Below are 57,362 nucleotides of genomic sequence, written 5' to 3' on the forward strand. Positions count from 1 at the left end.
TGGTACTGCAGGGGGGACCCTGTGGGAGAGTAGGACGCCGCCGAACTCCTTTTGAGCTCCGGCTCCTGAATCTTCGGGTTCAGGAGCCGGAGCTTTTTTGTTCGGTCTCCGCGGGGCTGGGCGTAACGCGACGTTCAACTGGTCTGGACAGGCTCCGCGGCATGGGGACAGTGGGAACGCTCAGGTCGGCCGGTGTCCGCGCGGGTGACGAGGTGGTGGTGCCGGCCTACGGCAGCGCCGACATCGCCCGGGCGGTGGTGGAGTCGGGGGCGCTGCCGATGTTCGCCGACGTGGACCCCGGGAGCTACTGCCTGGATCCGGAGGCGCTGGCGGACGCGGTGACGGCGCGGACCGCGGCGGTGGTGGCGGTGCACCGCTTCGGGCGGCCGGCGGACCTGACCCGGCTGCGTGAAGTGGCCCGGCGGCACGGGCTGTTGGTGCTGGTGGAGGACGAGCCGGGAGCGCGGCCCGAGGAGGCCGGGTTGCGGCGGGAGCACGCCAGGTACCTCGACGGGCGGCTGAGCGGCGTACGGACGCCGGAGCCGGCCGCGGGGCACCGCTACGAGCGGTATGTGGTGCGGGTGCCGGGGAACGGGCGGCCGGACCGGGACGCGTTCGCACGAGCCCTGCGCGGCAAGGGAATTGCCTGTGCGGTGCCGGTGCAGGCGCCGGTGTACCGGATGCCGGGGCTGCGGCGGGAGGTCTTCCTGCCGGAGACCGAGCGGGCGGTGGACGAGACGCTGGCGCTGCCGCTGGAGGCTGGGATGACGCGGCGTGCGGTGCAGCGGATGGCGGCGGCCTGCAATGCGCTGGGGGGTTTGCTCCAGCCGGCGTTCTAGGCGGACGCGGCGCCGGTGCGGGGCTGGTTCGGAAAGGGCGCGGAAGTGGGGTACTATTTATCTCGTTGCCGGCCCCAATAGCTCAGTCGGCAGAGCGTCTCCATGGTAAGGAGAAGGTCTACGGTTCGATTCCGTATTGGGGCTCAGATAAGGGAAAGTCCCCCGCCAGCAGGCGGGGGACTTTTTCGTATGCGGGGAAAGGGAGGAAAGGGCAGGGGCCGGGCGGGGGCCGCCGCCCGCCCCGGGAGGGGCTAGGCGGCGGGGACTTCGGGGACGCGGAGGGCGAGGATGGCCATGTCGTCGGAGGCCGGCTCGGCGGCGAAGCGCTCCACGGCGCGCAGGACGCGGGCCGCGACCGCGCCGGCCGTCAGGCCCGTACACGTCGTCAGGACGTCGGCGAGGCCGTCGTCGCCGAGCATACGGGTGCCCTCGCGGCGCTCGGTGACGCCGTCGGTGACGCAGAGCAGGACATCGCCCGGGTCGAGGGTGACGGTCTGCTCGTAGAGTTCGAGGTCGTCCATGACGCCGAGCAGCGGCTGGGGTTCGGCGGCGGGCTCGACCGAGCCGTTCTGCCGCAGGCGGAGCGGGAGGGGGTGGCCGGCGCAGACCACCTTCAGGAGCGCGCTGCCGTCCTCCTGGGGCCACAGTTCGCCGTAAAGGAGTGTCAGGAAGCGGCTGCGGGCGCCCTCGTCGAGGATCGCGGCGTTGAGCCGCTCCAGGACGGCGGGGCCGCCGAAGCCCTCCCGGGCGAGCAGGCGCAGCGCGTGCCGGGCCAGACCGGTGACCGCGGCGGCCTCCGGGCCCGTGCCGCAGACGTCTCCGATGGCGAAGCCGTAGGCGCCGTCGCGGATCGGGAAGAGGTCGTAGAAGTCGCCGCCGACCTCGTTGCCCTCGCCGGCCGCGCGGTAGATGACCTCGGCCTCGACGCCGGGGATGTCCGGCAGCTCCGGGGGCAGCAGGCTGCGCTGGAGGGACTGGCTGATGGCGGTGCGCTCGCTGTACAGGCGGGCGTTGTCCAAAGCCAGGGCGGCGCGGCGGGAGAGGTCCTCGGCGAGTTCGAGGATCTCCTGGCGGAAGTGCTCCTCGGTGGGCTTGCCGAGGGTCAGCATGCCGATGACGCGGTTGCGGGCCACCAGGGGCAGGACGACGGTCTCGCCGCCGACCGCGGCGGCGGTGGCCAGCGTGGCGCCCGGTCCCTTGGAGGGGCGGGCGGACTGCTCCAGGCCGAGGCTGCGCAGGGAGGTGCGCAGGGCCGCGTCGTGCGCGGCGTCGGCGGGCGCGGTCCAGACGCGGGCGCCGGGGGTGGGGTCGGGCTCCGGTGGGTCGACCCGCTTCAGGAGGGTCTTGAGGCCGTCGATGCGGTCCTCGTCCTCGTGCAGGACGTAGGACAGCTCCGGCTCGGACGCCTGGTCGGCGACGGTGTAGACGGCGCACCAGGTGGCGAGGGTGGGGACCGTCATCTGGGCCATCAGGGCCAGGGTCTGGTCGCGGTCGAGGGTGCCGGCCAGGAGGTCGGAGGCTTCGACGAGGAAGGAGAGGGAGCCGCGGCGGAGCTTCTCCAGCTCGGTGAGGCGGGCCCGTTCGACGGCGAGCGCGATCCGGTCGGCGGCGAACTGGAGGCGCAGCGCCTCCTCGTTGGTGTAGCGGCCGGGGTTCTCGGCGGCCACGCCCAGGGAGCCGGTGAGCCGCCCCTCGACCTTGAGCGGGACGGTGACGACCGAGCGCATGCCCGTACCGGCCAGGAGCGGGACGGCGCCGGGGACGGCGGTGAGGTCCTCGTGGACGGCGGGCATCCGGGCGGAGCCGTAGCGGCCGGAGCCGGCCTCGACGGGCACCCGGGCGAAGCGCTGGCGGGCGGAGGGCAGGCCGGTGGAGGCGCGGACCTCCAGTTCGGTCTCGTCGTCGGTGGCCAGCAGGAGGTAGGCGGCGTCGCCGTCGAGCATGTCGCGGGCGCGTTCGACGGTGCGCTGGAGAAGGCCGTCGAGGTCGTCGGGGGCCGGCGAGCCGATGAAGACCTCGAACGGGTCGGTGGGGCGGCCCTCGGGGGCGCCGGCGGTCTCGGTGGCGGGCGGCCGCTGGGGGCTCTGGAGGATGGCGCGCTCGTGGTCGCGGACCAGGAGGCAGACGGTGGACGCCTCGCCGCCGGCGTCGCGGACCCGCAGGTGGGAGGCGTAGACGGGGACGACCCGGCCCTCGGCGTCCCTTATGCCGTAGGACCCCTCCCAGCGGGAGAGCTGGAGCGCCTCGGCGATGCCGGTGCCGGTGCCGGGGGTGTGCGGCCAGGCGGCGAAGTCGCTGAGCGGCTTGCCGATCACCTGCTCGGGGTCGTACCGGAAGAGGTCGGCGGCGTCCTCGTTCCAGAACGTGACGCAGCCGCCGCGGTCGATCTGGATCACCGCGACCCGGACCCGGGTGTCGGTGACCGGGAGGGCGTCGACGGGCAGGGCGGGGCCGGCCGAGCGGGTGCCGGCCGGACGGTCGGGGAGGTCGAGGTGGAACCAGACGCGTTTGCGGTCGGTGGTGTACTCCACACCCCAGCGGGCGGCCAGCGCGCCGCACAGCAGCAGGCCGCGGCCGCCCTCGCGGTCGGGGTGGACCATGGCCTGGCCGGTGTTCTGGAGCGGGATCTCGCGCTCGGGGTAGCGGTCGGCGACGGAGATCCGGACGCCGCCCTCGGTGCGCAGGCACAGTACGTCGGCGGCGGTGCCGGCGTGGACCACGGCATTGGTGACCAGCTCGCTGGTGAGCACCACGGCGTCGTCGACGATGTCGGAGTGGCCCCAGCCCTGGAGGGTGTCGCGGACGAAAGCACGGGCAGTGGCGACCGAGCGCCCGACCGGCTCGAAGGTGGCGGCGGCCCGCGCGGTGATCACTGGTCTCCTCATGCGTGTGTCGGTGATCTGCTCCCCCATGGTCGCGGTGCCCCTCCGAATACCTGTCGTGCTTGCACCACCGCCCGTAGGGAAAGCAGAGCGGATGGACAGCCGTATGCCAGGTTACTTACCTTCACCGGGCCCGGGGATGCCGGTCACGTGTCTTTCGCCCCAATCGTGCGGTGGGACGGTGTGCGATGCTGCCGAACTGTTATGGCCTGGTTGAGCCATGGTGAAACACTGGGCAAGCATGAAGAGAGAGCCCGGTGAGAACGGTCGACCCTGCGGGAGGGACACGGTGGAGTCTGGCGCAGCGGCGCGGGGCGCAAGCACGCGCGCGAAAGGCGGACGAGCCCGCGGTAACGGGACGACCGAGGTCGATGCGGCCGCGCTGAATCGGCTGCTCGCGGCGCTCGTCGCGATGCGGGACGGAAACTTCCGCAAGCGGTTGACGGTTTCCGGCGAAGGCGTGATGTCGGAGATCGCGGCGGTCTTCAACGAGGTCGCGGACCGCAATCTGCATCTGACGGGGGAGCTGGCGCGGGTGCGCCGGGTCGTGGGACGTGAGGGAAAACTCACCGAGCGGCTGGAGGTCGGCGCCGCCGAGGGCTCCTGGGCCGCGGCGATCGAGGCGTCCAACGCCCTGGTCGACGATCTGGTGCGGCCGGTCTCCGAGGTCGGGCGGGTGCTGTCGGCGGTCTCCGAGGGCGACCTGGAGCAGCGGATGGATCTGCGCTCGCGCAGCTCGGACAGCTCTTCGGAGCATCCCCTGCGCGGGGAGTTCCTGAAGGTCGGCCGGACCGTCAACGGACTGGTGGACCAGCTCTCCGCGTTCACCGACGAGGTCACGCGGGTGGCCAGTGAGGTCGGTACGGAGGGCAAGCTCGGCGGACAGGCCCGGGTGCGCGGGATGTCGGGTTCGTGGAAGGACCTGACGGACTCCGTCAACACCATGGCGTCCCGGCTGACCGCGCAGGTCCGCGACATCGCGCTCGTCACCACCGCCGTCGCCAAGGGCGATCTGTCGCGGAAGGTGACCGTCCATGTCGCCGGCGAGATGCTGGAGCTGAAGAACACCGTCAACACGATGGTGGACCAGCTGTCCTCGTTCGCCTCCGAGGTGACCCGGGTCGCGCGGGAGGTCGGCACCGAGGGCGAGCTGGGCGGCCAGGCGCAGGTGCCCGGCGTGGCCGGGGTGTGGAAGGACCTGACCGACTCCGTCAACCTCATGGCGGGCAATCTGACCGCGCAGGTGCGCGGTATCGCCCAGGTCACCACCGCGGTCGCGAACGGCGACCTGTCGCAGAAGGTGACGGTCAGCGCCCGCGGCGAGGTGGCGCAGCTGGCCGAGACCATCAACACCATGACCGAGACGCTGCGCACCTTCGCCGACGAGGTGACGCGGGTGGCGAACGAGGTCGGTGCCGAGGGGCAGCTGGGCGGGCAGGCGCAGGTGCCGGGCGCGGCCGGTACGTGGAAGGACCTCACCGACTCGGTGAACAACGCCTTCCGCAACCTCACCGGGCAGGTCCGGGACATCGCGCAGGTGACCACGGCGGTGGCCAACGGCGATCTGTCGCAGAAGGTCACCGTCGATGTGGCCGGTGAGATGCTGGAGTTGAAGAACACCGTCAACACGATGGTGGACCAGCTCTCCGCGTTCGGCTCCGAAGTGACCCGGGTGGCGCGGGAGATCGGCGTCGAGGGCGAACTGGGCGGCCAGGCCGCCGTACCGGGCGCGGCCGGCACCTGGAAGGACCTCACCGACTCCGTCAACACCGCGTTCCGCAACCTCACCGGGCAGGTGCGCAACATCGCGCAGGTGACGACGGCGGTGGCCAACGGCGACCTGTCGCAGAAGGTCACGGTCGACGTCTCCGGTGAGATGCTCCAGCTGAAGAACACCGTGAACACCATGGTGGACCAGCTGTCGTCGTTCGCCGACCAGGTGACGCGGATGGCCCGGGACGTGGGTACCGAGGGCCGGCTCGGCGGTCAGGCGCGGGTGGACGGCGTCAGCGGGACGTGGAAGGAACTGACCGACTCCGTCAACTTCATGGCGGGGAACCTCACGTCGCAGGTGCGGCAGATCGCCCAGGTGACGACGGCGGTGGCGCGCGGTGACCTGTCGCAGAAGATCGACGTCGACGCGCGCGGCGAGATCCTGGAGCTGAAGAACACCATCAACACGATGGTCGACCAGCTCTCGGCCTTCGCCGAGCAGGTGACCCGGGTGGCCCGGGAGGTCGGTACGGAAGGCCGGCTGGGCGGGCAGGCGCAGGTGCCGGGCGTCGCCGGTGTCTGGCGCGACCTGACCGACTCGGTGAACGGCATGGCCGGCAACCTCACCGCGCAGGTCCGCAACATCGCCCAGGTCGCGACCGCGGTGGCGCGCGGTGACCTCTCGCAGAAGATCGACGTGGACGCCCGGGGCGAGATCCTGGAGCTGAAGAACACCCTCAACACGATGGTGGACCAGCTCTCGTCGTTCGCCGAGGAGGTCACCCGGGTCGCCCGCGAGGTCGGCACCGAGGGCATCCTGGGCGGCCAGGCCGAGGTCCAGGGCGTCAGCGGGACGTGGAAGGACCTCACCCAGTCCGTCAACTTCATGGCGAACAACCTGACCTCGCAGGTGCGCAACATCGGCGAGGTGACGACCGCGGTGGCCCGCGGTGACCTGTCCAAGAAGATCACCGTCGACGCCAAGGGCGAGATCCTCGAACTGGTCACGACCGTGAACACCATGGTCGACCAGCTGTCGCTGTTCGCGGAGCAGGTGACGCGGGTGGCGCGCGAGGTCGGTACGGAGGGCCAGCTCGGCGGCCAGGCGCGGGTGCCGGGCGTCACCGGCATCTGGAAGGACCTCAGCGACAACGTCAACCTGATGGCCAACAACCTGACCATCCAGGTGCGGAACATCTCGCAGGTCTCGGCGGCGGTGGCCAACGGCGACCTGACGAAGAAGGTGACGGTCGAGGCGCGCGGCGAGGTCGCGCAGCTCGCCGACACCGTCAACACCATGGTGACCACGCTCTCGTCGTTCGCCGACGAGGTGACCCGGGTGGCCCGTGAGGTGGGCACCGACGGCATCCTCGGCGGTCAGGCCCGCGTCCCCGGTGTCGCCGGGACGTGGAAGGACCTCACCGAGTCGGTGAACTCCATGGCCAACAACCTCACCGGCCAGGTGCGCAACATCGCCATGGTCACCACCGCCATCGCCAAGGGCGACCTGACCAAGAAGATCGACATCGACGCGCGGGGCGAGATCCTGGCGCTGAAGACCACCATCAACACGATGGTCGACCAGCTGTCGTCGTTCGCCGAGCAGGTCACCAGGGTGGCCCGCGAGGTGGGTACGGAGGGCCAGCTGGGCGGTCAGGCGCAGGTGCGCGGCGTGGCCGGCACCTGGAAGGACCTGACGGAGTCGGTGAACGAGATGGCCGGGAACCTCACCCGGCAGGTGCGCGCCATCGCCGCGGTCGCCGCCGCGGTGACCCTGGGCGACCACAACGTCCGGATCGACGTGGACGCGGCCGGCGAGATCCTGGAGCTCCAGGACAACATCAACACCATGATCTCCACGCTCCGGGAGACCACCCTCGCCAACGAGGAGCAGGACTGGCTCAAGGGCAACCTCGCCCGGATCTCCGGTCTGATGCAGGGCCGCCGCGACCTCAAGGACGTCGCGACCCTCATCATGAGCGAGCTGTCGCCCGCGGTCTCCGCGCAGCACGGCGCGTTCTTCCTCGCCGCGCGCCCGGACGACCAGGAGCTCGGCGCGGCCGGCGACGGCGGGTACGAGCTGCGGCTGATGGGCTCGTACGGCTACGCGATGGGCGGGATGCCGACGGTGTTCAAGCCGGGGGAGACGCTGATCGGGACGGCGGCCGAGGAGGGCCGCACGATTCTGGTGGAGAACGTGCCCTCCGGCTACCTCAAGATCGCCTCGGGGCTCGGGGAGGCGCCGCCGGCCAACGTCATCGTGCTGCCGGTGCTGTTCGAGGACAAGGTGCTCGGGGTCATCGAGCTGGCGTCCTTCCAGCCGTTCACCCAGATCCAGAAGGACTTCCTCAACCAGATCGCCGAGATGATCGCGACCAGTGTCAACACCATCTCGGTGAACACCAAGACCGAGGTGCTGCTGAAGCAGTCGCAGGAGCTGACCGAGCAACTCCGGGAGCGTTCGGCGGAGTTGGAGAGCCGGCAGAAGGCGCTGGAGCTGTCCAACTCCGAACTGGAGGAGAAGGCCGAGCAGCTGCGGGCGCAGAACCGCGACATCGAGGTGAAGAACACCGAGATCGAGGAGGCGCGGCAGGTCCTGGAGGAGCGGGCCGAGCAGCTCGCGGTGTCCATGCGCTACAAGTCGGAGTTCCTGGCGAACATGTCGCACGAGCTGCGGACGCCGCTGAACTCCCTGCTCATCCTCGCCAAGCTGCTGGCCGACAACGCCGAGGGGAACCTCTCCCCGAAGCAGGTGGAGTTCGCCGAGACCATCCACGGCGCCGGTTCCGACCTGCTCCAGCTGATCAACGACATCCTGGACCTGTCGAAGGTCGAGGCGGGCAAGATGGACGTCTCACCGACCCGGATCGCGCTGGTGCAGCTGGTCGACTACGTCGAGGCGACGTTCCGGCCGCTGACCGCCGAGAAGGGCCTGGACTTCTCCGTCCGGGTCTCCCCGGAGCTGCCCGCGACGCTGCACACCGACGAGCAGCGGCTGCTCCAGGTGCTGCGCAACCTGCTGTCCAACGCGGTGAAGTTCACCGACAGCGGCGCGGTGGAGCTGGTGATCCGGCCGGCCGGCGAGGACGTGCCGGTGGCCATCCGGGAGCAGCTGCTGGAGCACGGCTCGCTGCGCGACCCGGACGCCGGGATGATCGCGTTCTCGGTGACCGACACCGGTATCGGCATCGCCTCCAGCAAGATGCGGGTGATCTTCGAGGCGTTCAAGCAGGCGGACGGCACGACCAGCCGCAAGTACGGCGGCACCGGCCTGGGCCTGTCCATCAGCCGGGAGATCGCCCGGCTGCTGGGCGGTGAGATCCACGCCCAGAGCGAGCCCAACCGCGGTTCGACGTTCACGCTCTACCTCCCGCACAGCCCCGGCGGGCTGCCCCCGCAGGGCTACCCGCAGCTGGTCGCCGGCGGGCTGGCGATGGACGCCGAGGCGCGGGAGACCGAGGACGGTGACCAGCAGGGCGAGGAGACCTCGCGCGAGCGGGGCGCCGGCGCGCTGAGCCGGCGCCGTCGGCGGGCGGTCGCCGCCGGACCGCGGCGGCCGGCGCTGCCGGGCCAGCCGCCCGCGGGGGCGCCGCAGCCGGCGCCGGCCGCGGCGCCGCAGCCCGACCGGCAGCCGGAGGAGTCCTGGCTCGGCAACGGCCAGGACCTGGTCGATCCCGGCTTCGAGGGCGGCTTCCACGGCGAGAAGGTGCTGATCGTCGACGACGACATCCGCAACGTCTTCGCGCTGACCAGCGTCCTGGAGCAGCACGGCCTGTCGGTGCTGTACGCGGAGAACGGCCGGGAGGGCATCGAGGTGCTGGAGCAGCACGACGATATCGTGCTGGTCCTGATGGACATCATGATGCCCGAGATGGACGGGTACGCGACGACCGCGGCGATCCGTCGGATGCCGCAGTTCGCCGGGCTGCCGATCATCGCGCTGACCGCGAAGGCCATGAAGGGCGACCGGGAGAAGAGCATCGACTCCGGGGCGTCGGACTACGTGACCAAGCCGGTGGACACCGACCACCTGCTGTCGGTGATGGAGCACTGGATGCGCCAGAGGTGACGGACCGTCGGGTGGGCGTCCACTATGGACGGTGGAAGAGGATCATCGCGTGCTGACGGAGTGTGGCCGTGAACGTGTGGGACCGCGGGATGCGGGGAACCTTCTCGTCTCGCCCTGCGTTTCCGCTACGTGCACAGTGACATCGCGGTGACAGGGTGTGGCGACAGGCGGGGTGCAGCTACCATGACCGGCACAAGGACGGGCGGCGTGACGGAGTCGTCCCCTGGGGCGGCGTCCGGTTCCATGCCGGGGCGAGGAGGACGGGCCATGGTGCAGAAGGCCAAGATCCTCCTGGTCGATGACCGGCCGGAGAATCTGCTGGCGCTGGAGGCGATCCTCTCCGCGCTCGATCAGACACTGGTGCGGGCATCGTCCGGGGAGGAAGCGCTCAAAGCACTGCTCACCGACGACTTCGCGGTGATTCTGCTCGATGTGCAGATGCCGGGGATGGACGGCTTCGAGACCGCCGCGCACATCAAGCGCCGGGAGCGCACCCGCGACATCCCGATCATCTTCCTCACCGCGATCAACCACGGCCCGCACCACACCTTCCGCGGCTACGCGGCCGGCGCGGTCGACTACATCTCCAAGCCGTTCGACCCGTGGGTGCTGCGCGCCAAGGTCTCGGTCTTCGTCGACCTGTACATGAAGAACTGCCAGCTGCGCGAGCAGGCTGCGCTGCTGCGGCTCCAGCTGGACGGCGGCCGGCAGAGCGCCGGTGACAAGGAGTCCGCCGGGCTGCTCGCCGAGCTCTCGGCGCGGCTGGCCGCGGTCGAGGAGCAGGCCGAGGCGCTCTCCAAACAGCTCGACGAGTCCGCGGACGCCGCGGCGGTGGCGACCGCCGCGCATCTGGAGCGCAAGCTCACCGGCCTGCGGCGGGCCCTGGACGCGCTGGAGCCGGGAGCCGGGGCGCCGACCGCCTGACGGGGCGTCCGCGGCCGTCTGACGGCCTTTCACGCGCCCGGCGCGCGACACGAATGGGTGAAGCGCCGCGCGCTCGTGCCGTGCGCTCCGGCGCCTGTAATCTCGTCGGCATGGCCTCACGTACGTCCGGCAAGGGAACCCAGCGCACGGCGGGCCCCGCCAAGCCGCGCGCCGGACAGTCCGGGGGCGCCGCGAAGAAGACCGCCGCCAAGAAGGCGCCCGCGCGCCGGCCGCCGGCCAGGAAGGCCGCGCCCGCGAAGCAGGCACCGGCCAGGAAGGCGCCCGCCAAGCGGCCCGCGCCGAAGCCGGCGCCGTCGCCGACCGGGGGTGTCTACCGCCTCGTGCGCGCCTGCTGGCTCGGGACCGCGCACGCCATCGGGGCGGTGTTCCGCAGCTTCGGCCGCGGCGCCAAGAACCTCGATCCGGCGCACCGCAAGGACGGGCTGGCGCTGCTGCTGCTCGGTCTGGCGCTGGTGGTCGCGGCGGGCACCTGGTCCAATCTCTCCGGGCCGGTCGGCAACCTCGTCGAGCTGCTGGTCACCGGCGCGTTCGGGCGGCTGGACCTGGTCGTGCCGATCCTGCTCGGCGGGATCGCGGTCCGGCTGATCCGGCACCCGGAGCGGCCGGAGGCCAACGGCCGGATCATCATCGGGCTGTCCGCGCTGGTGATCGGCGTGCTCGGGCAGGTGGCGATGGCCTGCGGCTCCCCGGGGCGCGGGGACGGGCTCGCCGCCATACAGGACGCCGGCGGCTATGTCGGCTGGGCGGTCTCCAAACCGCTGATCTTCACCGTCGGGCAGACCCTGGCGGTGGCGCTGCTGGTGCTGCTGACCGTCTTCGGGCTGCTGGTGGTGACCGCGACGCCGGTGAACGCCATCCCGCAGCGGCTGCGGGCGCTCGGCGCGCGGCTGGGCATCCTGGAGACCGCGGACCCCGACCCGTACGACGACGAGGCGGCGTACGGCGCGGAGTGGCGCGAGGAGCCGGCCCGCCGGCCGCGGCGCGCCGCGGCACCGCCGCCGGACGACCCGGACGCGCTGGAGGAGGCCGCGCTCGGCAAGCGGCGCCGGCCGCGCCGGGCCGCCGGCCAGGGCGCCGACCGGCCGATGGATGCGGTGGACGTGGCCGCCGCGGCCGCCGCCGCGCTGGACGGCGCGGTGCTGCACGGCGTCCAGCCCTCACCGGTGGTCGCCGAGCTGAGCGGCGCGGTCGCCGGGGAGCGCCGGGAGCGCGGTGCGGACCCCGGGACGGACCCCGGGGCGGACAGCACATCGGTGCCGCCGGCCCGGGGCGCGGAGCCGCCCGCGGAGCAGGGGCCCGGGAAGGCCGCCGGGTCCGGGCCGGTGCCGGACCTCACCAAGCGCGCGGTGCCCGACCTCACCAAGGCGGCGCCGGAGCCGTCCGGCGAGCTGCCGCAGCGCGCCGAGCAGCTCCAGCTCGCCGGCGACATCACCTACGCGCTGCCGTCGTTGGACCTGCTGACCCGCGGCGGCCCGGGCAAGTCCCGCAGCGCCGCCAACGACGCCATAGTGCACGCGCTGACCAACGTCTTCACCGAGTTCAAGGTGGACGCCGCGGTCACCGGCTTCACCCGCGGCCCGACGGTCACCCGCTACGAGATCGAGCTGGGCCCCGCGGTGAAGGTCGAGAAGATCACCGCGCTGGCCAAGAACATCGCGTACGCGGTGGCCTCGCCGGACGTGCGGATCATCTCGCCGATCCCGGGCAAGTCCGCGGTCGGCATCGAGATCCCCAACACCGACCGCGAGATGGTCAACGTCGGCGACGTGCTGCGGCTGGCGGACGCCGCGGAGGACGACCATCCGATGCTGGTCGCGCTCGGCAAGGACGTCGAGGGCGGCTACGTGATGGCGAACATGGCGAAGATGCCGCACATCCTGGTGGCCGGTGCCACCGGCTCCGGCAAGTCGTCCTGCATCAACTGCCTGATCACCTCGATCATGATGCGGGCCACGCCCGAGGACGTCCGGATGGTGCTGGTCGACCCCAAGCGGGTGGAGCTGACCGCCTACGAGGGCATCCCGCACCTGATCACGCCGATCATCACCAACCCCAAGCGGGCCGCCGAGGCGCTCCAGTGGGTGGTGCGCGAGATGGACCTGCGCTACGACGACCTCGCGGCGTTCGGCTACCGCCACATCGACGACTTCAACGCGGCGGTCCGCTCCGGCAAGCTGAAGACCCCCGAGGGCAGTGAGCGGGAGCTGGCGCCGTACCCGTACCTGCTGGTGATCGTCGACGAGCTGGCGGACCTGATGATGGTGGCGCCGCGGGACGTCGAGGACGCCATCGTCCGGATCACGCAGCTGGCCCGCGCCGCCGGCATCCACCTGGTGCTGGCGACCCAGCGGCCCTCGGTCGACGTGGTCACCGGCCTGATCAAGGCGAACGTGCCGTCCCGGCTGGCGTTCGCGACCTCCTCGCTGGCCGACAGCCGGGTCATCCTGGACCAGCCGGGCGCCGAGAAGCTGATCGGCAAGGGCGACGGGCTGTTCCTGCCGATGGGGGCGAACAAGCCGGTCCGGATGCAGGGCGCGTTCGTCACCGAGGACGAGGTGGCCGCCGTCGTCCGGCACTGCAAGGACCAGATGACCCCGGTCTTCCGGGACGACGTCACCGTCGGCACCGCGAAGAAGAAGGAGATCGACGAGGACATCGGCGACGACCTGGACCTGCTGTGCCAGGCGGCCGAGCTGGTGGTCTCGACCCAGTTCGGGTCGACGTCGATGCTCCAGCGGAAGCTGCGGGTGGGGTTCGCCAAGGCCGGCCGGCTGATGGACCTGATGGAGTCGCGGAACATCGTCGGGCCGAGCGAGGGCTCCAAGGCGCGCGACGTGCTGGTGAAGCCGGACGAATTGGACGGAGTGCTCGCGGTGATCCGGGGGGAGGCTACCCAGTAGCTCGCACGTACGGGCCCCCTCGTCCGTGCGGGAAGGCAACCGTTTTCCTTGGCGGCACGTCAAGTTGAGGGAAGCGGGGGAGGGCGCTGCCGCCCTCCGGCCCCGGGGCACCGCCGCGGGGCGTTCTGATGGCGTACAAACCCGGCTCTCCCGCTTGCCCGACCCTTTCGCAACACCCCTAGACTGAACTTCCAGCAGGTGGCTACACGCTCGAAAGGCGCCCCCGTGTCCATCGGCAACTCCCCCAACTCCCCCGAAGAGGACCGGTCTTCCCCCGGTCCGGAGCGGCCCTCGCTCGGCCGCGTCCTCCAGCAGGCCCGCATCGGCGCGGGACTGACCGTCGAAGAGGTCAGTACGGCGACGCGGGTGCGGATCCCCATCGTGCACGCGATCGAACAGGACGACTTCTCGCGCTGCGGCGGCGACGTCTACGCGCGCGGACACATCAGAGCGCTCGCCCGCGCCGTCTCCCTCGACCCCCGGCCCCTGGTCGAGCGCTACGACGCCGAGCACGGCGGCCGGCCCACCCCGACGGTGGCCGCGCCGCTCTTCGAGGCGGAGCGGATCCGGCCGGAACCGCGCCGCCCCAACTGGACCGCCGCGATGGTCGCGGCGATCGTCGCGGTCGTCGGCTTCGCCGGTTTCACCTTCTTCAGCAGCGGCGGCAAGCACCAGGGCGGCCCGATCGCCGCCGACACCGCCAAGGCCGACAAGCCGGGACCGGCCCGCACCATCCATCCGCGCGCCCCCCAGCCTCCGCAGCCGGCCCCCTCCGACAGCGCCATCGCCGGACTGCCCAAGGACAAGGTCACGATCAAGGTGACCGCCAAGGACGGGCAGAGCTGGATCTCCGCCAAGGACGCCAGCGGCAAGCTCCTCCAGGACGGGCTGCTCAAGCAGGGGGAGTCGAAGACGTTCACCGACAAGAAGCGGATCGATCTCGTCGTGGGCAACGCCGGGGCCGTACAGCTGTACGTCAACGGCAAGGAGGTCAAGAAGGTCGGCGACGAGGGCACGGTGGAGCGGCTGAGCTACACGCCGGGAGACCCGCAGGCGGGCTGAGGCCCGCCGCCCCGCAGGTCGGTGCCGCCCGCCCCGGGACGTCCCGGAGCGGGCGGCACCGACCTGCGCGCCGTGGGGGTGTCCGGGACGAAGTAGGCTGAGCCCCATGCCCGAACGCCGTACCGTCGCCCTTGTCACCCTTGGCTGCGCCCGTAACGAGGTGGACTCGGAGGAGCTCGCAGGCCGCTTGGCAGCGGACGGCTGGGAGCTCGTCGAGGACGCCGCCGACGCGGATGTGGCCGTCGTCAACACCTGCGGTTTCGTCGAGGCCGCCAAGAAGGACTCCGTCGACGCCCTGCTGGAGGCCAACGATCTCAAGGCCGCGGCCAAGGAGGGCGGCGGCCGGACCCAGGCCGTGGTCGCCGTCGGCTGCATGGCCGAGCGCTACGGCAAGGAGCTGGCCGAGGCGCTGCCGGAGGCGGACGGCGTGCTCGGTTTCGACGACTACGCCGACATCTCCGACCGGCTCCAGACCATCCTCAGCGGCGGCATCCACGCCTCGCACACCCCGCGCGACCGCCGCAAGCTGCTGCCGATCAGCCCGGCCGAGCGGCAGGACGCCGCCGGGGTCGCGCTGCCCGGCCACGCGCAGACCGCCGCCGAGCCGGCGCCCGCGCCGCAGGACCTGCCCGAAGGTGTCGCGCCGGCCTCCGGGCCGCGGGCGCCGCTGCGCCGCCGGCTGGGCAGCGAGCCGGTCGCCTCGGTGAAGCTGGCCTCCGGCTGCGACCGGCGCTGCTCGTTCTGCGCCATCCCCTCCTTCCGAGGCTCGTTCATCTCCCGCCGCCCCTCCGACGTGCTGGCCGAGACCCGCTGGCTGGCCGAGCAGGGCGTCAAGGAGGTGATGCTGGTCTCCGAGAACAACACCTCCTACGGCAAGGACCTCGGCGACATCCGGCTGCTGGAGACGCTGCTGCCGGAGCTGGCCGCGGTGGACGGCATCGAGCGGATCCGGGTCAGCTACCTCCAGCCCGCCGAGATGCGGCCCGGTCTGATCGACGTGCTGACCGGTACGGACAAGGTCGCGCCCTACTTCGACCTGTCCTTCCAGCACTCGGCGCCGGGCGTGCTGCGTGCGATGCGGCGGTTCGGCGACACCGACCGCTTCCTGGAGCTGCTGGAGACGATCCGGACGAAGGCCCCGGAAGCCGGGGCGCGCTCCAACTTCATCGTGGGCTTCCCCGGGGAGTCCGAGAGCGACCTGGCGGAGCTGGAGCGGTTCCTGAACGAGGCCCGCCTGGATGCCATCGGCGTTTTCGGGTACTCCGACGAAGAGGGCACCGAGGCGGCCGGCTACGACGGCAAGCTCGACCCGGAGGTGGTCGCCGAGCGGCTGGACCGGGTGTCCCGGCTGGCCGAGGAGCTGACCGCGCAGCGGGCGGCCGAGCGGGTCGGGGAGACGGTCCGGGTGCTGGTGGACCGGGTCGACGACGAGGACGACGGCATCGTCGGGCGGGCCGCGCACCAGGCGCCGGAGACCGACGGGGTCACGCTCCTCACGAGCGGCCGGGACCTGCGGCCCGGTCGTATGGTCGAAGCAAAGGTCGTCGCGAGCGAGGGCGTGGACCTCGTGGCGGAGGTGCTGTCGGTGGTCGGTACGGGGTGTAGCGAGGAGGCGGGCAGATGAGCGGAGCCTCGGCTTCCGCCGCCGGGGGGCCGCGCACCGCGCCGGCCGTCCGGCAGGCCGGGCTGTGGAACATCGCCAACGTCCTGACGATGCTGCGGCTGCTGCTCGTGCCGGCGTTCGTGCTGCTGCTGATGCACGACGGCGGGACGAACCCGGCCTGGCGGTCGTTCGCCTGGGCGGCCTTCGCCATCGCCATGATCACCGATGTCTTCGACGGGCACCTGGCCCGTACGTACAACCTGGTCACCGACTTCGGCAAGATCGCCGATCCGATCGCGGACAAGGCGATCATGGGCGCCGCGCTGATCTGCCTGTCGGTGCTCGGGGATCTGTCCTGGTGGGTCACCGGCGTGATCCTCTTCCGGGAGCTGGGGATCACGCTGATGCGCTTCTGGGTGATCAAGCACGGAGTGATTCCGGCCAGTCGCGGCGGCAAGATCAAGACATTGGCGCAGGGCACCGCCGTGGGCATGTACGTGCTGGTGCTGTCCGGACCGCTGGCCACCTTCCGCTGGTGGGTGATGGCGGTGGCGGTCGCGCTGACCGTGGCGACCGGGCTGGACTACGTCCGGCAGGCCGTGGTGCTGCGCCGGGCCGGGCTGGCCCGGGAGCGGGCCGCGCGCGGGGAAGAGAGCGGGGTCCGGTGAGCGCGCCGGGTTCTGCGGCGGCCGGGGCGCTCGACGTGCTCGCCGGGCGGCGGCAGAGCCTGGCGGTGGCCGAGTCGCTCACCGGCGGGCTGGTCGCCGGTGCGCTGACCGCCGTACCCGGCGCCTCGCGGGTGGTGCGCGGTGCGGTCACCGCGTACGCCACCGACGTCAAGCGGGACGTGCTGGGGGTGGACGGTGCGCTGCTGGCCGCGCGGGGCGCGGTCGACGGCGAGGTCGCGCGGCAGATGGCCCGCGGCGTACGGCGGGTGCTGGGCGCCGACTGGGGCATCGCCACCACGGGCGTCGCCGGGCCCGAGCCGCAGGACGGGCAGCCGGTGGGCACCGTCTACGTGGCCGTGCAGGGCCCGGACGGTGCGGGGGCGGTCCGGCGGCTGGCGCTGGCGGGGGACCGCGAGCGGATCCGTCGTGACACCGTCCAAGCCGTTCTGGAGCTTCTGTTGAGCGAACTCACAGAAAATGAGCGGGCACAGGATACGGAACAACACGGGGGGAATGGATGTTTGCAGCCCTGAGTGAACACGTACTCGCTCCCGGCACGGCCGCGGCCCGAGGCGGTACGGTGGGGCGAGAAGGATCCGCATCCGAGGTCCGAGGAGGGAGCCAGCGATGATTCTGCTTCGTCGCCTGCTGGGTGACGTGCTGCGCCGACAGCGTCAGCGCCAAGGCCGCACCCTGCGCGAGGTCTCGTCCTCCGCCCGGGTGTCGCTCGGCTACTTGTCCGAGGTCGAGAGGGGCCAGAAGGAGGCGTCCTCCGAGCTGCTCTCGGCGATCTGCGACGCGCTGGATGTGCGCATGTCCGAGCTGATGCGGGAGGTCAGCGACGAGCTGGCGCTCGCCGAGCTGGCCGCGTCCGCGGCCGCGACCGACACGGTGCCCGCACCGGTCCGGCCGAAGCTCAATTCGGTGTCCGTCACGTCCCTGGCCGGTGTGCCGGAGGAGCGTGTGACCATCAAGCCCCCGGCCGACGTCGTGGATGTCGTCGCGGCCTGAGATCCGGGACCTCCCGGTCCGTGCATAGCCGGAGCCCCGGTGGGCAGCAGCCCACCGGGGCTTCCTGCTGTCCGCGGGGCGCTCCCGCCCGGCCGCCGGTGCGGCGCCCGGGGGCTGGCCCGGCCGGACGGCCCGGGCCGCCCGGAGCGGAGCCCCGGCCCGTACCATGGGGCTAAATCGGAATATTCGCCCGAATATCCTCCATGCACCTGAAAAGGAGTATCTGGATGTCTGTGGTCACAAGCACGCTCTCCGATGAAGCCCGCACCGTCGTCGGCAATGCCCTCCAGGGCGCCCTGGTCGACCTGGTCGATCTCTCCCTGCTCGCCAAGCAGGTGCACTGGAACGTCGTCGGTCCGCGCTTCCGCTCCGTCCACCTCCAGCTCGACGAAGTGGTCGCCAGCGCCCGCCAGCACGCCGACACGGTGGCCGAGCGGGCCTCGGCGATCGGGGTCACCCCGGACGGCCGGGCCGCGACGGTCGCCAAGACCAGCGGCATCAGCGAGGGGCCGGAGGGCTGGATCCAGGACGGCGACGTGGTCCGCACGATGGTCGACGCGCTCGGTGCGGTCATCCGCCGGATGCGGGAGCGGATCAGCGCCACCGACCAGCCCGACCCGGTCACCCAGGACCTCCTCATCGGGCTCACCGCCGACCTGGAGAAGCACCACTGGATGTTCCAGGCCGAGTCCCGGTGACCGGCCGCTGACCGGGCCCGCCGTCCGGTGTTCCCGGGGCGCACCGCACGCGCTGGGGCGTGCGCCGGTGCGCCCCTGCCGCCGGGCGGCGGGCCCGGTCTAGCGTCGGCCCGAGGAGGCAGGCATGGCGAGGGGTGCGAGACCCGCGCCGGGGCGGTGGATATCCGCGGCGCTCGTCGGGGGGCTGTGGTGGTGGGCGCTCGGCCGCCTGGTCCTGTCGCCGGGGTCGACCGGGCCGGTCGAGGGGGCGGTGGCGGCGGCCGGGTGGGGGCTCAGCCTGCTGCCGGTGCACTGCGTCCCGTGGACCGGCCGGGGCGGCCGGCCGCGCGGCGGGGCGGCGCCCGGGGTGCCGGCGGAACTCGTACGGGCCTGGCGGTTCGTCCGGCTGTGGCGGCGGCGCAGCGGGGTGGTGCTGAGGCGCTGGTGGCGTACGCGGGGGCGGTGAGGGGGGCTTTCGGGATCGTGTGTCTCCGTGTCTCCGTGTCGCCGTGCCTCCGTGTTTCGGTGTCCCGAGTTCCGGTGCTTCGGTGCTTCGGTGTTTTCGGTGGGGTGGGGCGGGGTTTCGTTGCGGCCGGGGGTGGCCCCGGGGTCGGGGGCCGGGCCGGTGGCGGGAGCCTTGGTGGCGGGCCGGTGGTGACGCGTCGGCAGCTGATGGGGTGTCAAGTAGGGGTCGATGGACGGGGCGCGGGTGGGGTGGGGGGCGCGCTCAGGTGGCGGGTGGGGTGGCGGCCGTTGGCGGGGGCGGCTGGCAGGACGGGCACCAGTAGGTGACGCGGTCCTCGGTGGCGGGGCCCTGGCCGGCGGTGCGGACGGGCGTACCGCAGCGCAGGCAGGGGCGGCCGGCGCGGCCGTAGACCCACAGGCGGCGGTCCGGACGGCCGCTGGGGGTGGTGGTCCGGGCCGGGCGGTCCTTGTTCGCCTCCAGGAGCCGCTTGGCGAGCGCCGGGGCGCGCTCGGGGGCGGGCAGCGCGCCGACCGGGAGCCAGGGGGAGGCGCCGAGCAGGAAGCACAGCTCGCACGTGAAGACATTGCCGATCCCGGCGAGATTGCGCTGGTCCAGCAGGGCCTCGCCGAGGGGGCGGCCGGGGGCGGCCAGCAGCCGGCGCAGCGCCTCGTCCGGGTCCCAGTCGGGCCCGAGCAGATCGGGGCCGAGGTGGCCGGTGACCCGGTCCTCGTCGGCGGTGCGCAGCAGGTCCAGGACGGGGAGGCGGTAGCCGACAGCGGTGTGCGCGGCGGTGCCGAGGACCGCGCGGATCTGGTGGGCGGGGCCGCCGCGCCAGCGCTCGGTCGGGGCGTAGAGCTTCCAGGCGCCGTCCATCCGCAGGTGGGAGTGGAGGGTCAGACCGCCCTCGAAGCGGGTGAGCAGGTGCTTGCCGCGCGGGACCACCGCCAGCACCTCGCGCCCGGTCAGGTCCACCGTGGCCAGCCGGGGGACCCGCAGGTCGCAGCGGGTCAGCGGGCTGCCGGCCAGCGCGTGGTGGAGGCGGCCGGCCAGCCGCCAGACGGTGTCGCCTTCGGGCATGGGGCCATCATGCACCGGTGGCGCCGGGCCCGGGGCCCGCGGGCCCCGCCGCCGGTGCCCGGGGTCAGCCGCGCAGCCGCAGCCCCCGGGGCGTCGCGTGGAAGCCCGCGGCCTCCAGGAGCGGTGCGTAGGGGGAGGTGAGGGCGGAGGTGCCGTTGATGCGCTCGGTGGTGATCGTGCCGAGGGCGCCGGCCCGGGCCGCGTCGGTCAGCGCCTCGACGGCGGAGCGGAGCCGGGGGTCGGCGGCGGCGTCGGCGGGATCGGGGCCCAGCGGCCACAGGAGCAGCGTCCTGCCGCCGCGCTCCATGTAGAGCGCCAGCTCGCCGTCGACCAGGGCGACCAGGGAACCGGCCTTGCGGCCCGGCTTGTGGGTGGCGCCCTCGGGCGGCTCGGGCCAGGCCAGCGCCGCGCCGTAGGCGTTGGCCGGGTCGGCGGCGGCCAGGACCAGGGCGCGCGGCGGGCCGCCGGGGCGCGGCTGCCCCGGGCCGCCGCCCGGGAACGGGCCTGGCTCGGGGAACGGGCTCCCGGTCTCGCGCTCCCGCCGGCTGTTGATCGCCCGCAGCCGGTCCACCGCGCCGTCCATCGCGAACTGGGCGGCGCCCAGCCCCTCGACCACGTAGCCGCGGCGGGCCTGCCCGGACTCCTCGAAGACGGACAGCACGCGGTACGCGGCGGAGAAACCGCCGGTGACCCCCTCGGCTGCGACCGCGCCGCGGGTCACGATGCCGTGCCGGTCCAGGAGCGTACGGGCCAGGGCGTGGGCGCGGCGGGTGGGATCCGGCTCGGCGGCGGGCAGCAGGGACCAGCGGCCGCCGACCGTCGGCGGCCCGGAGCGGCCGGCGGCGGGGCGCGCGGCCGCGGACAGCGAGCCGTACCGGCCCCGGGGGACGGCGCGGCGGGCGCGGTGGGCGGTGGCCCCGGCCGTGCGGCCCGAGCCGAGCAGGGCGCGCAGCGGTGCCAGCGTGTCGTTGGTCAGCCGCCCCGACCAGGCCAGCTCCCACAGGGCGTCGGCGAGCTGCGGATCGGTGGCGTCCGGGTGGGTGGTGGCGCGGACCTGGTCGGCGATCTGGCGGAAGAAGAGGCCGTAGCCGGGGGCGAGGGCGGCCAGCACCGCTTCGTGCAGCGCGGACAGCTCCAAGGGGAGCGGGGGCGGGAGCAGCAGGGGCGCCGCGTCGGCGAGGTGGAGGGAGAGCCAGCCGTCCTTGCCGGGGAGGGCGCCGGCGCCGGCCCACAGCACCTCGCCGGTGGCGGTCAGCTCGTCCAGGAGGGCCGGGGCGTAGCCGGCGACCCGGGACGGCAGGATCAGCTTCTCCAGGGCCGAGGCCGGCACCGGCGCGCCCTGGAGCTGCTCGACGGCGCGCACCAGGCCGTCGATCCCGCGCAGCCCGGACGACGAGGGGGCCGTCGGTGCGGGGGCGCCGGGGGCGGCGGCCGGGCGGGGCGCGCCGACGTGCTGCCACTGGGGCAGGAAGGCGGCCAGCGCGGCGGGCGGCACCGGCTCCAGCTCCTCCCGCAGCGCGGCCAGCGAACGGCGGCGCAGCCGGCGGAGCACCTGGGCGTCGCACCACTCCTGGCCGATGCCCTCGGGATGGAACTCCCCCTGCACCAGTCGGCCGGCGGCGGCCAGGCGGTGCAGGGCGCCGTCGGTGACGGCGGTGCCCAGGCCGAAGCGGGCGGCGGCCTGCTCGGCGGTGAACGGGCCGTGGGTGCGGGCGTAGCGGGACAGCAGATCGCCCAGCGGGTCCTTGACGGGCTCGGTGAAGGACTCGGGGACGCCCACAGGGAGGGCGGTGCCCAGGGCGTCCCGCAGGCGTCCGGCGTCCTCGACGGCGGCCCAGTGCTCGGCGCCGGCGATCCGCACCCGGATGGCGCGGCGGGCCGCGGCCAGCTCCCCGGCCCAGCCCGGCTCAGCGCCGCGCTCGGCCAGCTCCGCGTCGGTCAGCGGCCCCAGCAGCCGCAGCAGGTCGGCGACGCCCTCGGGGTCCTTGGCGCGGCGGTCGTCGGTGCGCCACTGGAGCTCGCGCTCCAGCTCGGCGAGCACCTCGGCGTCCAGCAGCTCGCGCAGCTCGGCCTGGCCCAGCAGTTCGGCCAGCAGCCGGGAATCCAGGGAGAGCGCGGCGGCCCGGCGCTCGGCCAGCGGGGAGTCGCCCTCGTAGAGGAACTGGGCGACGTAGCCGAACAGCAGCGAGCGGGCGAACGGGGACGGCTCGGGCGTGGTGACCTCCACCAGGCGGACCCGGCGGGCCTCGATGTCGGCCATCAGCTCCGTCAGGCCCGGGACGTCGAAGACGTCCTGGAGGCACTCGCGGACCGCCTCCAGCACGATGGGGAACGAGCCGAACTCGCTCGCCACCTGGAGGAGTTGGGCGGCGCGCTGGCGCTGCTGCCACAGCGGCGTGCGCTTGCCGGGGCTGCGGCGGGGCAGCAGCAGGGCGCGGGCGGCGCACTCCCGGAAGCGCGAGGCGAACAGCGCGGAGCCACCGACCTGGTCGGTGACCAGCTGGTCGACGTCGCCGTGGTCGAAGACCACGTCGGCCGCGCCCACCGGGGACCGCTCGGGGTCGAACGCCGCGCGGCCGGCGCCGTCACCGAAGGGCGCGTCGCCGTCGAGGAGGTCCAGGCCCATCAGGTCGGCGTCCGGCAGGCGCAGCACGATGCCGTCGTCGGCGTGCATCACCTGGGCGTCGAGGCCGTAGCGCTCGGCGAGGCGGGCGCCGAGGGCCAGTGCCCAGGGGGCGTGCACCTGCGCGCCGAAGGGGGAGTGCACGACCACCCGCCAGTCGCCCAGCTCGTCCCGGAAGCGCTCGACGACGATGGTGCGGTCGTCGGGGACGTGGCCGCACGCCTGCCGCTGCTCGGTGAGGTAGCCGAGGACGTTGGAGACGGCCCAGTCGTCGAGGCCGGCGGCGGCGAGCCGGGCGGCGGCGTCCTCGGGGGCGAGCGAGCCGATCTCCCGGAGGAACGCGCCCAGCGCGCGCCCCAGTTCGAGCGGGCGGCCGAGCTGGTCGCCCTTCCAGAACGGCAGCCGGCCGGGCACCCCGGGGGCGGGCGTGACCAGGACGCGGTCGCGGGTGATGTCCTCGATGCGCCAGGACGTCGTGCCGAGCGTGAAGACGTCGCCGACCCGGGACTCGTAGACCATCTCCTCGTCCAGCTCGCCCACCCGGCGCCCGCCGCCCTTGCCGGAGCTCTCGCCGGCCAGGAAGACGCCGAACAGGCCGCGGTCGGGGATCGTGCCGCCGGAGGTGACGGCCAGCCGCTGGGCGCCGGGGCGGCCGGTGACGGTGCCCGCGACGCGGTCCCACACCAGGCGGGGGCGCAGTTCGGCGAAGGCGTCGGAGGGGTAGCGGCCGGCGAGCATGTCCAGCACGGCGGTGAACGCGGACTCCGGGAGCGCGGCGAACGGGGCCGCCCGGCGGACCACGGCCAGCAGCTCCTCGACGTCCCAGGTGTCCATCGCGGTCATCGCGACCAGCTGCTGGGCGAGCACGTCCAGGGGGTTGGCGGGCACCCGCAGTGCCTCGATGGCGCCCGTCCGCATCCGCTCGGTGACCACCGCGGCCTGCACCAGATCGCCGCGGTACTTGGGGAAGACGATGCCCTTGGACACCGCGCCCACCTGGTGGCCGGCCCGGCCCACCCGCTGGAGCCCGGAGGCCACCGACGGCGGCGACTCCACCTGGACGACCAGATCGACCGCGCCCATGTCGATGCCCAGCTCCAGGCTGGAGGTGGCGACCACGGCGGGCAGCCGGCCGGCCTTGAGGTCCTCCTCCACCAGGGCGCGCTGCTCCTTGGAGACCGAGCCGTGGTGGGCGCGGGCCAGCAGCGGCGGCGCGCCCCGGGCGGCGCCGGCCTCGGCCATCAGCTCCGCGGGGGAGTGGTGCTCGGGCAGCGCCTCGCCGGTGGCCCGTTCGTAGGCGATCTCGTTGAGGCGGTTGCACAGCCGCTCGGCCAGGCGCCGGGAGTTGGCGAAGACGATCGTGGAGCGGTGGGCCTGGACCAGATCGGCGATCCGCTCCTCGACCTGCGGCCAGATGGAGGGCTTCTCGCCCGTGCCGCCCTCCTGGACGGGGGAGCCGCCGAGCTCGCCCATGTCCTCCACCGGGACGGTGACCGCGAGGTCGAACCGCTTGCCGGACGGCGGCTGGACGATCTCCACCCGGCGCCGCGGCGACAGATAGCGGGCCACCTCCTCCACCGGGCGGACCGTCGCGGACAGGCCGATCCGGCGCGCCGGGCGGTCCAGCAGCTCGTCCAGCCGCTCCAGGGACAGTGCCAGGTGGGCGCCGCGCTTGGTGCCGGCGACCGCGTGCACCTCGTCGACGATCACGGTCTCGACGCCGGCCAGCGCCTCCCGGGCCGAGGACGTCAGCATCAGGAACAGCGACTCGGGGGTGGTGATGAGGATGTCCGGCGGGCGGGCGGCCAGGGCGCGCCGCTCGGCGGCCGGGGTGTCCCCGGAGCGGATGCCGACCCGGAGGTCCGGCTCCGGCAGCCCGAGGCGGACCGCCTCCTGGCGGATGCCGGTCAGCGGACTGCGCAGATTGCGCTCCACATCGACCGCGAGGGCCTTCAGCGGCGAGACGTACAGCACCCGGCAGCGCTTCTTGGGCTCGGCGGGCGGCGGGGTGCTCGCCAGCGCGTCCAGCGACGCCAGGAAGGCGGCCAGCGTCTTGCCGGACCCCGTCGGCGCCACCACCAGCACGTCGGCCCCCGCGGCGATCGCCCGCCAGGCGCCCTCCTGCGCCGCCGTGGGCGCGCTGAACGCCCCGGCGAACCAGCCGCGGGTGGCGGGCGAGAACGATGCGAGCGCTGCCTGGGTCATGCCACCCATCGTGCACCGGACCACTGACAATCGGTCCGGCCCGCGGTTCCGGCCCGCGGCGGCCGGGCGCCGCGCGGGCCGCCGGCCCGGGGGCGTCCGCGCCGCGGACGCCCCACCTCCCGCCCCTTCGGGCGGACGCACAATGGGGCATGGCCATGATCAGCGCGGACGGCGCGCGGAGCGTGCCGCGGGCCCGCGGCGAATGGGCGCGCCACTGGCGGTACCCCGGACTGCCCGGCCTGGACCTGCTGCGCGCCCGCTACGTCCGGCACGCCTTCCCCCGGCACGCTCACGACGGCTACGTGATCGGCGCGGTGACCTCCGGGATCGAGGTGGTGGGGCTGCGGGACGGCGCCGTCCGGGCCGGCCGCGGCTCCCTCGTCATGATCAACCCGGAGGTGCCGCACAGCGCGCGGGCCGGGACGCCCGAGGGCTGGGCCTACGCCACGCTCTACCCCTCGGCGGAGCTGATCGCCGCGATAGCCCGCGAGACCACCGGGCTGCGCGGCACCGCGGGCTTCGTGCGGACCACAGCCGACGACCCCGGCGGCAGCCGCCTGGTCACCGCCGTCCACGGGGCCGCCGAGGCCGGCAACGCGCTGGCCGCCGACAGCCTGCTGCGCCTCGCGGTGGCCCGCCTGCTGCGCCGCCACGGGGGTCAACTGCCCGCTCGCGCGCCCCGGGCGGCGGGGGCCCGCACCGCCGCCCTGGCCCGCGAGGTGCTGGAGGAGCGGATGGCCGATCCGCCCGGCCTGGAGGAGCTGGCCCGGCAGCTGGGCACCGGCCCGTTCGCGCTGCTGCGGGCCTTCCGGGACGCCTACGGCATGCCGCCGCACACCTGGCTCACCGACGCCCGGGTGCGGCGCGCCCGGCGGCTCCTGGAGGCCGGGACGCCGCCCGCCGAGACGGCCGTCGCGGTCGGCTTCACCGACCAGCCGCACCTGAACCGGCACTTCACCCGGATCGTCGGGGTCCCGCCGGGCGCCTACCGCCGGGAGCGCGCGGGGGCCGGCACCGGGGGCCCGCAGGCGGCGCGGTAGCGCGCGCAAGAACGTACAAGACCGCGCCGCCGCGCCCGCCTAGGGTCCGGGCCGTGGCAGAACAGGGAGAACAGACACACCACGCACACCCGGCCGGGCCGCCGCACCGCGCGCTGCCCGCGGCACCGTCCGCCCCCGGGGGCGGCGCCACGGGAGCCGCCGCCCCCGGGGAGCGCACGACGCCGCTCCCGGGGGAGCGCCCCGACTCCGCCGTCATCAGGGACGCACTGGGCGTCGGCGTCGCCGTCGGGCTCTCCGGCTTCGCCTTCGGCGTGACCGCCGCCGGCGCCGGGCTCACCCTCTGGCAGACCTGCGCGATGAGCCTGCTGGTCTTCACCGGCGCCTCGCAGTTCGCCCTGGTGGGCGCGCTCGCCGCGGGCGGGAACCCGTTCACCGCCGCCGCGGGGGCGTTCTTCCTGGGCGTGCGCAACGCCTTCTACGGGCTGCGGCTCTCCGCCGTCCTCGGCTACCGGGGCGCGGTGCGTCCGCTGGCCGCCCACTGGGTCATCGACGAGACCGCCGCGGTCACCCTGGCGCAGAGCGGCCGGCGCGGCGCCCGCCTCGGCTTCACCGTCACCGGGGCGGCGCTCTACGTCCTGTGGAACCTCACCACCCTCGGCGGCGCCCTGGGCGCCGGGGCGCTCGGCGACACCGACGCCTGGGGCCTGGACGCGGCCGGGCCCGCGGTCTTCCTGGCGCTGCTGGCACCGATGCTGCGCACCGCCGTGGAGCGCTGCACGGCCGGTCTGGCGGTCCTGCTGCTCCTGGTCGCGCTGCCGCTCCTGCCGCCCGGCGTGCCGGTGCTGCTCGCCGCGCTGGCCGCCCCCGCCGTCCTCGCCGTCCAGGGGCGGCGGCGCCCGGCGCCCGCCCCGGCGCGGGCCGGGGGCCACGACACCACCGGGGAGGACCGGGCATGACCGTCTGGCTCGCGATCGGCATCACCGCCGCCGGCTGCTACCTCGTCAAGCTCCTCGGCCTGTCGGCGCCCGCCGGCATCCTGGAGCGCCCCCTGGCCAAACGGCTGGCGGCGCTGCTCCCGGTGGCCCTGCTGGCCGCGCTCACCGCCCAGCAGACCTTCAGCGACGGCCGCCACCTGCTGCTCGACGCCAAGGCCGCCGGGGTCGCCGCCGCGATCGTGGCGCTGCTGCTGCGCGCGCCGTTCCTGCTGGTCGTCGCGGCGGCGGTGGCGGTCACCGCGGGGGTGCGGGCGCTGGGCGGCTGAACCGCGCCGCCGGTCCGCCCGGGACCGGCGGGCGGACCGGCCCTCAGCCCAGCGGCCGCCCGTACGCCCGCAGGGTCAGCAGCGCCTCCAGCGTGGCCCGCGGGCGGCTCTCCAGCTCCGTACCGGGCGCCCAGAGCCGCCAGTTGACGGGCCAGCCGCCGTCCGCCCGCTGGAGCCCGGCGAGGTGGTCCAGGGCGCGGCCCAGCTCCGCGTCGGTGAACCAGCCGCGGGCCAGGGAACGGGGCGAGGCGGCGTAGTCGTAGGCGAAGTGGTGCTCCCCGGGGGCGTACCCCGGCGCCACCGGGGCCTCGGCCGCCCGCTCCGGGTCCAGCACCACCAGCTGCTGCTCCCGCACCAGCCGGCCCAGCCGCTGCGCCGCGGCGGCCGCCCGCGGCCGGTCCGGGGCGCCGTCCAGGAACGCCACCGCCGCCTCCGCCTCGTAGGGGTGGGTGGTCTCCAGGGACTCCACCGCCGCCCAGCAGTAGTCGGTGGCCCGGAACAGCCAGGCGTGCCATACCTGGTTGCGGTGCAGCAGGCCGACCACCGGGCCGGTGGTCAGCAGGGAGCTGGGCGGATCGTCCGCCACCGGGAGCCAGGGGGCGGCCGGGTAGCCGCGCAACGACGGGTGCACCGCCGGAAGCGCGCCGTCCGGTGTCGAGACCCGGGTCAGGTAGCGGCAGATCCGCTCCACCCGGCGGCCGTCGCACCGCCCGAGCCGGTCCAGCACCCGCAGCGCGAGCGCGGTGTGCAGCGGCTGGCTGACCGGGCCGCGCAGATCGGGCTCCAGGGCGTGGCCGTAGCCGTCGTCGTCGTTGCGGTACGCGGTGAGCGCGGTCTCGACCGGGTCGGCGCCGCCGCCGAGGAAGTGGTACGCGAAGAGCCGCTGCTCCAGCACCCGGGCGGTCAGCCAGACGAAGCGCTCGGCACGCGCCAGAGGGGTCGCTGGGGGGCTTACGTTTTCGGCCATGGCCCGACCGTAGGGGCGAAACCCCGCGCCGGCACGGCTCGCGGCCCGCTGCCCTCCGTGGGCGGGATCCTCACGGCATCCGGTTGACGGGCCCCCTCCCCGGGGGCGGGGAGCCCCGCGGGGCGTCTCCAGGGGTGGGACGGGGATTGCGGGTCGCCTCCCGGCGTGCTGCAATGCGCGCGTGATGGGTCAACTCCCGCTCTCCCGGCGCCTCTTCCTGGACCTCGCGCGGCTCGCGTCCGCGGCATGTCGTCCAACGGGCCGCTGACCCCGCCCCGTTCACCCCTTCCGCACGCCCGCCGTCCCGGCGTCCGCCGTCCCGGACGGCGGCCGGGCCACCCGCGCCCGGCCGCTCCCGCGCCCGCGTCCCGCCCGCCTTCCCGGGCGGCCGGGCCCGGCCGTGTCCCGGACCGCCCCGCCGCCCGGCCGTGCGGTGTCCGCGGCGCGCCGTTGCGCCCGCGCCCCGCGCGCCCGGACCCGGGCGCGCGCCCGCCACTCACCCGACCTCCGGAGCCCCCATGCCCCCTCGCAGCACCCGCGTTCTCGCGCTCGCCGCCGCCCTGGCCGCCGTCCTCGGCACCGCGGGCCCCGCGCGGGCCGCGGCCCCGCCCGCCAACCCCTACCTCGCCGCGGGCGGGGCGGGAGCCATGCACGGCGACACCGCGTCCTCCGACACCACGCCCCGCAGCGGCCCGGGGACCGGCCCGGCGGCCGTCCACCGCACCGCGCTCCAGGCGGCCTGCCCGACGGTGCTCGCGGGCTCGGACGGCTATCCGGTGGCCGTGTGCACCGGCATCTTCGACCGGGCCCCGCACGTCCACCTGCTCGACCCGGCCACCGGTGCCTCGCTGACCGAGCTGACGCTGGCCAAGTCGAGCGTGCTGGGCGGCATCTACAGCTACCTGGACGAACGGGACCGGCTGGTCGTCGCCGACGGCTCCGGCGACCTGCTGCGCATCGCGCACACCCGGACGGCGGCCGGCGCCTGGCGGCTGCACGTCGTCGAACGGACCCCGCTGACCGGGGCGGTGGCACCCGGGGACAGCGTCGTCGGGCTCTCCCCGGACTGGCGGGGCCGGGTGTGGTTCGCCACCGGGCGCGGCCTGGTGGGCACGGTGGACACCGCCGCGAAGACGGTCCGCACCGCGGACCTCGGGGAAGCCGTGGCCAACTCCCTGTCCACCGCCCCCGAGGGCACCGCGGTCACCACCGACCACGCGCTGTACCTGCTGCGGGCGGGGGCGGACGGTGTGCCGCGGGTGGTGTGGCGGCGGGCGTACGACCGCGGGCCGGCCCGCAAGCCCGGGCAGCTCAGCCACGGTACGGGGGCCACGCCGACGTTCTTCGGCCCGCGCAGCGGCTCGGAGTACCTCGCGATCACCGACAACGCCGCCCCGCAGGAGCACCTCCTCGTGGTCTCCACCGAGGACAACCGCACCGTCTGCCGGATCCCGGTCCTCGACCCCGACGGGAGCGGCACCGAGAACTCGCCCATCGGGGCGGGCACCAGCGTCTACGTGGCGAGCACCTACGGCTACCCCTACCCGGCCGTACCGGACGGCGCCGGACCCGCCGACCCGGCGAAGGCGCCGTTCACCGGCGGTCTGACCCGCATCGACCTCGACCCGGACGGCGGGGGCTGCGCGGTCCGCTGGGACGCCCGGATCCGCTCGGCCGCCGTGCCCAAGCTCTCGGTCGCGGACGGCACGCTCTACACCGTGGAGCGCACCGGAGTCCTGGACCCCTCGCGCACCGGCATCCTGGACCGCTACGACTTCCTGGCCGTGGACGCGGAGACCGGCCGGGTCGCGGGCCGCCGCCACCTGGGGACCGGCTTCCTCTTCGACACGCTCCAGATGGCGGGCAACGCCACGCCCGGCGGGGTGTGGTGGCAGGGCACGGTGACCGGCGTGGTGCGGATCGCGCCCCGGTGACGGGGAACGGTGCCCGGCCGCCCCGGCGGGGGCCGGCCGGGCAGCGCGCGGCGTCGGCGCGCCGCGCGGCGGGTCACTCGTACTCGTCGCCCTCGTAGTAGTTGTTGACGATCACCTCGGGCTCGTCGTCGCTGAACGCCTCGTTCAGCAGCGCGCCGCCGACCAGGCCGGCTGCACCGGCACCGATCAGCGCGCCGGTGCCGAAGCGCCGGCCGCCGCCCTGCTGGTGGTGGTCCGGCTGCTGCGGGTAGCCCTGCTGGGGGTAACCGGCCTGCGCCTGCTGGGGGTAGCCGGCCTGCGCGGGCTGCGGGTAGCCGGCCTGGGCCGGGGTGTAGAAGGGCGGGGTGGTGGTCTGCACCCGCTGGGCGCAGCCGCCGCAGGTCTGCACCTGGCGCGGCACGCCCCACTGCGGGGACCACATCACGGGCGTCATCCCGGGGCCGTGGCTGGGGTCGAAGAAGCAGGTCATGTCGGAACTTCCTGTCGGTTGCGGTGAGCTGGTGGGGGCGGGACCCGGCACGGACGGCTCCCTTCCGCCGGCCGGTGCCACGGCCACGGACGTCACCGTGGGCGTGGGCGGCGCCGGCGGGGCGGAGGGCCCGGCGGGAGCTGCGGGGGCTGCGGGGACGGGCTGGGCGGGCGGCACCGGCGCGGCCGCGGGGGCCGGCTCCGGGCGCAGCACGTCGACGCCGTAGTCCTGGGCGATGCCGGCGAGACCGGAGGCGTAACCCTGGCCGATCGCGCGGAACTTCCAGTCCGTGCCGTGGCGGTACAGCTCGCCGAAGACCATCGCGGTCTCGGCGGCGGCCTGGCCGGCGAGGTCGAAACGGGCCAGCTCGGCGCCGCCGGCCTGGTCGACCACGCGGATGTAGGCGCTGCGGAGCTGGCCGAAGTCGTGGCCGCGCTGCTCGGCCTCGTAGAGGGAGACCGGAAAGACGATCTTGGTGACCTCCGGCGGGACCGCGGCCAGATCCACCTCGATCTGCTCGTCGTCCTCGCCGGTGGGGCGGCCGCCGGAGTGCCGCACCGAGCCGTCCGGGCTGGTGAGGTTGTTGAAGAAGACGAAGTGCCGGTCGGAGAGGACCCTGCCGGACTCGCCGCACAGCAGCGCGCTGGCGTCGAGGTCGTGGGCGGTGCCCGCGACGGCTCCCACCTGCCAGCCCAGCCCCACCCTGACGGCGGTCAGACCTGGGGCCTGTTTGCTGAGCGACACATTGCCGCCCTTGGTCAGGGCCACGCCCATGAGCTTCCTCCCAATCGTTCCCGGCATCCGGCGTCCGTCGGCTACAACGCCGAGGAAAACGGCAAGGTTCCCCGCCTTGCGCAATGATTGAAGTATGCGGCTGAGCTGCCGTCAGAACGGCCCGAACGGCGCGCGGAGCGGTCGTTTCGACGCGGCCTTGACGGCCCGGTCACCGCCCGACGGCCCGCCCGGCCCGCGACCAGTTGCCGTGCAGGGTGTCCAGATAGGAACGCGCTTGGCTCCCCGGGGTGGTGCCCCGGGCGAAGGCGAGCATATTGCCCGCGCCGGTGTTGTAGCCGAGCGCCAGCAGCTCGTCCCGGCCGTACCCGCCCGGCCACCGCGCGGGCAGCCGGCGGTCCAGGTCGTGCAGGTACCAGGCGGCCGCCTCGATTGCCAGGTCCCGGTCGTCGGGCAGCTCCTCCCACTTCCGGCCGGCGAAGTCCCGGCCGCGCTTGACCTCGTCGAAGGCGGCCCGGTGCATGTTGGCGATGCCGAAGGCGGCATCGGGCTTGTAGCGCTGCCAGGCCCGCTCCAGCGCCGGGTCGTGCGGTTTGTACGCCTCGTTGTAGAGGATCGCCATCAGCAGCTGGGGGCGGACGCCGGCCGCCGCCGCGTACCGGCGCACCGCGGGGGCGCAGTCGGCCGGGTCGTACGCCCCGCCGGGCCGCGTCGCGGCGCCGGAGCCGCCGGGGGACGCCGACGGGCCGGCGCCCGGTGCGGCCGATGGTGCGGTGGACGGGGCCGGCGCGGCCTCCGGGGCGGGCCCGTGCCGCCCCGTATGCGTCATCGCCCACAGGGCCAGCGCGGCGCCCGGCAGCACCAGCCACCGCCACCGCACCCGGGATTCCGCCATTGCGCGCTCCTTCGGGCGTGCGCCGCGGGCCGGCCGGGGAAGGCCCCGCCGGCCCGCCGTCCACCACGCCGCCGTTCAGCCGACGTTGACCCCGAAATCCTGGGCGATACCGTGCAGCCCGGAGGCGTAACCCTGGCCGATGGCGCGGAACTTCCACTCCCCGCCGTGCCGGTAGACCTCGCCGAAGACCATCGCGGTCTCCGTGGACGCGTCCTCGGTGAGGTCGTAGCGCGCGATCTCCCGGTCGTCGGCTTGGTTGACCACCCGGATGAAGGCGTCGCGGACCTGGCCGAAGCTCTGGCCGCGCTGCTCCGCCTCGTAGATGGACACCGGGAAGACGATCGTGGAGACCTCGGCCGGGACCGCGGCCAGGTCGACCTGGATCTGCTCGTCGTCGCCGTGGCTGCCGCCGGTGAGGTTGTCACCGGAGTGCACCACCGAACCGTCCGGGCTGGTGAGGTTGTTGAAGAAGACGAAGTGCTGGTCGGAGAGGACCTTGCCGGACGGCGCGCACATCAGGGCGGAGGCGTCCAGGTCGTAGTCGGCTCCGGTGGTGGTGCGGACGGCCCAGCCCAGGCCGATGGTCACCGCGCTGAGGCCCGGGGCCTCCTTGCTGAGCGAGACGTTGCCGCCCTTGGACAGGGACACACCCATGAAAAACCCTCCAGCAGTCCGTGAATCCTGTCTGTGCCGTCGTCCTTGACAACGCGCGGAACCCGTTCGAGGTTCCATGGTTGCGCAATATCTGAAGTGTTTACGGGTGCCGGTCTCCCGCGCACGGTAGGGGACCGCACCGAGCGGGCGGAAGAGAGGCGGGGACCGGAGCGGCCCCGGAGGCCGGGGACTTCGGCCCGGCCCCGGCGGGCGGGACGGGACGGGGCCTCAGGCGCCGAAGCCGCGGAGGCCGCCCAGACCGCGCCGGCGGGCCGGTGCGGGGCCGGTGGCGCGGGCGGTGAGCTGGTCGAGGAGGGTGCGCATGACGGTGACGGTGTCGGGGTCGTCGACGAAGTAGACCACCCGGCGGCCTTCGCGGCGGGAGCGGACGAGTCCGGCGAGCTTGAGTTTGGACAGGTGCTGGCTGACCGCGGGCAGGGCGCCGCCGACCCGTTCGGCCAGGCCGCTGACGTCGCTCTCGCCCTGGGCCAGGGCCCAGACGATGTGCAGCCGCGGGGGCGAGGCCAGCAGGCCGAACACCGCGGCCGCCTCGGCCAGCACCTCCGCGGACGGATCGCCCGCCGCACCCTCGCCCGCACTCCCGACGCTTCTCACCACTGCGGCTCTCCCCGTTGCTGGCCCCCGAGGCGGCCCAGTCTAGGCGGCGCACCCCCGCCCCCGTACGGCCGCCGCCGCGGACGCGGTCCAGGAGAGCGCCGGGGCGGCGGCAGAAGGGGTCGGCGGGGGCGGCGCGGGCGTCAGTTGACGCAGGGGATGCCGCCCTCCTTCACGGAGTCGCCGGCGAACGCGTCGGACGGCACCGGCGAGGGCGCGCCGCCCTTGGTGGCCGGCGCCGTCGACGTCTCCGGTGCCGCGGGCGCCTCGGTGGCGGGCGGTGCGGTGAAGTCCGTGCCGAGGACGACCTGGACGCGGCCCGCGGGCACCGAGGCCGAGGAGGCCGGCGCGGCGGTGCCCAGCCGGCCGGCGAGCTGCCGCGCGGCCTCCTGGGCGCCGGCGCCGTACAGGACGGTGGTGTGCTGCCGGGGCGCGGCGTTGGCGGTGCGCCCCGCGGTGTAGCCCAGCGCGGTCAGCGCCTTGAGCTCGTCGGCCGCGGCGCCCGTCTTCCCCGAGCCGTTGAGGACGTCCACCGTCGCCGGGGCGGCCTTGGCGGTCGGCGACGGGGCGGCGCTGTCCGGGCCGCCCGGAGAGCCGGACGTGCCGCCGATCAGGGCCTGCACCAGGGACCGGATCTTCGGCACGTCCACGAGGTTGACCGACTCCCGGTTGCGGGTGGCGAACCCGGCGATCGGCAGGGTGTGGAACACCACGTTCCCGCCGGTCAGGTTGGTGGCCTGCTGCGCGAAGTCGAGCACGTCGAACTTGCTGTCGATGACCAGGTCCTTCTTCACCACGTCGAACAGCCCCTGGAGCTTGCCCAGGTCGCCGAACACCCCCTCGCTCTTCAGCTTGTGGGTCACCGACGAGATGAACGCCTGCTGGCGGTGGGTGCGGTCCAGGTCGCCGCCGTCCAGGCCGTGCCGCTGCCGGACGAAGGCGAGTGCCTGCTTGGGGTTGAGCTGCTGGTGGCCGGCGGGGAAGTCGGCGCCCGAATAGCGGTCCTTGACCGGGTGCTTGAGGCAGACCTCGATCGGCTGGAGCACCTTGGCGATGTCGTAGAAGCCCAGCAGGTTGACCTCGGCGAAGTGGTCGATCGGCACCTGGAGGAAGTTCTGCACCGTCGCCAGCGTCGCCTCCCGGCCGGCCTCCCGGCTCCGGCTCTCCAGGTCGGCCCCCTTGACCCCTTGGGCGGAGAGCTTGTCGTGGGCGACCGTGTAGGCGTTGCCGTACGCCTCCTTGATCTTGAAGTGCCCCTGGGAGGTGCCGTCCCCGTTGAAGGTCTGCACGTAGTCGTCGCGCGGGACGGAGAACGCGGTGACCTTCCCGCCGTCGGCCGGAATGTGCATCAGGATCAGGGTGTTGGTGTTGTAGTACCCGATGTCGCTGGACCCGGCGTGCAGCTGGTCCCGGACGAACTCCCGCGGCAGGTCGTTGCCGTTCATGTCCTTGCGCGAATCCAGGCCGATCAGCAGCAGGTTGACGGAGTTGTCCAGGTGCTTGGGCGCGTCCTTGCCGCCGATGGCGCTGAGCGCGTCGGAGGTGTTCAGCCCGCTGCTCACCCAGTTGTACGCGGCCCACGACACCCCGCTGGCCAGGAGGACCAGCGCCGAGGAGAGGGCGAGCGCGGTCCGCCCGGCGACGACCAGGGGGGAGCGGCGCCGGCCGCTCCGCCCGGTGGCGCCGGCCCGGTCCGGCCGGTGGCGCGCGTTCCGGCCGCCACGTCCCCCGGCCCCCTCGGGCTCCGCCCCGTCAAGGCTCCGCTCGTCACGCACCGCTGTTCCTCCCGCTCCGCTTCCGGCCGCCGTACCGGCCCGCCCGTACACGCCGGACGGCCAGCACCGCGATCAGCACCGCCTCCGCCGCCGCCATGGCCGGGAACCCGTCCACGGCCCAGCGCACCGCCGCCGTCGCCAGGCCCTTGCCCTGGACGGTGGTGGTGCCCGCCACCTGCTCGCACGCCACGGTGGCCACCGCCACCACCAGCGGGGGCGCCGATATCAGCCACCAGGCGCCGGCCCGGGTGCAGGTCTTCGCCGCCAGCGCCGCGCCGAGCGCCGCGGTCACCGCGAAGGCCCAGCCCGGGCGCCCGCCGAGGGCCGTCCCGGCCACCGCGCCCGCGACCGCCACCACGAGCGCCACCAGGGCGGCCCGGCCCGCCCGGCGCCCCCGGACCCGGCCCGGCCGCGCGCCGGCCCGGGGGGAGGCCCCGGGCGCGTCCGCGGCGGCATGCCGGTCCGCGCCCCGCCGCGGGGCCGGGACCCGGCGGGACCCCCGCGCCGGATCCCGCGCCGGGCCGTCGTACCCGTAGGGCGCTTCGGTGCGCTGACCTGTCATCGACATCCTTCGGACGGCCGGACCGGCGGGGCGGTCGCGGGGGCTCCTGCGCGGGCGCAGAAGAGGGCGGTTCCGGCCGGGAAGACGACGGACGGGCCGAACCGGTTTCATATTCGACTGCTTGATTGCGCAATCTAGCAAGTGTGGGCGGGGCGGCCGGGCCGGCGCGGCGCCGGGCGGCCGCCCGTCCTCGCTGGCCAACGGTCCGGCGCCGGCGGTATGAAGGGGGTGGGCTCAGAGGCACTCCGCGCGCACGCGGGACGCCGGGAGGCCGGGGACAGTGCAGGCCGGAGCGGGTGCGAGGCGGGAATCATGCGGTTGACGGTGTTCTGGGAGCGGATGGCGGACCACTTCGGCGCGGCCTACGCCGATTCCTTCGCCCGCGACCACGTGATGTCCGAACTCGGCGGCCGCACCGTCCACGAGGCGCTGGCCGCCGGGTGGAGCGCCAAAGAGGTGTGGCGGGTGGTCTGCAAGGTCATGGAGGTGCCGCAGGACAAGCGGTGAACGGGGCGGGGCCGGCTGCCGGCGCGGTGCGCGACACTTGGCAGCGTGTCCGTGACAGATGAGATCACCAGCCACGACGGCCCCCGCTCCGGCGAGCCGCCCCGGGCCCGCACCGGCGGGTGGGGCGGGGAGCGGATGCCGCGCTGGCTGCCCCGCGCCATGGTCCTCGCGCTCGCCCTGGTGGCCTGCTTCCAGCTCGCCACCTGGGGCTTCCACCAGCTGATCGGCCTGCTGCTGAACGTGCTCATCGCGTTCTTCCTGGCGCTCGCCGTCGAGCCGGCCGTCGACTGGATGGCCGGCCGGGGCATGCGGCGCGGGCTGGCCACCGGCCTGGTCTTCCTGGCGATCCTGATCGGCTCGGTCGGCTTCGTCACCCTGCTGGGGTCGATGCTGGCCGGCCAGATCGCCACCATGGTCGAGGAGTTCCCGCAGTACCTGGACTCCGTGATCAGCTGGATCAACAGCACCTTCCACACCCACCTCTCCCGGGTGCAGGTGCAGAACAACCTGCTGAACTCCGACTGGCTCCAGAAGTACGTCCAGGACAGCGCCAACAACGTCCTGGCGGTCTCCGCGCAGGTGCTCGGCGGGCTGTTCAACCTCCTCACGGTCGCGCTGTTCTCGTTCTACTTCGCCGCCGACGGGCCCCGGCTGCGGCGGGCGCTGTGCTCGGTGCTGCCGCCCCGCCGGCAGACCGAGGTGCTGCGCGCCTGGGAGATCGCGGTCGCCAAGACCGGCGGCTACCTCTACTCCCGCGGGCTGATGGCGCTGATCTCCGGGGTCGCGCACTACGTCCTGCTGGAGATCCTGGGCGTGCCGTACGCCCCGGCGCTCGGTATGTGGGTCGGCCTGATCTCGCAGTTCGTCCCGACGATCGGCACGTACCTGGCGGGCGCGCTGCCCATCCTGATCGCCTTCACCGTCGATCCCTGGTACGCGCTGTGGGTCTTCGGCTTCGTCGTGATCTACCAGCAGTTCGAGAACTACCTCCTCCAGCCCCGGATCACCGCCCGGACCGTGGACATCCACCCGGCCGTCGCCTTCGGGTCGGTGATCGCCGGCACGGCGCTGATGGGCGCGGTCGGCGCGCTGATCGCCATCCCGGCGACCGCGACCCTCCAGGCGTTCCTGGGCGCGTACGTCAAGCGGTACGAGGTCACCGACGACCCGCGGGTGCGGCCGCGGTCCGGGCGGCGGGCGGCGGCGCCGGAGGCGGGTGCGGACCCGGGGGCCGGCTCGGGCGAGGATCCGGGCGCCGACCCGGGCGCGGCGGCGGACGCCGGACCGGACGCGGAGCGGGGTGCCACCCCGGGCGGGGCGGCTTGACACCAAAATCGAACATCCATTCTTATGGGGAAACCGGCCGCCTGACGCGGCTTCCGGTCCCGGCGGAATCCCGGGCCGGGCGCGGAGTTATCCACAGGCCGGAGCCGGGTCCGGGCGCATTGTCAGTGGCAGGCGTTAGCGTCATGGACGTGAAGCGATCGACTCAAGCAAACCGGGTGGAACCCATGGCAGGCACCGACCGCGAGAAGGCGCTGGACGCCGCGCTCGCACAGATTGAACGGCAATTCGGCAAGGGCGCGGTCATGCGCATGGGCGAGCGGTCCAAGGAGCCCATCGAGGTCATCCCGACCGGCTCGACCGCCCTCGACGTCGCCCTCGGCGTCGGCGGCCTGCCGCGCGGCCGGGTCGTGGAGATCTACGGACCGGAGTCCTCCGGTAAGACCACCCTGACCCTGCACGCGGTGGCCAACGCCCAGAAGGCCGGCGGCCAGGTCGCGTTCGTGGACGCCGAGCACGCCCTCGACCCCGAGTACGCCAAGAAGCTCGGCGTCGACATCGACAACCTCATCCTGTCCCAGCCGGACAACGGCGAGCAGGCCCTGGAGATCGTCGACATGCTGGTCCGCTCCGGGGCCCTGGACCTCATCGTGATCGACTCCGTGGCCGCCCTGGTGCCGCGGGCCGAGATCGAGGGCGAGATGGGCGACTCCCACGTCGGCCTCCAGGCCCGTCTGATGAGCCAGGCCCTGCGCAAGATCACCAGCGCGCTCAACCAGTCCAAGACCACCGCGATCTTCATCAACCAGCTCCGCGAGAAGATCGGCGTGATGTTCGGCTCCCCGGAGACCACGACCGGTGGCCGCGCGCTGAAGTTCTACGCCTCGGTCCGGATCGACATCCGCCGGATCGAGACGCTCAAGGACGGCACCGAGGCGGTCGGCAACCGCACCCGCTGCAAGGTCGTCAAGAACAAGGTCGCGCCGCCCTTCAAGCAGGCCGAGTTCGACATCCTCTACGGCCAGGGCATCAGCCGCGAGGGCGGCCTGATCGACATGGGCGTCGAGCACGGCTTCATCCGCAAGTCCGGCGCCTGGTACACCTACGAGGGCGACCAGCTCGGCCAGGGCAAGGAGAACGCCCGCAACTTCCTCAAGGACAACCCCGACCTCGCCAACGAGGTCGAGAAGAAGATCAAGGAGAAGCTGGGCATCGGCGTGCGGCCGGCGGACCCCGCGGCGGAGCCGGGCGCGGACGCGGCCGGTCCGGCGGAGGCCCCGGCCAAGGCCGCACCGGCGGCGGCGACCAAGACCGCCAAGGGCGCCAAGGCCACGGCGGCCAAGAGCTGACCCCGGTATGACACGGCGAACGGACTGGCCGGACAGCGCGGACCGGCCGGGCGGAGCCGGTGCGGCCGGCGACGCCGAGCACCGTAGTGGCCGGACGGGCGGCGCCGCCCGCAGGGACGGCGCCGCAGCCAGGGACGGCGGTGGTTCCGGTCCGTCGAGGGCCGGGTCGGGACCGCCGCGTACGCCCGAGGAGCAGGCGCGGGCGATCTGCCTGCGCCTGCTCACCGGGAGTCCGCGGACCCGCAAGCAGCTCGCCGACGCCCTGCGGGAGCGGGGCATCCCCGAGGAGGCCGCCAAGGAGGTGCTCGCCCGCTTCGAGGACGTCGGGCTGATCGACGACGCGGCGTTCGCCGGTGCCTGGGTCGAGTCCCGGCACCACGGCCGGGGCCTGGCCCGCCGCGCCCTGGCCCGGGAGCTGCGCACCAAGGGCGTGGACTCCGCCCTGATCGACGAGGCCGTCGGCCGTCTCGATCCGGCCCAGGAGGAGACCACCGCCCGGGAGCTGGTCGATCGCAAGCTCCGCGCCACCCGCGGCCTGGACCGCGACAAGCGGCTCCGCCGGCTGGCCGGCATGCTGGCCCGCAAGGGCTACCCGGAGGGCCTCGCGCTGCGCGTGGTCCGCCAGGCCCTCGCCGAGGAAGGCGAGGACCCGGAACTCCTGGACCAGCACCTACCCGACGCCTGACCACCCGCCCCGTACCGCACGGACCCCAGAGCACCCGCCCCGCAAGACCGGGCGGCCCCCGCCGGCCGCCCCCCGGCCGGTCACCGTTCGACCGGGAGGCCCGCTGCTCGCCAGGCTTGGAAGCCGCCGATCAGGTCCGTTGCGCGGTGGAGGCCGAGGTCGTGCAGGGAGACCGCGGCGAGGCTGGAGGCGTAGCCCTCGTTGCAGACCACCACGACCGGGAGATCGTGGTGCGTGGCCTCGGGGAGGCGGTGGTCGCCGGTCGGGTCGAGGCGCCACTCCAGCTCGTTGCGTTCCACGATCAGCGCACCGGGGATGGTGCCGTCCCGCTCCCGCAGCCGGGCGTAGCGGATGTCCACCAGCAGCCCGCCGGACTCCCGGACCGCCGCTGCCTCCGCCGGGCCCACCCGGGTCAGCCCCTGCCGGGCCCGTGCCAGCAGTTCGTCGACCGCGCTCATCACCACTCCTCCGGACGTTCGACCTCTTCCAGGCGCAGTACTGCCCCGTTCCGGCTGTACCGCCGCATCAGTGGCAGCGGCGGGTAGTAGGCGTGCACCGACACCGCGTGGGTGTCGGGGGAGAGGTTGAGCACCTGGTGCACATGGTGCGGGCCGAACGCCCGGCCGCGGCCGTCGCGGAGCCGGCGCTCCCGGTCGACACCGTCGGCCAGCTCCAGGGTCTTCCAGCCCTCGGTGGGGATCGCGGCGGCCAGCGACTGCTCGGTCAGCTCGCCGGCGGCCGCCGCGAAGGCGCCGCGCGAACCGCCGTGGTCGTGCCACCCGGTGCCGGTACCGGGCGGCCAGCCGATCAGCCATGCCTCACTGCCGCCGGGGCCGTCCAGCCGGATCCAGGTACGGCCTTCGGGATCGAGGGGGAGCGCGGCGACCAGGGCCCGGTCGGCGGCGGTGCGGCGGGCGAAGGCGAGGAGTTCGGCGGCGCTGGGACCGCCGTCGTGCGCGGCGGCACGCGGGCGCACAGGGGTGACTGCTTCGGGCACGGGAACCGTCCTGAGTGATCGTGCGGAGGCGCGGCCGCCGGAGGGACCGGAGCGTGGCCGCGCGGGAGAACCGCCGCGGTCAGGCCGCGGCGGGCGGGATCAGCAGAACGGACGACACATGCAACCCGCATAGCGGAGCAGGTCCAGGTGGACCCTCCGCCAGAATCGCGAGCTGTGATCAGTCACTCTCGGAGTGAAGCACGGAGCTTCCCGGAGGGTCAACCGGGTGGGGGAGCGCGACGGGAGCCCCGGGAGCGGACGGGCCGGCCGGCCGGGCACCGTCCCCCGGGGGCGCCGCGGCCGCCTGATCCGCCGCGCCGTCCGCCGGGTCCGCCGGGCCCACCGGGGCCGCCGGGCCCGCCGCGCCGTCCGCCCCGGGCACCCCGCCGCGCACCGCCTCCGCGCACGCGGTCAGCCCGTCCGGGCGGACCCCGCCGAGCGCGGCGACCAGATGGCCGTCCGGGCGCACCACCAGCACGGTGTGCGCGGCGGCGCCCGGATACGCCTCGGCGACCAGCACCTCGGCCGGCATCGGCAGCGCGGCGGCCGCCTCGGTCAGCCGGGGCATCAGGCCCGCCGACTGCCAGTGCCGCCGGTCCCAGACGCCGGTGCCGGGGGCCACCAGGACCACCAGCAGCCCCCGCCCGAGCCGGTCCCGCAGCCCCACCGATGCGCCGTCGGACGCGGTGACCGGAACGTCCGCCACCGGCGCCCCCGGAGCCGTCCCGACCGCCACCTCCCCGGGCAGCCCGGGCGGCACCGCCAGCGGCGTCCGCGGATAGGACGGGGCCGCGCCGAGCGGGCCGCGGCCCAGGTGCCCGTCGGTCAGCAGGGTGCTGCGGCCGCGCGCCGCGCCCGGCAGCACCGTCCGCCAGCGCACCGCGGCGCCGTCCCGCAGCAGCGGCAGCGCCGAGTCGGCGGCCCGCAGCCGGGCGGCGACCGCGCCCCGCCGCTCGGCCTGGTAGCTGTCCAGCAGGGTCTCGGTGGCGCCGTGGTGCCAGGCCAGGCCCAGCTTCCAGGCGAGGTTCCCGGCATCCCGCAGACCCTCGTCCAGCCCCTGGGTGCCCAGCGCGCCCAGCAGATGGGCGGCGTCCCCGGCGAGGAAGGCCCGCCCCCGCCGCCAGGTCCGGGCCAGCCGGTGGTGGACGGTGTGGACGCCGGTGTCGAGCAGGTCGTAGGGCGGCACCAGGCCGGTGGGCCCGGGCCCGCCCGCGGCCCCGCCGTCGCCGCTGCCGGGGGCGTCCGCCTCCGCCGCCCAGCCGGCCAGCGAGTCGCGGATCCGGGCCACCAGCGCGTCCGGGGTCACCAGCTCGCGCCCCGGCGGCAGCAGCCAGTCCAGCCGCCACACCCCGCCGGGCAGCGGGCGGGCGGACACCTCGCTGACCCGGCCGCCGCCGTTCCGGGCCGGCGAACGGTGCAGCAGCGCCTCGCCCGGCCAGGGGAGTTCGGTGCGCAGCGCGGCCACCGCGTGCCGTTCGACGGCGGTGCGGCCCGGGAAGCGGATGTCGAGCAGTTTGCGGACGGTGGACCGCGGGCCGTCGCAGCCGACGAGATAACTCCCGCGCCACCACGTGCCGTTGGCGCCCCGGGTCTGCGCGCTGACGCCCTTGGCGTCCTGTTCGACGGCGGCCAGCCGGCTGCCGGTGACGACCTGGGCGAGCGGTTCGCCGGCCAGCGCGGCACGCAGCGCGCCGGTCAGCGCGTGTTGCGGGAGGTGCACCGGGGGCGCGGGCGCGGCAGGCCCCTCCCGGTCCGCGCCGCCGGTGCCGCAGCCGGTGAAGGCGACCCGTTCCAGCAGCCGGCGGCGGCGCATGGTGCGCCAGGCCGACCAGCGGGCGCCGGCGCTCTCCAGGGCCTCCGCGCAGCCGAGCCGGGCCGCGAACGCCGCGGTGTCCGGGCGCAGCACGACGGTCCGCGCGAGCCGGGGCTCCTCCTGGCCGCCGGTCTCGTCGAGGACCACGACCGGGACCGCGTGGCGGGTCAGGGCGAGGGCGAGGGTGAGGCCGACCGGGCCGGCCCCCACCACGATCACCGGCTCCACGGGGCGGCTCCCTGGATCCGGCGGTACGTACGGGACGTGCGGGAACGGGCGGTGGGCGGCCGGTGCGTGATCACACAGCGTATGCAACCCACTGCGGCGGCCCTCGTCAAGTGACGGAGGCGGTGGCGCCGTTGCCACCGCCTCCGTCACGGTCCGCTTCCGGCCGCGCGCGGCCGGCGTCCCGTCAGTCCTTCGCGGGGGCCGGGGCCTCCGAGGCCGGGCCCGCGGCGTCCGTGGCGCCGGCGGCCGCCACCGGCTCGGCGGCCGCGGCCACCCCGATGCCGGTCCGGGTCCGCCGCCCGCGCCGCTCGATCCAGTTGGCCAGGCCGGACAGCGCCAGGCACATCGCCACGTAGATGCTGCCGATGACGATGATCACCGGGATGTAGGTGTCGTTCCCGTTCACGATGATGTTGGTGCTCATCAGGCGGGCGGTGTAGAGGAGTTCCTCGTAGGTGACGATGTAGCCGAGCGAGGTGTCCTTCAGGGTCACCACCAGCTGGCTGATGATCGTCGGCAGCATCGCCCGGACCGCCTGCGGGATCAGCACGGTGGTCATGACCTGCGTCTTGCTCATGCCCAGCGCGTACGCGGCTTCCCGCTGGCCCTTGGGGACGGCGTTGATGCCGGCCCGCAGCACTTCGGCCTGCACCGAACCGTTGTAGACCGTCAGCCCCGCGACCAGCGCCCAGAACTGCGGCTGGCTGCCGGACAGGCCCAGCGCGTCCCGGTTGCTCAGCAGGATGACCCACAGGGCGTAGATGGTGATCAGCAGCGGGACCGCGCGGAACAGCTCGATGAATCCGGTGGCGAACCAGCGGACCGGCTTGTGGTCGGAGAGCCGGGCCACCGCCAGCAGCAGGCCCAGGACCAGCGACAGCACACCGGCCACCGCGAAGACCTGGAGGGTCGCCAGGACGCCGTCGCGGATGCCGGTGCGGACCCCGGCGTAGTTGAAGATCTGCCAGACCGCCGGGTCCAGCTGGCCCTTGGCGTTCAGCCGCAGGACCGCGAAGGCGACCAGCCCCAGCACTGCCAGGACGCCGACCACGCTGTAGACGCGGTTGCGGGCCTTCGCCCTCGGCCCCGGCACGTCGTAGAGGACGCTCGCACCACTCATGCCCTTACCTCGCTTCGTCCCGCCCCGCCGGTGCGCGGCGACGGCGCCCTTCGGTCCGTGTCGTTCCTGGTGTTCCGGCCGTCGTGTGCGTTCACCGGGCGACCCCCAGCCGGCGCTCCACCAGCCGGAACAGGCCGCTGATCGAGAAGGTGATGACGAGGTAGGCCAGCGCCGTCCACAGGAAGATCCAGGCGATCGCGTAGCCCTTGTCGTTGAGCAGCTTGGAGACGTTGAACAGCTCGCCGTAGCCGAACGCGCCGGCGATCGCGGAGTTCTTGGTGAGCGCGATGATGATGCTGCTCAGCGGCGGGATCACGGTCCGGGTCGCCTGCGGCAGGACGACCATCCGCAGGGTCTGGGCGAAGGTCATGCCCAGGCTGCGGGCCGCCTCCGCCTGCCCCAGCGGCACGGTGGTGATACCGGCCCGCACCGCCTCGCACACGAACGAGGAGGTGTAGAAGCCGAGCGCCAGCGTCCCCAGGACGTACGGGCTGGCGCCCTGGAAGAGGATCTGCGGCACGACGAAGAACGCGACCAGGAAGAGCAGCGTCAGCGGCGTGTTGCGCAGCACCGTCACCCAGGCCGTGCCGAAGGCGCGCAGCGGCGGGACCGGCGAGACCCGGAAACCGGCTATGAGCACGCCGAGCACCAGCGCGAGCAGGGCGCTGGACACGGTGATCGCCAGGGTTCCGAGGAACCCGTCCCGGAACTCGGGCAGGTAATCGAGGAGTACGTTCATGGGGTCTCCGCGGTAGCGGTCGGGTCGGCGGCGGGATGGCGGCGGGCGGAAGACGGCGCGCCCCGTACACCCGCCGCGGCGGGCGTACGGGGCGGCGCTGTCCGGTGGGTGCGCTGCGCCTAGTAGCGCGGCAGCGGCGTCTCCGGCGCGACGTACGGGGAGCCGGACTTGCCGAGCGTGCCCTCGTACGCCTTCTTGTAGTCGCCGTTCTTGATGTGGTTCTCCAGCGCGGTGGTGATCGCGTCGCGCAGGGCCTTGTCGTCCTTGTTCATGCCGACGCCGTAGGGCTCCTTGGTGAAGGGCTTGCCGACGACCCGCAGCTTCTCGGGGCGCTGGGCGGCGTAGCCCTTGAGGATCGCGTCGTCGGTGGTGACCGCGTCGACCGACCCGTCCAGCAGGGACTTCACGCAGTCCGAGTACTTCGACAGCTCCGTGGTGACCGCGCCGTACTTGGGCTTCTTGATCTCCTGGAGCGGGGTGGAGCCGACGATCGAGCAGACCTTCTTGCCCTTGAGGGCGTCCGGCCCGGTGATGGCCTTGTCGTCCTTGCGGACCAGCAGGTCGGCGCCGGCGGTGTAGTACGGGCCCGCGAAGCCGACCTGCTTCTTGCGCTCGTCGTTGATGGTGTACGTACCGACGTAGTAGTCGACCTGACCCTTGGAGATGGTGGTCTCGCGGATGTTGGAGTCGATGGTGTCGAACTTGATCTGCTTCTCGGAGAAGCCGAGGTCGGCCGCGATCATCTTGGCGACCTCGATGTCGAAACCGGAGTACTTGTTGGTCGCCGGGTCCTTGAAACCGAGGAACGGCTGGTCGGCCTTGACGCCGATGGTGATCTGACCGGCCTTCTGCGCCTTCTTCAGCGTCGCCGAGTCGATCTTCACGTCCTTGGCGACCGGGTACGTGCCGCTGAAGACCTCGGCGCCGGGCTGCTTGTCGCCCGCCGTACCGGACTGGCCCCCGCACGCGGTCGCCGTCGCCGCCAGCGCGAGCACCACCGCGCCCGCCGCAGCCGTCTTACGCATCCTCATGGTGAACATCCTTTGAATCAGGCGGTGTTGGCAATCATGGTGGCCCAACCGCGGCCTCAGTGGTGGAGGATCTTCGACAGGAAGTCCTTCGCCCGGTCGCTGCGCGGGTTGTCGAAGAACTGCGTCGGCTCGGCCTCTTCGATGATCTTGCCGTCCGCCATGAAGACGACCCGGTTCGCCGCGGAGCGGGCGAACCCCATCTCGTGGGTGACCACGACCATGGTCATGCCCTCCCGGGCGAGCTGCTGCATGACCTCCAGCACCTCGTTGATCATCTCCGGGTCCAGCGCCGAGGTCGGCTCGTCGAAGAGCATCACCTTCGGGTCCATCGCCAGCGCGCGGGCGATCGCCACCCGCTGCTGCTGGCCGCCGGAGAGCTGGGCGGGGTACTTCTCCGCCTGGGCGCCGACGCCGACCCGGTCGAGCAGCGTGCGGGCCTTCTTCTCCGCGGCCGCCTTCTCCGTCCTGCGGACCTTGGTCTGGCCCAGCATCACGTTCTCCAGCACCGTCTTGTGCGCGAAGAGGTTGAAGGACTGGAACACCATGCCCACATCGGCGCGCAGCCGGGCCAGTTCGCGGCCCTCCTGCGGCAGCGGCTTGCCGTCGATGGCGATGGTGCCGGTGTCTATGGTCTCCAGGCGGTTGATCGTGCGGCAGAGGGTGGACTTGCCGGACCCGGAGGGGCCGATCACCACCACCACCTCACCGCGCCGGATCGTCAGGTTGATGTCCTGGAGCACGTGCAGCGCGCCGAAGTGCTTGTTCACCTTGTCCAGCACGACCAACGGGTCCCCCGCGGGCGCGGCACCCCCGGCGTTCTCGGTCACCGGTACTTCGCTCATCGGCGTACAGCTCCGTCCTCCTCGGTTGGGAGGACCCTAATGACGCCCCGCGACCAGCGTCATTACATCTGAGGGAGAATTGAGCATAACGATCCGGCCGCAAACGGACACACGGGGTGAAGACCGGTGCGGCCCGGCCGCGCCGCGGTCACCGTCCGTGTCCCGGCGGCGTACCGGCTGGGTAACGGATCGCGGTCCGGAGGGGGCCGCCCCTTGACGGGCGGGCCGCCCATCGCCGTAGATGCCCTGTGGCCCGTAAGCGCACCGGGAGGAGGGCCGGATGAGACTGCTGCTCGTCGAGGACGATGACCACGTCGCCGCGGCGCTGTCCGCGGTGCTGGCCCGGCACGGCCTGACCGTCGTGCACGCCCGCAGCGGCGGGGAGGCGCTACAGGCCCTGCTGCCCGACGACGCCGAGCCGTTCGCGGTGGTGCTGCTCGACCTCGGCCTGCCCGACCAGGACGGCTTCGAGGTGTGCGGCCGGATCCGCAAGGTCTCGGCCACGCCGGTCATCATGGTCACCGCGCGCGCCGACGTCCGCTCCCGGATACACGGCCTCAACCTCGGCGCCGACGACTACGTCGTCAAGCCCTACGACACCGGTGAGCTCCTCGCCCGGATCCACGCGGTGAGCCGGCGCACCGCCACCGGGGCCCCGGCCGGACCGGCCGGCGGCACCGAGCAGCCCCCCGACGACGGCGGCCCCCGCGAACCCCTCCGGCTCGGCCCGCTCGCCATCGAACTCCCCACCCGTCAGGTGGTGGTGGACGGTGCCGCGGTCCCGCTCACCCGCAAGGAGTTCGACCTGCTCGCCCTGCTCGCGCAGCGCCCCGGGGTGGTCTTCCGCCGGGAGCAGATCATCAGTGAGGTGTGGCGGACGAGCTGGGAGGGCACCGGCCGCACCCTGGAGGTGCACATCGCCTCGCTCCGCGCCAAGCTGCGGATGCCGGCGCTGATCGAGACGGTCCGCGGGGTCGGCTACCGCCTGGTCGTGCCGGCCGCGGGCCCGGCCGCGGGCGCCCGCCCGGCCGCCCCCTGACGGCTGCCCCGGGCCGTGCGCACCCGCCTCCTCCCGCTCCTCATCGTCCTGATGGCCGGTGTGCTGCTGGCGCTCGGCGTCCCGCTGGCAGTGATCACCGCCGGGGTGGAGCAGCAGAAGGTGGTGGTCGACCGGATCGACGACGCCGCGCGGTTCGCCTCGCTCGCCCAGTTCGTCACCGCCCGCCCCAGCGCCGCCGGCGGCAAGACCCCCGAGGAGGACGAGCGGCTGGCCACCCTCCGCTCCGAACTCCTGCGCTACCACGCGCTGTACGGCATCCGGGCCGGTGTCTTCTACCGCGACCGCACCCCTATGGCCGCGGCCCCCGCGGACCTGGCGGTGCCCGGGGACGGGGAGGGCGCGCGGGCGTTCAGCGAGGCGCTGGCCGGCCGCCGCAGCCACGACCCGCCGCAGATCTGGCCGTGGGACGACACCGGCCGGGTCCCGGTCGCCTCACCGGTGATCCGGGACGGCGACGTGGTCGCGGTGGTCGTCACCGACTCGCCCACCGGGCGGATGCGGGCGCGGATCCTGCACGGGTGGCTGACGATCGCGGCGGGGGAGTGCGCGGCCATGCTGGTCGCGGTCGCCGCGGCGTTCCGGCTCACCGGGTGGGTGCTGCGGCCGGTGCGCGTCCTGGACGCCGCCAGCCACGACATCGCCACCGGCCGGATGAACGCCCGGGTCGCCGCCACCGCCGGGCCGCCCGAACTCCGGCGGCTGGCCCGCTCGTTCAACGAGATGGCCGACCACGTCGAGGACGTTTTGGAGCAGCAGCGCGCGTTCGTCGCCGACGCCTCCCACCAGCTGCGCAACCCGCTCTCCGCGCTGCTGCTGCGGATCGAGCTGCTGGCCCTGGAACTCCCCGAGGGCAGCGCCGAGATCGCCTCGGTGCGTACCGAGGGCAAGCGGCTGGCCCGGGTCCTGGACGACCTCCTGGACCTGGCGCTCGCCGAGCACTCCGCCGCCGACCTCCAGCTCACCGACATCGCCGCGCTGGCCGCCGAACGCGTCGACGCCTGGCGCCCGCTCGCCGAGGACAAGGGCGTCCGGCTCGGCTACGCGGGCCGGCCCGCGGTGACCGGCTGGGCCGACCCGGTCGCGCTCTCCAGCGCCCTGGACGCGGTCGTCGACAACGCGCTGAAGTTCACCCCGGCCGGAGAGCCGGTGACGGTCGCGGTGGCCCCCGACGGGGAACGTGTCACCATCACCGTCGCCGACCGCGGCCCCGGCCTGACCGAGGACGAACTGGCCCGGATCGGCGACCGGTTCTGGCGCAGCGGCCGCCACCAGAACGTCTCCGGCTCCGGCCTCGGCCTGTCGATCACCCGTGCCCTGCTCGCCGCCGGCGGCGCCACCATCGCCTACGCGCCGCACCCCCCGCACGGCCTGGAGGTCACCGTCTCGGTCCCGCGCACCGCGCCCTGACGGCGGGCGGTGGGCGGCGGGCCGCGGCCGGCTGCCGGCGGCCCGCGCCCGGATTGCACCGAGTGCAATCGCCCGCATTGCACCGACCATGAATCATGACGCCGGCATGACGCCGGCCCCGAGCACGCGGGCGGCGCCCGGCCGGGCACGTGCCGGGCGCCACCCGCCCGGCCGGGACCGCGGCGTCAGGATCCGGCCGCGGCCCGCACCCGCGGCGCGCACGGCGATTGCACCGACCCGTGCCGGCCGCTCACTGCTTGACCGACACGTAGTAGTCCCGCGCCCCCTTGTGCAGCGGCAGCGGATCGGTGAACACCGCGGTCCGCAGGTCCACGTTCTGCGCCGCGTGCACCTCGTGCCCGATCGCGTCCCGGCTCCGGATGACCGACCGGGTGATCCCGAACGTCAGCGCGGCGTCCTCCCGGTCCGTGGTCACCAGCAGATTGGCCACCGCGATGGTCTTCACCGCCTGCCCGTCCTGGACCCCGGGATAGGCGTCCGCGGGCATCACCGCGGCCCGGTAGTAACGGGTCCGCTCACCCTGCCGGTGCAGCGCCGGAATCAGATCCCCCAGCTGCACCAGCCGCACCGGGTAGCGGCGCGCCAGCTGCTGCACCGCCAGCGTCGGCAGCCCGCCCGACCAGAAGAACGCGTCCAGGCGGCCGTGCTCCAGCATGTCCGGCATCCGGTCGATGCCCACCCGCACCGGGACGATGTCCCGGTCGAAGTCGAGGCCGGCCGCCGCCAGCAGCCGCCGGGTGATCAGCTGCACGCCCGAACCGTCCGCGCCGACCCCCACCCGCAGCCCCCGCAGATCGCGGGTCGAAGCCACCTCGGCCCCCCGGGGCACCACCAGCTGCATGTAGTCGTCGTAGAGCCGCGCGCAGGCCCGCAGCCGGTCCGCTCCGGGCTCCCGCCGGGTCCGGTAGTCGGCCACCGAGTCCGCCGTGGCGATGGTGAACGCGGCCCGCCCGGAGGCCAGTTGGCGCAGGTTGTCGATCGAGCCCTCGCTGCGCAGCAGCCGCAGGTCCACCCCCGGCAGATCCCGCGCGAGATCGGCCTTCAGCAGTTCCCCGTAGCGCGCGTACACCCCGGTCGGCACACCGGTGGCCAGCGGTACCCGCCCCCGGGGCGGCGCCGGTGCGCCCGGCCGCACGAACCACAGCACCAGCCCCAGCAGGGCCAGCACCGCGGCCGCCGCGGTCAGCGCCCGGCGCGGGCCGGAACGGGGGAGGGTCGCCATGGGCGGGATCCTGCCAGCCGGGACGCCCCGGCGGGAGGGCCCGGAAGGTCACGTCTCGGCAGCTGGACGGCCACCGGGCCGGGGGGCCGTCCCCAGGGACTCCCGCAGCCGGGCCAGCAGGGCCCGGGCGGCCGGACCGGCCGGCCCCTCCGCCCGCCAGGCCAGCGCGATCCGGGCCCGCGGCCGGACCCCGCCGAACTCCAGCGTCCGCAGCCCGCCGGCCTCCGCCGCGGCGCCCGCCGGCACCACCGCCACCCCCAGCCCGCGGGCCGCGAGTCGCGCGAGCAGCTGCGGCGCGGCCGCCTCGAACGCGATCAGCGGCCGGAACCCCGCGGCGGCACAGGCCCGTTCCAGCGCCGCGCGGGTGCCCGTCCCGCGCGGCAGGCTGATCAGCGGCCGGCCGCGCAGCGCGGCCAGCGGCAGCCGCCCGCCCTCCGCGGCCGCCGCCAGCGGACTGTCCGGGGCCACCGCCGCCACCAGCGGCTCGTCGGCGACGATCTGAAACGCCAGACCGGCCGGCGGCTCCGCGTCCGGGGTGCCCAGCAGCGCCACGTCCAGCTCGCCGGACCGCAGCGCGGCCAGCATGTGCTCCGAACTGTCCTCGGTGAGCGCGATACCGACCTGCGGATGGGCGTCGTGGAAGTCCGCCAGCAGGGCCGCCACCTGCTCCTCCCGCGCCGGGGCGGCCCCGGCGACCAGCCCCAGGGTGACCTGGCCGCGCAGCAGCCCGGTGAACTCCGCCGCGGTCTGCGCCACGCCCGCCACGGCGGCCAGCGCGGCCCGGGCGTACGGGAGCACGGCCGCGCCCACCTCGGTCGGCGTCACCGACCGGCCGGACCGGTCCAGCAGCGGCTGGCCCAGCTCCCGTTCGAGCTGCCGCACCTGGGCGCTGATCCCGGGCTGCGCCAGGTGGAGCCGGGCCGCGGCCCGGGTGAAGCCGCCCTCCTCCACCACCGCGACGAAGTACTGCAACTGCCGGAGTTCCATAACCAGCAATTCTAGGAGGAAGAAGATCAAGCTCTTGGACTTATGGCCGCCCCGCCGGGATGCTGGGACCCCGGCCCGGTGGACAGCCCGCCCGGCCGCACCGGAAGAGCCGAAACAGGGGGAGCACCGATGGATGTCCGCGCCGCGATCGCCGCCGAACGCCGCGAACTGGCCGACCTGCTGGACACCCTCACGCCCGAGCAGTGGGACGCGCCCTCGCTGTGCGCGGGCTGGCGGGTCCGCGAGGTCGCCGCCCACATGTCCCTGGGCTTCCGCTCCTCGCTCCCCAGGACCGCCGCCGAACTCCTCAAGGCCCGCGGCAGCCTGCACCGGATGACCGACCGCTGCGCCCGCCGGGACGCCGCCGCCCTCGCACCAGCTGCCCTCGCCGCGGCCCTCCGGGAGCACGCCCACCACCCCTGGACGCCCCCGGTCGGCGGCTACCGGGGCGCGCTGGGCCACGACGTCGTGCACGGCCTCGACATCACCGTCCCGCTCGGCCTGGACCGCCGCGTCCCCGCGGACCGGCTGCGGATCCTGCTGGACTCCCTCACCCCGCGCGGCACCCGGTTCTTCGGCGCCGCCCTCGACGGCGTCGCCCTGCACGCCGACGATCTGGACTGGACCTACGGCACCGGGAGCCCGCTGCGCGGCAGCGCCCAGGACCTCCTGCTGGTCGCCTTCGGCCGCAAACTCCCCCCGGGGCGGCTGCGCGGCGAGCCGCAGGCCCGCTTCGCCGCCGCCTGAGCCCGGCCGGAGCGCCCGCCGGGAGCCCGTACCCTGGACGGGTGAGCGGTAACGACGTGGCCGGCGCAGCAGTGGCCGAAGTGAAAACGTACGAGGTGCGCACCTACGGGTGCCAGATGAACGTCCATGACTCCGAGCGGCTCTCGGGCCTGCTGGAGGAGGCGGGCTACGTACGGGCCCCCGAGGACGCCGGCGAGGGCGACGCGGACGTCGTCGTCTTCAACACCTGCGCGGTGCGGGAGAACGCCGACAACCGGCTGTACGGCAACCTCGGCCGGCTGGCCCCGATGAAGGCCCGGCGCCCCGGGATGCAGATCGCGGTCGGCGGCTGCCTGGCCCAGAAGGACCGCGACACCATCGTCAAGAAGGCGCCCTGGGTGGACGTCGTCTTCGGTACGCACAACATCGGCAAGCTGCCGGTCCTCCTGGAGCGCGCCCGCGTCCAGGAGGAGGCGCAGGTCGAGATCGCCGAGTCGCTGGAGGCGTTCCCCTCCACCCTCCCGACCCGCCGCGAGAGCGCCTACGCCGCCTGGGTCTCCATCTCCGTCGGCTGCAACAACACCTGCACCTTCTGCATCGTCCCGGCGCTGCGCGGCAAGGAGAAGGACCGCCGCCCCGGCGACATCCTCGCCGAGGTCGAGGCGCTGGTCGCCGAGGGCGTCTCCGAGATCACCCTGCTCGGCCAGAACGTCAACGCCTACGGCTCCGACATCGGCGACCGCGAGGCGTTCAGCAAGCTGCTGCGCGCCTGCGGGTCGATCGACGGCCTGGAGCGGGTCCGGTTCACCTCCCCGCACCCGCGCGACTTCACCGACGACGTGATCGCCGCGATGGCCGAGACGCCGAACGTCATGCCGCAGCTGCACATGCCGCTCCAGTCCGGTTCGGACACCGTCCTGAAGGCGATGCGCCGCTCCTACCGCCAGGAGCGCTACCTCGGCATCATCGAGAAGGTCCGGGCCGCCATCCCGCACGCGGCGATCACCACCGACATCATCGTCGGCTTCCCCGGGGAGACCGAGGAGGACTTCGAGCAGACCCTGCACGTGGTCCGCGAGGCCCGCTTCGCCCAGGCGTTCACCTTCCAGTACTCCAAGCGGCCCGGCACCCCGGCCGCCGAGATGGACGGGCAGATCCCCAAGGAGGTCGTGCAGGCCCGCTACGAGCGCCTGGTCGCCCTCCAGGAGGAGATCTCCTGGGCGGAGAACAAGAAGCAGGTCGGCCGCACCCTGGAGCTGATGGTCGCCGAGGGCGAGGGCCGCAAGGACGGCGCCACCCACCGCCTCTCCGGCCGCGCCCCCGACAACCGCCTGGTCCACTTCACCCGCCCCGACGAGCCGGTGCGCCCCGGCGACGTGGTCACCGTCGAGGTCACCTACGCCGCCCCGCACCACCTCCTGGCCGAGGGCCCGGTGCTCGGCGTGCGCCGCACCCGCGCGGGCGACGCCTGGGAGAAGCGCACCACCGCGGCGGCCGCCAAGCCGGCCGGGGTGATGCTCGGCCTGCCGACGATCGGCGCCCCCGCGCCGCTGCCGGCCACCCCGGCCGGCTGCGGCTGCGACTGACCCCGCCCCGGTCCGGCGGCCCGCGGTCCGGGCCGCCGGACCGGACGTTACGCTGCGTGGCATGCTCGTAGCCGCCGCTCTCTGCCCCTGCCCGCCGCTGCTCGTCCCCGAGGTCGCCGCCGGCGCCGCACCGGAACTGGAGCCGGTGCGGGCCGCCTGCCTGGACGCCGTGGGGGTGCTCGCCGCGGCCCGCCCCGACCGGCTGATCGTGCTGGGCCCGGCCCGCGCCGAGGCCGGTGCGCAGCGCCATCCGCAGGGCGCCCCCGGCACCTTCCGCGACTTCGGGGTCGCGCTCGACGTGACGCTGGGCCCGGCCGGCCCGGAACCCGCGGAGCGGCCCACCGGTCCGCGGCTGCCGGCCTCCCTGGCCGTCGGCGCCTGGCTGCTGTCCCGTACGCAGTGGTCCGACGCGCCCGTGGAGGGCGTGGCGGTGGGCGAGCGGCTGCCCGCGGACCGCTGCCTGCCGCTGGGCCGGGAGCTGGCCGCCGCCGCGCCCCGGGTGGCGCTGCTGGTGCTGGGCGACGGCAGCGCCCGCCGCTCGGTCAAGGCGCCGGGCTACTTCGACGAGCGGGCCGAGGCGTTCGACACCGCCGCGTTCCGCGCCCTGGGCGGCGCCGACACCGCCGCGCTGGCCGCCCTGGACGAGGAGCTCGCGGCCGCCCTGCTGGTCTCCGGCCGCTCCTGCTGGCAGGTCGCGGCGGGCGCCGCCGAGGACGCGGGCCTGCGCGGCCAACTGCTCGGCGAGGACGCCCCGTACGGGGTGGGCTACGCGGTGGCGGCCTGGTCCTAGGGCGCCCGGCACGCCCTCCGGGCGCACGACGCGACGTTGCGGACACCCCCCCAGCGAGCCGGTCCCGGCGGGTGCCGCGCCACCGGGCTGCCGGGCTGCCGGCGCGCGGGCGCGGGGCCCGTCCCGGCCGCCCGCGCACGCCCGTACCCGCCCGCGCACACCACCCGCCCGCACCCCCGACGACCACGGCGCGGCGGATCCGGGGGCCGGGCCGCCCGGGATCCGCCGCGCCGCACGGTCTCCGCACGTCCGGCGGGCGACCGGCTACTTCCGCGCGCCCTCACCGGTCTCGCGGTCCGCCGCGGCCCCGGCCGACTGCTGCCGCGGGATCGCGGGGCCGCCCTCCGCGTCCCCCGCACCGGCCGCCTCCGCCCGCTCCGCGCCCCCGGCACCCTCGGCCGGAGCCGCGGCCTCCGTCTCCGGCTCCGCCGCCCCGGCCTGCTCCGCCGCGGCGTCCGCGCCTGCCGGCGCACCGCTCTGGGCACCGCTCTGCGCACCGTCCTCCGGCGCCGGTTCCGCGGCCGCCTGCGCGGCGGCCGCGGGTGGCTCCCCGGTGGCCGCCCCGTCCGGGGCCGGGGCCGCCCCCGCATCGCCCTCCGCCCCCGACACCGCCGCCCCGGCCCCGGCCCCGTCCTCGGTCCTGCGCCGGCGGAACCGCGAAAATACGCCCATAACTGCTCCTACGCTCCTCATGTGGGTGAAATCCCGCATTTCCCGGAGCGTCCCCTTGCGCCGCCCGACGGGCCCCGGCAGCGCACCGGCGTTCGGGATCTCGCAACAGGCAACGACGCCGTGCGTGCCCCGTCACGTCGCTCGTTCGAGAGGGCGCCGGGAGGTTTGCGAGACTGACGGGGTGAACACCGTCGCCCCCGCTCCGCGGGTCATCGCCGTCGTCGGCCCCACCGCGGCCGGAAAGTCCGACCTGGGCGTCGCGCTCGCCCGCCACCTGGGCGGCGAGGTCATCAACGCCGACTCCATGCAGCTCTACCGCGGTATGGACATCGGCACCGCGAAGCTCACCCCCGAGGAGCGGCAGGGCGTCCCGCACCACCTGCTGGACATCTGGGACGTCACCCGCGCCGCCAACGTCGCCGAGTACCAGCGGCTGGCCCGCGCCGAGATCGACCGGCTGCTCGCCGCCGGCCGCACCCCGATCCTGGTCGGCGGCTCCGGGCTCTACGTCCGCGGCGCTCTGGACGCCCTGGAGTTCCCCGGCACCGACCCCGCCGTCCGCGCCCGCCTGGAGGGCGAACTCGCCGCGGAGGGCAGCGGCGCGCTGCACGCCCGGCTCGCCGCCGCCGACCCCGACGCCGCGCGCGCCATCCTGCCCGGCAACGGCCGCCGGATCGTCCGCGCCCTGGAGGTCATCGAGCTCACCGGCCGCCCGTTCACCGCCAACCTCCCCGGCCACGAGTCGGTCTACGACACCCTCCAGATCGGGGTGGACGTCGAGCGGCCCGAACTCGACGAGCGGATCGCCCTGCGGGTGGACCGGATGTGGGAGGCGGGCCTGGTCGACGAGGTGCGCCGGCTGGCGGCCGCGGGACTGCGCGAGGGGCGTACCGCCTCCCGGGCGCTGGGCTACCAGCAGGTCCTCGCCCACCTCGCGGGGGAGTGCACCGAGCAGGAGGCACGCGACGAGACGGTGCGCGCCACCAAGCGCTTCGCGCGCCGCCAGGACTCGTGGTTCCGCCGGGATCCCCGGGTCCACTGGCTCAGCGGCGCCGCCGACCGCCGGGCCGACCTCCCCGCCCTGGCGCTGGCGTTGCTCGAACGACCGGTCACAGCCTGATCACGTCATGGCATCGGGACGCCCCGGCCGTCATCCGGGCCCCTGAGGGCGTGTCATCATCGACCTTCGTTCGAGGCGTGCGATCTGGCAGTGGGGAGGGCGCGTGGCAATGGAGGCCGGCCCTCGCAACAGAGCCCAGCAACCGGACGGGGACGGCGCCGGGGCGGTATCCCCGGCCCAGGCCGGGCCGGCGGCGCACGACACCCGCCCCGAGCCCCACGACCGCGCGCTGACCCCCGGTGAGGGCATCCCGGAGGGCCACCCGGCCACCCTGGACGCCTCCGACGGCCCCGACGCCGAGACGGGCCCGGCCCCCGAGGGCGGCGAGTCCTTCCGCGACCTGCGCCCGCCCCGGCGGCTGCGGCTGTGGCAGCTCGCCCCGATCGTGGCGCTGGCCGCCCTCGGCTCGCTGATGTTCGCCTTCCCGCTGGCCTTCGAGTTCGGCGGGGACGGCGGCGCGGTGATCGCCATGCTCGGCCTGCTGCTGTGCTGCTGCGCGGCCGGCGGCGGCGTGATGGCGGCCCGGCGGGTCGGCCACACCTGGCCCGGCCTCCCGCCCCGCGGCTCCGGCCGCCGCGCCAGCTGGCGGGTGGTGCTCCTGTACGCGGGCGTGGTCGCGGTACTCGCCGCGCTGGCCATCTGGCGGGTGGCCCGGCTCCGCTGACGAGCGCCCCCGCGGCCGTCGCCGGCCGCGCCGCCCCGCCCGGCCGCCGCGCCGTCCACCCCGTACGATTCAGGGGTGACCAGCACCCAGCGCATCGCCTTCCTCAAGGGCCACGGCACCGAGAACGACTTCGTGATCGTCCCGGACCCGGACGGCCGGCTCGACCTGCCCGCGGCCGCCGTCGCCCGGATCTGCGACCGGCGGGCCGGGGTCGGCGGCGACGGGCTGCTGCGCGTCGTCCGCTCCGCCGCGCACCCCGAGGCACGGGCGATGGCCGGCGAGGCCGAGTGGTTCATGGACTACCGCAACGGCGACGGCTCGATCGCCGAGATGTGCGGCAACGGCGTCCGGGTCTTCGCCCGCTACCTCCTGCACGCCGGGCTCGCCGAGGCCGGCGACGTGGCGATCGCCACCCGCGCCGGCATCCGCCGGGTGCACGTCGCCAAGTCCGGTGAGGTCACCGTCTCCATGGGGCGCGCCGTACTCCCCGAGGAGGGCGTGGTCGTCGAGGTCGGCGGCCGCAGCTGGCCGGCCCGCAACGTCAGCATGGGCAACCCGCACGCCGTCGCGTTCGTGGCGGACCTCGCGCACGCCGGGGAGCTGCGCGAGCCCCCGCCGTTCCACCCCGCCGGGGTCTACCCGGACGGCGTCAACGTCGAGTTCGTCGTGGACCGCGGCCCGCGCCACGTGGCGATGCGGGTCCACGAGCGGGGCTCCGGCGAGACCCGCTCCTGCGGTACGGGCGCCTGCGCGGTCGCGGTGGCCGCCGCCCGCCGGGACGGCCTGGACCCGGCCGCCACCGGCGCCCCGGTGACGTACACCGTCGACGTGCCGGGCGGCAGCCTGGCGATCACCGAGCTGCCGGACGGCACCGTCGAGATGACCGGCCCGGCCGTGATCGTCGCCG

Annotated in this window: 47 protein-coding genes, 1 tRNA gene and 1 pseudogene (1 of these 49 running past the window's edge); 28 read left to right on the plus strand and 21 right to left on the minus strand. The window is 74.4% G+C overall.

Going from position 1 to position 57,362, the window contains the following annotated elements; genetic code table 11:
* Positions 1–161: 161 nt before the first annotated feature.
* Together MUU72_RS23830 and MUU72_RS23835 are read left to right on the plus strand one after the other, a co-directional pair.
* Entirely contained in the window at positions 162–839 is a 678-nt protein-coding gene (locus MUU72_RS23830) for a DegT/DnrJ/EryC1/StrS family aminotransferase (protein WP_248015424.1), read from the plus strand.
* A gap of 71 nt (positions 840–910) precedes the next feature.
* Positions 911–983: transfer RNA gene (locus MUU72_RS23835), tRNA-Thr, on the plus strand.
* 107 nt (positions 984–1,090) lie between these two features.
* Here MUU72_RS23835 and MUU72_RS23840 read toward each other — a convergent pair.
* Positions 1,091–3,751: a SpoIIE family protein phosphatase gene (locus MUU72_RS23840; protein ID WP_372503248.1), complete on the minus strand. Its 2,661-nt coding sequence runs from the start codon at positions 3,749–3,751 to the stop codon at positions 1,091–1,093.
* A 259-nt stretch (positions 3,752–4,010) separates the two neighbouring features.
* Here MUU72_RS23840 and MUU72_RS23845 point away from each other — a divergent pair, with 259 nt between their 5' ends.
* The 10 genes from MUU72_RS23845 to MUU72_RS23890 all read left to right on the plus strand — a co-directional run bounded on the left by MUU72_RS23845 (position 4,011) and on the right by MUU72_RS23890 (position 18,835).
* Positions 4,011–9,503 carry a HAMP domain-containing protein gene (locus tag MUU72_RS23845; protein WP_248015426.1) on the plus strand — a complete coding sequence of 1,831 codons (5,493 nt, stop codon included), beginning with the start codon at positions 4,011–4,013 and terminating at the stop codon, positions 9,501–9,503.
* A gap of 267 nt (positions 9,504–9,770) precedes the next feature.
* The gene (locus MUU72_RS23850) at positions 9,771–10,427 is read left to right on the plus strand and encodes a response regulator (protein ID WP_248015427.1); all 657 of its coding nucleotides are present in this window, start codon (positions 9,771–9,773) and stop codon (positions 10,425–10,427) included.
* A 110-nt stretch (positions 10,428–10,537) separates the two neighbouring features.
* Entirely contained in the window at positions 10,538–13,348 is a 2,811-nt protein-coding gene (locus tag MUU72_RS23855) for a DNA translocase FtsK (RefSeq protein WP_248015428.1), read from the plus strand.
* A 225-nt stretch (positions 13,349–13,573) separates the two neighbouring features.
* Positions 13,574–14,410, plus strand: a complete 837-nt coding sequence (locus MUU72_RS23860; RefSeq protein ID WP_248015429.1) for a helix-turn-helix domain-containing protein — start codon at positions 13,574–13,576, stop codon at positions 14,408–14,410.
* Between the two features lie 106 nt (positions 14,411–14,516).
* Complete coding sequence (gene rimO / locus MUU72_RS23865) at positions 14,517–16,034, plus strand: 30S ribosomal protein S12 methylthiotransferase RimO (protein ID WP_248015430.1); 1,518 nt, start codon at positions 14,517–14,519, stop codon at positions 16,032–16,034.
* On the plus strand, positions 16,031–16,681 hold the full coding sequence (pgsA, locus tag MUU72_RS23870) for a CDP-diacylglycerol--glycerol-3-phosphate 3-phosphatidyltransferase (protein WP_248015431.1): 651 nt from the start codon (positions 16,031–16,033) through the stop codon (positions 16,679–16,681). Before rimO ends, pgsA begins: the two co-directional genes overlap by 4 nt.
* Positions 16,678–17,214: a CinA family protein gene (locus MUU72_RS23875; protein WP_248015432.1), complete on the plus strand. Its 537-nt coding sequence runs from the start codon at positions 16,678–16,680 to the stop codon at positions 17,212–17,214. Before pgsA ends, MUU72_RS23875 begins: the two co-directional genes overlap by 4 nt.
* Before the next feature lie 94 nt (positions 17,215–17,308).
* Positions 17,309–17,692 (plus strand): helix-turn-helix domain-containing protein, encoded by a 384-nt coding sequence (locus MUU72_RS23880; protein WP_066973729.1) that lies wholly within the window; start codon positions 17,309–17,311, stop codon positions 17,690–17,692.
* 227 nt (positions 17,693–17,919) lie between these two features.
* Positions 17,920–18,390 carry a Dps family protein gene (locus tag MUU72_RS23885; RefSeq protein ID WP_248015433.1) on the plus strand — a complete coding sequence of 157 codons (471 nt, stop codon included), beginning with the start codon at positions 17,920–17,922 and terminating at the stop codon, positions 18,388–18,390.
* 124 nt (positions 18,391–18,514) lie between these two features.
* A complete protein-coding gene (locus tag MUU72_RS23890) occupies positions 18,515–18,835 on the plus strand; it encodes a hypothetical protein (protein WP_248015434.1) in 321 nt (106 codons plus the stop codon).
* A 261-nt stretch (positions 18,836–19,096) separates the two neighbouring features.
* Here MUU72_RS23890 and MUU72_RS23895 read toward each other — a convergent pair whose 3' ends face one another.
* On the minus strand, positions 19,097–19,912 hold the full coding sequence (locus MUU72_RS23895) for an Fpg/Nei family DNA glycosylase (RefSeq protein WP_248015435.1): 816 nt from the start codon (positions 19,910–19,912) through the stop codon (positions 19,097–19,099).
* A gap of 64 nt (positions 19,913–19,976) precedes the next feature.
* Positions 19,977–24,740 (minus strand): ATP-dependent helicase, encoded by a 4,764-nt coding sequence (locus tag MUU72_RS23900; protein ID WP_248015436.1) that lies wholly within the window; start codon positions 24,738–24,740, stop codon positions 19,977–19,979.
* Between the two features lie 149 nt (positions 24,741–24,889).
* On the opposite strand from MUU72_RS23900, the gene MUU72_RS23905 reads away from it, so the two are divergent.
* The 3 genes from MUU72_RS23905 (at position 24,890) to MUU72_RS23915 (ending at position 27,002) form a co-directional block, all read left to right on the plus strand.
* Positions 24,890–25,780 (plus strand): AraC family transcriptional regulator, encoded by an 891-nt coding sequence (locus tag MUU72_RS23905; RefSeq protein WP_248015437.1) that lies wholly within the window; start codon positions 24,890–24,892, stop codon positions 25,778–25,780.
* A 215-nt stretch (positions 25,781–25,995) separates the two neighbouring features.
* Complete coding sequence (locus tag MUU72_RS23910; RefSeq protein WP_248015491.1) at positions 25,996–26,697, plus strand: AzlC family ABC transporter permease; 702 nt, start codon at positions 25,996–25,998, stop codon at positions 26,695–26,697.
* Positions 26,694–27,002 (plus strand): AzlD domain-containing protein, encoded by a 309-nt coding sequence (locus MUU72_RS23915; protein WP_248015438.1) that lies wholly within the window; start codon positions 26,694–26,696, stop codon positions 27,000–27,002. The genes MUU72_RS23910 and MUU72_RS23915 overlap by 4 nt, the downstream gene beginning before the upstream one ends.
* A gap of 43 nt (positions 27,003–27,045) precedes the next feature.
* Here MUU72_RS23915 and MUU72_RS23920 read toward each other — a convergent pair whose 3' ends face one another.
* On the minus strand, positions 27,046–27,969 hold the full coding sequence (locus tag MUU72_RS23920; RefSeq protein ID WP_248015439.1) for a hypothetical protein: 924 nt from the start codon (positions 27,967–27,969) through the stop codon (positions 27,046–27,048).
* A gap of 518 nt (positions 27,970–28,487) precedes the next feature.
* On the opposite strand from MUU72_RS23920, the gene MUU72_RS23925 reads away from it, so the two are divergent.
* Positions 28,488–29,903, plus strand: coding sequence for a hypothetical protein (locus MUU72_RS23925; protein WP_248015440.1), 1,416 nt, complete (start codon positions 28,488–28,490; stop codon positions 29,901–29,903).
* 679 nt (positions 29,904–30,582) lie between these two features.
* Here MUU72_RS23925 and MUU72_RS35670 read toward each other — a convergent pair.
* The 6 genes and pseudogenes from MUU72_RS35670 to MUU72_RS23955 form a co-directional block, all read right to left on the minus strand.
* Positions 30,583–31,146 (minus strand): annotated as a pseudogene (locus tag MUU72_RS35670) (TerD family protein); the annotation flags it as partial.
* A gap of 169 nt (positions 31,147–31,315) precedes the next feature.
* On the minus strand, positions 31,316–31,999 hold the full coding sequence (locus tag MUU72_RS23935; protein WP_248015441.1) for a lysozyme family protein: 684 nt from the start codon (positions 31,997–31,999) through the stop codon (positions 31,316–31,318).
* A 75-nt stretch (positions 32,000–32,074) separates the two neighbouring features.
* The gene (locus MUU72_RS23940; protein ID WP_248015442.1) at positions 32,075–32,653 is read right to left on the minus strand and encodes a TerD family protein; all 579 of its coding nucleotides are present in this window, start codon (positions 32,651–32,653) and stop codon (positions 32,075–32,077) included.
* 228 nt (positions 32,654–32,881) lie between these two features.
* Positions 32,882–33,271, minus strand: a complete 390-nt coding sequence (locus MUU72_RS23945; protein WP_248015443.1) for an ArsR/SmtB family transcription factor — start codon at positions 33,269–33,271, stop codon at positions 32,882–32,884.
* 140 nt (positions 33,272–33,411) lie between these two features.
* Positions 33,412–35,043: an LCP family protein gene (locus tag MUU72_RS23950; RefSeq protein ID WP_248015444.1), complete on the minus strand. Its 1,632-nt coding sequence runs from the start codon at positions 35,041–35,043 to the stop codon at positions 33,412–33,414.
* A complete protein-coding gene (locus MUU72_RS23955; RefSeq protein WP_248015445.1) occupies positions 35,036–35,605 on the minus strand; it encodes a DUF6542 domain-containing protein in 570 nt (189 codons plus the stop codon). Before MUU72_RS23955 ends, MUU72_RS23950 begins: the two co-directional genes overlap by 8 nt.
* A gap of 312 nt (positions 35,606–35,917) precedes the next feature.
* Here MUU72_RS23955 and MUU72_RS23960 point away from each other — a divergent pair, with 312 nt between their 5' ends.
* The 4 genes from MUU72_RS23960 to recX all read left to right on the plus strand — a co-directional run bounded on the left by MUU72_RS23960 (position 35,918) and on the right by recX (position 39,430).
* A complete protein-coding gene (locus MUU72_RS23960) occupies positions 35,918–36,112 on the plus strand; it encodes a DUF3046 domain-containing protein (protein ID WP_248015446.1) in 195 nt (64 codons plus the stop codon).
* Between the two features lie 135 nt (positions 36,113–36,247).
* The gene (locus MUU72_RS23965; protein ID WP_282504539.1) at positions 36,248–37,438 is read left to right on the plus strand and encodes an AI-2E family transporter; all 1,191 of its coding nucleotides are present in this window, start codon (positions 36,248–36,250) and stop codon (positions 37,436–37,438) included.
* A 185-nt stretch (positions 37,439–37,623) separates the two neighbouring features.
* Positions 37,624–38,745, plus strand: coding sequence for a recombinase RecA (gene recA, locus MUU72_RS23970; RefSeq protein WP_248015448.1), 1,122 nt, complete (start codon positions 37,624–37,626; stop codon positions 38,743–38,745).
* Positions 38,746–38,752: 7 nt separating this feature from the next.
* Positions 38,753–39,430 (plus strand): recombination regulator RecX, encoded by a 678-nt coding sequence (recX, locus tag MUU72_RS23975; RefSeq protein ID WP_248015449.1) that lies wholly within the window; start codon positions 38,753–38,755, stop codon positions 39,428–39,430.
* 80 nt (positions 39,431–39,510) lie between these two features.
* On the opposite strand, the gene MUU72_RS23980 is transcribed toward recX, so the two are convergent.
* From MUU72_RS23980 to MUU72_RS24010, 8 genes are all read right to left on the minus strand, one after another.
* Positions 39,511–39,888, minus strand: coding sequence for a rhodanese-like domain-containing protein (locus MUU72_RS23980; RefSeq protein ID WP_248015450.1), 378 nt, complete (start codon positions 39,886–39,888; stop codon positions 39,511–39,513).
* Positions 39,888–40,427: a cupin domain-containing protein gene (locus tag MUU72_RS23985; RefSeq protein WP_372503249.1), complete on the minus strand. Its 540-nt coding sequence runs from the start codon at positions 40,425–40,427 to the stop codon at positions 39,888–39,890. Before MUU72_RS23985 ends, MUU72_RS23980 begins: the two co-directional genes overlap by 1 nt.
* Positions 40,428–40,526: 99 nt before the next feature.
* The gene (locus MUU72_RS35920) at positions 40,527–40,613 is read right to left on the minus strand and encodes a putative leader peptide (protein ID WP_372503251.1); all 87 of its coding nucleotides are present in this window, start codon (positions 40,611–40,613) and stop codon (positions 40,527–40,529) included.
* Positions 40,606–42,468 (minus strand): FAD-dependent monooxygenase, encoded by a 1,863-nt coding sequence (locus MUU72_RS23990; RefSeq protein ID WP_248015451.1) that lies wholly within the window; start codon positions 42,466–42,468, stop codon positions 40,606–40,608. Before MUU72_RS23990 ends, MUU72_RS35920 begins: the two co-directional genes overlap by 8 nt.
* A 184-nt stretch (positions 42,469–42,652) precedes the next feature.
* Positions 42,653–43,588, minus strand: coding sequence for an amino acid ABC transporter permease (locus MUU72_RS23995; protein WP_248015452.1), 936 nt, complete (start codon positions 43,586–43,588; stop codon positions 42,653–42,655).
* 91 nt (positions 43,589–43,679) lie between these two features.
* Positions 43,680–44,327: an amino acid ABC transporter permease gene (locus MUU72_RS24000; protein WP_248015453.1), complete on the minus strand. Its 648-nt coding sequence runs from the start codon at positions 44,325–44,327 to the stop codon at positions 43,680–43,682.
* 119 nt (positions 44,328–44,446) lie between these two features.
* A complete protein-coding gene (locus tag MUU72_RS24005; protein ID WP_248015454.1) occupies positions 44,447–45,358 on the minus strand; it encodes a glutamate ABC transporter substrate-binding protein in 912 nt (303 codons plus the stop codon).
* A gap of 56 nt (positions 45,359–45,414) precedes the next feature.
* Positions 45,415–46,200, minus strand: a complete 786-nt coding sequence (locus MUU72_RS24010; RefSeq protein WP_282504527.1) for an amino acid ABC transporter ATP-binding protein — start codon at positions 46,198–46,200, stop codon at positions 45,415–45,417.
* A 280-nt stretch (positions 46,201–46,480) separates the two neighbouring features.
* Between MUU72_RS24010 and MUU72_RS24015 the strand changes: the two genes are divergently transcribed.
* Entirely contained in the window at positions 46,481–47,239 is a 759-nt protein-coding gene (locus MUU72_RS24015) for a response regulator transcription factor (protein WP_248015455.1), read from the plus strand.
* A 15-nt stretch (positions 47,240–47,254) separates the two neighbouring features.
* On the plus strand, positions 47,255–48,667 hold the full coding sequence (locus tag MUU72_RS24020; RefSeq protein ID WP_248015456.1) for a sensor histidine kinase: 1,413 nt from the start codon (positions 47,255–47,257) through the stop codon (positions 48,665–48,667).
* A 250-nt stretch (positions 48,668–48,917) separates the two neighbouring features.
* Here the strand turns inward: MUU72_RS24020 and MUU72_RS24025 are convergent, their stop codons facing one another.
* Both MUU72_RS24025 and MUU72_RS24030 read right to left on the minus strand, forming a co-directional pair.
* Positions 48,918–49,910 (minus strand): TAXI family TRAP transporter solute-binding subunit, encoded by a 993-nt coding sequence (locus MUU72_RS24025; RefSeq protein WP_248015457.1) that lies wholly within the window; start codon positions 49,908–49,910, stop codon positions 48,918–48,920.
* 48 nt (positions 49,911–49,958) lie between these two features.
* Entirely contained in the window at positions 49,959–50,897 is a 939-nt protein-coding gene (locus MUU72_RS24030; RefSeq protein ID WP_248015458.1) for a LysR family transcriptional regulator, read from the minus strand.
* Between the two features lie 129 nt (positions 50,898–51,026).
* On the opposite strand from MUU72_RS24030, the gene MUU72_RS24035 reads away from it, so the two are divergent.
* The 3 genes from MUU72_RS24035 to MUU72_RS24045 all read left to right on the plus strand — a co-directional run bounded on the left by MUU72_RS24035 (position 51,027) and on the right by MUU72_RS24045 (position 53,999).
* Positions 51,027–51,644 (plus strand): maleylpyruvate isomerase family mycothiol-dependent enzyme, encoded by a 618-nt coding sequence (locus MUU72_RS24035; protein WP_248015459.1) that lies wholly within the window; start codon positions 51,027–51,029, stop codon positions 51,642–51,644.
* 41 nt (positions 51,645–51,685) lie between these two features.
* Positions 51,686–53,209 carry a tRNA (N6-isopentenyl adenosine(37)-C2)-methylthiotransferase MiaB gene (gene miaB, locus MUU72_RS24040; protein ID WP_372503250.1) on the plus strand — a complete coding sequence of 508 codons (1,524 nt, stop codon included), beginning with the start codon at positions 51,686–51,688 and terminating at the stop codon, positions 53,207–53,209.
* Between the two features lie 61 nt (positions 53,210–53,270).
* Positions 53,271–53,999, plus strand: a complete 729-nt coding sequence (locus tag MUU72_RS24045) for a class III extradiol dioxygenase subunit B-like domain-containing protein (protein WP_248015460.1) — start codon at positions 53,271–53,273, stop codon at positions 53,997–53,999.
* Between the two features lie 264 nt (positions 54,000–54,263).
* On the opposite strand, the gene MUU72_RS24050 is transcribed toward MUU72_RS24045, so the two are convergent.
* Positions 54,264–54,671, minus strand: a complete 408-nt coding sequence (locus MUU72_RS24050) for a hypothetical protein (protein ID WP_248015461.1) — start codon at positions 54,669–54,671, stop codon at positions 54,264–54,266.
* A 181-nt stretch (positions 54,672–54,852) separates the two neighbouring features.
* On the opposite strand from MUU72_RS24050, the gene miaA reads away from it, so the two are divergent.
* The 3 genes from miaA to dapF all read left to right on the plus strand — a co-directional run.
* The gene (gene miaA / locus MUU72_RS24055; protein ID WP_248015462.1) at positions 54,853–55,791 is read left to right on the plus strand and encodes a tRNA (adenosine(37)-N6)-dimethylallyltransferase MiaA; all 939 of its coding nucleotides are present in this window, start codon (positions 54,853–54,855) and stop codon (positions 55,789–55,791) included.
* Positions 55,792–55,900: 109 nt separating this feature from the next.
* Complete coding sequence (locus MUU72_RS24060; RefSeq protein ID WP_248015495.1) at positions 55,901–56,455, plus strand: hypothetical protein; 555 nt, start codon at positions 55,901–55,903, stop codon at positions 56,453–56,455.
* Between the two features lie 75 nt (positions 56,456–56,530).
* On the plus strand, positions 56,531–57,362 hold the 5' portion of the coding sequence (gene dapF, locus MUU72_RS24065) for a diaminopimelate epimerase (RefSeq protein WP_248015463.1). Its footprint extends 47 nt past the window's final position; 832 of the gene's 879 nt are visible here — the first part of the coding sequence; the start codon lies at positions 56,531–56,533; its stop codon lies off the right edge, out of view.

Source organism: Streptomyces rhizoryzae (genome assembly GCF_023155275.1).
GTDB lineage: Bacteria > Actinomycetota > Actinomycetes > Streptomycetales > Streptomycetaceae > Streptomyces > Streptomyces rhizoryzae.

Coding starts and splice junctions, on each gene's coding strand:
- MUU72_RS23915 (WP_248015438.1), top strand. CDS start 26,694: ATGACCGTCTGGCTCGCGATCGGCATCACCGCCGCCGGCTGCTACCTC.
- MUU72_RS23890 (WP_248015434.1), top strand. CDS start 18,515: ATGGCGAGGGGTGCGAGACCCGCGCCGGGGCGGTGGATATCCGCGGCG.
- MUU72_RS23850 (WP_248015427.1), top strand. CDS start 9,771: ATGGTGCAGAAGGCCAAGATCCTCCTGGTCGATGACCGGCCGGAGAAT.
- MUU72_RS24000 (WP_248015453.1), bottom strand. CDS start 44,327: ATGAACGTACTCCTCGATTACCTGCCCGAGTTCCGGGACGGGTTCCTC.
- MUU72_RS23895 (WP_248015435.1), bottom strand. CDS start 19,912: ATGCCCGAAGGCGACACCGTCTGGCGGCTGGCCGGCCGCCTCCACCAC.
- MUU72_RS24035 (WP_248015459.1), top strand. CDS start 51,027: ATGGATGTCCGCGCCGCGATCGCCGCCGAACGCCGCGAACTGGCCGAC.
- MUU72_RS23925 (WP_248015440.1), top strand. CDS start 28,488: ATGCCCCCTCGCAGCACCCGCGTTCTCGCGCTCGCCGCCGCCCTGGCC.
- MUU72_RS24050 (WP_248015461.1), bottom strand. CDS start 54,671: ATGGGCGTATTTTCGCGGTTCCGCCGGCGCAGGACCGAGGACGGGGCC.
- recA (WP_248015448.1), top strand. CDS start 37,624: ATGGCAGGCACCGACCGCGAGAAGGCGCTGGACGCCGCGCTCGCACAG.
- MUU72_RS23840 (WP_372503248.1), bottom strand. CDS start 3,751: ATGGGGGAGCAGATCACCGACACACGCATGAGGAGACCAGTGATCACC.
- MUU72_RS23940 (WP_248015442.1), bottom strand. CDS start 32,653: ATGGGTGTGTCCCTGTCCAAGGGCGGCAACGTCTCGCTCAGCAAGGAG.
- MUU72_RS24010 (WP_282504527.1), bottom strand. CDS start 46,200: ATGAGCGAAGTACCGGTGACCGAGAACGCCGGGGGTGCCGCGCCCGCG.
- MUU72_RS24015 (WP_248015455.1), top strand. CDS start 46,481: ATGAGACTGCTGCTCGTCGAGGACGATGACCACGTCGCCGCGGCGCTG.
- MUU72_RS23885 (WP_248015433.1), top strand. CDS start 17,920: ATGTCTGTGGTCACAAGCACGCTCTCCGATGAAGCCCGCACCGTCGTC.
- MUU72_RS23855 (WP_248015428.1), top strand. CDS start 10,538: ATGGCCTCACGTACGTCCGGCAAGGGAACCCAGCGCACGGCGGGCCCC.
- MUU72_RS23995 (WP_248015452.1), bottom strand. CDS start 43,588: ATGAGTGGTGCGAGCGTCCTCTACGACGTGCCGGGGCCGAGGGCGAAG.
- MUU72_RS24030 (WP_248015458.1), bottom strand. CDS start 50,897: ATGGAACTCCGGCAGTTGCAGTACTTCGTCGCGGTGGTGGAGGAGGGC.
- MUU72_RS23880 (WP_066973729.1), top strand. CDS start 17,309: ATGATTCTGCTTCGTCGCCTGCTGGGTGACGTGCTGCGCCGACAGCGT.
- MUU72_RS23900 (WP_248015436.1), bottom strand. CDS start 24,740: ATGACCCAGGCAGCGCTCGCATCGTTCTCGCCCGCCACCCGCGGCTGG.
- recX (WP_248015449.1), top strand. CDS start 38,753: ATGACACGGCGAACGGACTGGCCGGACAGCGCGGACCGGCCGGGCGGA.
- MUU72_RS24025 (WP_248015457.1), bottom strand. CDS start 49,910: ATGGCGACCCTCCCCCGTTCCGGCCCGCGCCGGGCGCTGACCGCGGCG.
- MUU72_RS23960 (WP_248015446.1), top strand. CDS start 35,918: ATGCGGTTGACGGTGTTCTGGGAGCGGATGGCGGACCACTTCGGCGCG.
- MUU72_RS23935 (WP_248015441.1), bottom strand. CDS start 31,999: ATGGCGGAATCCCGGGTGCGGTGGCGGTGGCTGGTGCTGCCGGGCGCC.
- MUU72_RS23980 (WP_248015450.1), bottom strand. CDS start 39,888: ATGAGCGCGGTCGACGAACTGCTGGCACGGGCCCGGCAGGGGCTGACC.
- MUU72_RS23905 (WP_248015437.1), top strand. CDS start 24,890: ATGGCCATGATCAGCGCGGACGGCGCGCGGAGCGTGCCGCGGGCCCGC.
- MUU72_RS24005 (WP_248015454.1), bottom strand. CDS start 45,358: ATGAGGATGCGTAAGACGGCTGCGGCGGGCGCGGTGGTGCTCGCGCTG.
- MUU72_RS23920 (WP_248015439.1), bottom strand. CDS start 27,969: ATGGCCGAAAACGTAAGCCCCCCAGCGACCCCTCTGGCGCGTGCCGAG.
- MUU72_RS24045 (WP_248015460.1), top strand. CDS start 53,271: ATGCTCGTAGCCGCCGCTCTCTGCCCCTGCCCGCCGCTGCTCGTCCCC.
- rimO (WP_248015430.1), top strand. CDS start 14,517: ATGCCCGAACGCCGTACCGTCGCCCTTGTCACCCTTGGCTGCGCCCGT.
- MUU72_RS23955 (WP_248015445.1), bottom strand. CDS start 35,605: ATGACAGGTCAGCGCACCGAAGCGCCCTACGGGTACGACGGCCCGGCG.
- MUU72_RS23830 (WP_248015424.1), top strand. CDS start 162: ATGGGGACAGTGGGAACGCTCAGGTCGGCCGGTGTCCGCGCGGGTGAC.
- pgsA (WP_248015431.1), top strand. CDS start 16,031: ATGAGCGGAGCCTCGGCTTCCGCCGCCGGGGGGCCGCGCACCGCGCCG.
- MUU72_RS24060 (WP_248015495.1), top strand. CDS start 55,901: ATGGAGGCCGGCCCTCGCAACAGAGCCCAGCAACCGGACGGGGACGGC.
- MUU72_RS23965 (WP_282504539.1), top strand. CDS start 36,248: ATGCCGCGCTGGCTGCCCCGCGCCATGGTCCTCGCGCTCGCCCTGGTG.